We start from the raw sequence: 57,040 nt of genomic DNA, 5'->3' as shown, positions 1-57,040 counted from the left end.
AGGAGTGGCCGCTGTCAGTGCTTCCGACGGGGATGATGACTCTGCCAGCGGTTTAGCCTTTGGGTGGCTTAACTCCGCCCCGTAACCGGCCTGCTTGATGGTATCAATCAGCGCATCCGCGCTGGCGCTGCCGGTCACGGCGGCATGATCGATAGTCACGTCAGCGCTTTCAACGTCAGGACGCTGTTCCAGGCTTTCTTTAACACGTTTGACGCAGTGGCCGCAGGAGAGGCCGTCCAGCGTCAGGTCGATAGTGTGAGACATAACAAAACTCCCGTATAATATATTGGTCAGTTGTTGACCGGAGTAACGCTTTTCGCTAACTGTTATGAAGGTTAAACCTTCCATCAAGGGGAAGGTCAAGGGGGAAATGTGAATATCAGTGACGTGGCAAAAAAAACCGGCTTAACCAGCAAGGCGATCCGCTTTTATGAAGAGAAGGGGCTGGTAACGCCACCGCTGCGCAGTGAAAACGGCTACCGCAGCTACACGCAGCTGCATCTGGATGAACTGACGCTGCTGCGCCAGGCAAGACAGGTCGGTTTTAATCTGGAAGAGTGCGGCGAGCTGGTTAACCTGTTCAACGATCCAAAGCGTCACAGCGCCGACGTGAAAAAACGCACGCTGGAAAAGGTGGCCGAAATTGAACGCCATATCGTCGAGCTACAGGCGATGCGCGAACAGCTGCTGCAGCTCGCGGCGTCCTGTCCGGGTGATGACAGCGCCGACTGCCCGATTATCGATAACCTTGCCGGCTGCTGCCACCGCAAAACCCACGCTTAGCAGGCTTTGACCCGCAGGGTAATGCCTTCCACCGCGACGACCTCAACCCGCGTGCCGGCGCTGAGGTCGTCGTCGGCCACCACCGGCCACGAGCTGTCGCCCACCCGCATGTGCCCGCGCCCGTTTACCAGCGCGCTGTCGAGGGTAAAACGCTTGCCGACAATCTGCTGTCCGCGCTGGTTAAGGTGGGCGTCGACCGGTTTCTGCTCGTTAACCTGCCGGTTAAGCCAGCGCCACCACAGCCAGGCGGCCACCAGCGTTAGCACGGCAAACAGCGCGCCCTGCCACGCCCAGTCCAGGGGAAGGATCCAGACCAGAAGACCGGTAATGACGGCGGCAACGCCGCTCCAGAGCAGGTAGCCGTTGCCGCCCAGCATCTCCGCCGCCAGCAATAAGCCGCCGAGGCTTAGCCAGAAGGCATGAGGATGTGCAACGATCAGCTCAATCATTTTTTACGCTCGTTTCCGCTGTCCTTGATCAGTTCGGCTATGCCCGCGATAGAGCCCATCAGGCTGCTGGCATCCAGCGGCATCATCACCACTTTGCTGTTGTTCGCGGAGCCGATCTCTTTCAGCGCGTCGGTATATTTCTGCGCGACAAAATAGTTCACGGCCTGAATATCACCGGCGGCAATGGCCTCAGACACCATCTGGGTGGCGCGGGCTTCCGCTTCGGCGGAACGTTCACGCGCTTCCGCCTGCAAGAACGCGGACTGACGATCGCCTTCCGCTTTCAGGATCTGAGACTGCTTTTCCCCTTCCGCTTTCAGGATTTCCGCTTGACGCACCCCTTCGGCTTCAAGAATATAGGCGCGCTTGGTTCGCTCGGCTTTCATCTGGGCGTTCATGGAAGCGATCAGCTCCGCCGGTGGACGCACATCGCGGATCTCGATGCGGGTGACCTTGATCCCCCACGGGTTGGTGGCCTCATCGACAATGTGCAGCAGGCGAGTGTTGATGCTGTCGCGCTGGGAGAGCATTTCGTCCAGCTCCATCGAGCCAAGCACGGTACGGATGTTGGTCATCGTCAGGTTGACGATCGCCAGCTCCAGGTTGCTCACCTCATACGCCGCTTTCGGGGCATCAATGACCTGAATAAAGCAGACGGCATCAATGGTGACGTTGGCGTTATCTTTCGAGATCACTTCCTGAGAAGGGATATCCAGCACCTGCTCCATCATGTTGATCTTGCGACCAATTCTGTCCATGAACGGGACGATCAGGCTTAAGCCGGGCTGCAGCGTGTTGGTGTAGCGACCGAAACGCTCAACGGTCCACTGGTAACCCTGAGGGACAATTTTGACGCCAGCACCCACGATAACCAGCGCAACGAAAATAAGGACAGGAACAACGATAAGCATTAAAACCTCCTGTTTTGCATGCTGTGGGGGGGAATGACATGTTTGTTGTCGGTAAGTATAAAGGATTATGCCAGGCGCTGTAGTAATAAAGATAACGGCAGGGAGTACGATGAACAATAAAACCAGGCTTTTGCAGATTAAGGATGTCGGCTTGCGTGTGGGGAATAACACTATTCTTCAGCACGTCGATTTTTGCCTTTCACCTGGCGAATTTAAGCTTATTACCGGGCCGTCAGGCTGCGGTAAAAGCACGCTTTTTAAGATCGTGGCCTCGCTCCTGAGCCCAACATCGGGTGCGGTGATTTTTGAAGGGCAAGATATCGCCACGCTCTCGCCGGAAAGCTATCGCCAGCAGGTCTCGTATTGCGTACAAACCCCTACGCTTTTTGGTGAGACGGTTTATGACAACCTGATTTTCCCGTGGCAAATCCGCAATAGAACGCCGGAGCCGGAAAAATTTCTCAGCGATCTCGCCCGCTTTGGCCTGGCGAAGGAGACGCTGACCAAATCCATCAATGAACTCTCAGGCGGCGAAAAGCAGCGGGTCTCGCTGATCCGTAATCTGCAGTTCCTGCCGAAGGTACTGCTGCTCGACGAGATCACCAGCGCGCTCGATGACGCCAACAAACGCAACGTCAACGAAATTATTCATCGTTACGCTCGGGAGCAGAACATTGCCGTGCTATGGGTGACGCACGACTCAAATGAAATTGCCCATGCGGATGACGTCATCACGCTCCAGCCGCACGGCGGAAAAATGCAGGAGGCAAACCGTGGGTGAACACAACATTACCAATGAATCGCTGGCCTTTTCGATGGTGCTGGTGCTGATTGCGATTGTGGTCAGCTACCGCGAAAAGCTGGGGCTGGAAAAAGATATCGTATGGAGTATCTGCCGCGCGGTGATTCAGCTCATCATCGTCGGCTATGTGCTGAAGTATATCTTCAACGTTAACCACGCGGTGCTGACGCTGCTGATGGTGCTCTTTATCTGCTTTAACGCGGCCTGGAATGCGCAAAAACGCAGTAAATACATTGATAAAGCGTTTATCTCGTCGTTTATCGCGATTACCACCGGAACGACGCTCACCCTGGCGGTGCTGGTGCTCTCCGGCTCGATTGAGTTTACGCCGATGCAGGTTATCCCTATCTCGGGGATGATTGCCGGGAACGCGATGGTGGCCGTTGGGCTCTGTTATAACAACCTTGGCCAGCGATTCAGCAGCGAACAGCAGCAGTTGCAGGAGAAACTCAGCCTGGGGGCAACGCCCAAAGTGGCCTCGGCGCGGCTGATTCGTGAGAGCATTCGTTCATCGCTGATCCCAACGGTAGATTCCGCCAAAACGGTGGGGCTGGTGAGCCTGCCGGGCATGATGTCGGGGCTGATTTTTGCCGGTATCGATCCGGTAAAAGCGATTAAGTACCAGATCATGGTGACGTTTATGCTGCTTTCCACGGCAAGCCTGTCGACCATCATTGCCTGCTACCTGACCTATCGGAAGTTCTACAACGCGCGCCACCAGCTGGTGGTGACGCAGTTGAAAAAGGTGCGGTGATTGTGCCGGGCGGCACTGCGTTTGCCCGGCCTACGGTTCGTGCTTTTGTAGGCCCGGTAAGGCGAAGCCGCCACCGGGCAAAGTGCATCAATATAACAACGCGTACAGCTGACGGCGATACTTCGACGCCAGCGCGTCTCCGGTGCCCAGCGCGGCCAGGATCTCCTGGAACATCTTACGCGCCTGACCGTCTGCGGCTGCCAAATCTTTTTGCAGATGGCTGAACAACAGCTCCAGCGCCTCTTCGTTACGCCCAACCTGGTGCAGCTGCAGCGCCAGCTGGCTTGCCAGCGCGGCGTCGGCCGGGTTGTCGGCAACTTGCTGCTGCAGCTGCTGAATTTCCGGGGTGTCCGCCGCCTGTTTCAGCAGCTCAATCTGCGCGACCAGACCCTGATAGCGAGTGTCCTGATCCTGTAGCGGAACGGTCTTGAGTACGGCTTCTGCGTCTTCTGAGCGGTGCAGGGCGATCTGCGTCTCCGCCAGCAGCAGGCCAATCTGGCTGTTCTGTTTTGACAGCTGCCACGCCTCTTTGAGCAGCGGCAGCGCCTCGTCGTATTTGCCTTCCTGCATCAGCGCCATGCCTTCCTGCGCTTTCAGCTCTTCTTCGCGCGGCAGCACCTTATCCAGCAGGGCGCGGATAGCCTCTTCAGGCTGTGGCCCCTGGAAGCCATCAACAGGCTGGCCGTTCTGGAACAGATAGACGGTAGGAATGGCGCGCAGACCAAACTGAGACGCGACCATCGGCTCGGCGTCACAATCCAGTTTCGCGAGAATGAACTGACCGTTGTACTGGGCGGCAAGGCTTTCCAGCACCGGCGTCAGCTGCAGACAGTGTTGGCTGCGTTCAGACCAGAAGTAGAACAGGACCGGTTTGGTCATCGACTGTTCAAGGGTCTGTTGCAGGTTAGCTTCTGTGATATTGACGATATTCTGTACGGACATGCGGCTTTCTCTTTTGTCGGTGTGTTCTTTACATGGGGATGCGCGTCGGCGCTTCAACTCAACCGTGTAAAATTTTGTCCATTATCCGGCCCGGCAGCAGGCGTTTTAACCAGCCGACGGCATGGGTGACCAGTGTCACCGGATAGCGCATTTTGGGATGTTCACTCTCAAAAGCATGGCGCACTTTGGCCACCACCGCCTCTGGCCCGAGGGTAAAACGTGCGGCGATGCCGGGGTTTTCGACCGGTTTATCCGCCTGCGTCTGGTTAACGTTTTCGGTAAAGCGGGTGCGGATCGGGCCGGGTTCAATCAGGCTGACCTTAATGCCGCTGTGGCGTAACTCCATGCGCAGGGCGTCGGACCAGGCCTCCAGCGCATATTTGCTCGCGGCGTAGGCGCCGCGGCCCGGGGTGGAAATCAGTCCCATCACCGATGACGTCATCACGATGCGCCCTTCACCGTGCGGCAGCATCGCGGGGAGCAGACGCATGGTGAGCTGATGTACGCCGAAAAAGTTGGTCGAAAACTGCTTCTCCAGCGTTTCGCGGGAGAGGGTGTCCAGCGGGCCATACACGCCGTAGCCGGCATTATTAAACAGGCCGTACAGACGATTACCGGTCAGTGCGATCACCTCATCCGCGGCGCGCTCAACGCTCTCCGGTGAGTCCATATCCAGCAGCACGCCGGTAAAGCCCAGCCCGTTCATGCGTTCGACATCGTCGGGTTTGCGGCAGGCCGCCAGAACCCGAAACCCCTGGCGCTTCAATTCGAGCGCGCTTTCCAGGCCGATTCCGCTGGAACATCCTGTAATTAAGACCGATTTTTGCATAACTTTACCTGTCAGGATCTCCGCTTAATCAGGAGTCATGTTTAACTAAAGGAGCTAGCCGCGTTGCCATCCAGTCGGCAATAAACGGCTGCGCATCGCGATTGGGGTGGATCCCGTCGTCTTGCATCCACTGGGGTTTGAGATAGACCTCTTCCATGAAAAATGGCAGCAGCGGAATATCAAACTCTTTGGCAAGCTTGGGGTAGATCGCGCTAAAGGCCTCATTATACCGACGACCGTAGTTGGCGGGCAGGCGAATTTGCATCAGCAGCGGCTGGGCGTTTGCCGCCCTGATGTCCTGCAAAATGGTGCGCAGTGTATTCTCCGTTTGCTGAGGCTGGAAACCGCGCAGGCCATCATTACCACCAAGTTCAACCAGCACCCACCGTGGTTGATGCTGTTTGAGCAGCGCAGGCAGGCGCGACAGCCCCTGCTGCGAGGTGTCGCCGCTGATGCTGGCGTTGATTACAGCCGTTTTGCTCTGCCATTTGTCATTAAGCAGAGCGGGCCAGGCCGCGCTGGCCGCCATGCGATAGCCAGCGCTCAGGCTGTCGCCGAGAACCAGTAACGTGTCCGCTGCCGCCGCGCGGAAAGTCATCAGAATCAAAAACAGGAAGGGCAAATGCCAGCGGAAAACAGTGTTGAAGTTCATCATCTTAAGAAGTCCGTCGGTCAGGGGGAGCACGAGCTTTCCATCCTTACCGGAGTTGAACTCGTTGTCAAACGCGCTGAAACCATTGCGCTGATTGGCGAATCCGGTTCCGGTAAGTCCACGCTGCTGGCGATTTTAGCCGGTCTGGACGACGGCAGCAGCGGTGAGGTCCACCTTGTCGGTCAGCCGCTGCATCAGCTTGATGAAGAGGCGCGGGCCGCGCTGCGCGCGCGTCACGTTGGTTTTGTCTTTCAGTCCTTTATGCTGATCCCGACCCTGAACGCCCAGGAAAACGTCGAGCTCCCGGCGCTGCTGCGCGGTGAAAATAGCCGTGAAAGTCGCGCTCACGCGAAGGCGCTGCTGGAACAGCTCGGTCTGGGTAAACGTCTCGACCATCTTCCCGCCCAGCTTTCCGGCGGTGAGCAGCAGCGCGTGGCGCTGGCCCGCGCGTTTAACGGCCGCCCTGAGGTGCTGTTTGCCGATGAGCCTACCGGTAACCTTGACCGTAAAACCGGCGACCGGATTGCCGACCTGCTGTTTTCGCTCAACCGCGAGCACGGCACTACGCTGATCCTCGTGACCCACGATCCGCAGCTCGCCGCACGCTGTGACCGTCGCCTGCGGCTGGTCAACGGTGTTCTTCAGGAGGAAGCATGATTACCCGCTGGTTCTGGCGCGAGTGGCGCTCGCCCTCGCTGCTGATTGTCTGGCTGGCGCTCAGCCTGGCGGTGGCCTGCGTGCTGGCGCTCGGCAGCGTCAGTGACCGCATGGAAAAAGGGCTCAGCCAGCAGAGCCGGGAGTTTATGGCGGGAGACAGGGCGCTGGAAAGCTCCCGCCCCGTGCCGACGGGCTGGATTGAAGCAGCGCGCAAAGAAGGGCTGAAGGTGGGAGAGCAGCTCACCTTCCAGACCATGACCTTTGCGGGCGACACGCCGCAGCTGGCCAGCGTCAAGGCCGTCGATAATATCTACCCGATGTACGGTGACTTGCAGACCCGCCCGCCGGGATTAAAGCCGACGCCCGGTACGGTGCTGCTGGCATCGCGTCTGATGGCGCTGCTGAACCTGAAACCCGGCGACAGTATCGACGTCGGTGACGCTACCCTCAGGATTGCCGGGGAAGTGGTGCAGGAGCCCGACGGCGGATTTAACCCGTTCCAGCTTGCGCCGCGCCTGCTGATGAACACCGCGGATGTCGCGGCCACCCATGCGGTACAGCCGGGCAGCCGCGTTACCTGGCGCTATAAGTTTGGCGGCACGCCTGCCCAGCTTGACGCATATGAAAAATGGCTTCTGCCGCAGCTCAAACCGGAACACCGCTGGTACGGGCTGGAGCAGGACGAAGGGGCGCTCGGTAAATCTCTGGAGCGCTCTCAGCAGTTCCTGCTGCTGTCGGCTCTGTTGACCCTGCTGCTGGCGGTGGCGGCGGTGGCCGTGGCGATGGGGCATTACTGCCGCAGCCGCTACGACCTGGTGGCGATCCTCAAAACCCTGGGGGCTGGCAGGGCGCAGCTGCGCAAGCTGATCGTCGGCCAGTGGCTGATGCTGCTGGTCCTGTCGGCGCTGACCGGCGGAATAATGGGGCTGCTGTTTGAAAAACTGCTGATGGTGATGCTAAAACCGGTGCTCCCGGCCGCCTTGCCACCGGCCAGCCTCTGGCCGTGGCTGTGGGCGATGGGCGCGATGACGGTGATCTCGGTGCTGGTGGGGCTCCGGCCTTACCGCCTGCTGCTCGCCACGCAGCCGCTACGCGTGCTCCGTAACGATGTGGTGGCGAACGTCTGGCCGCTGAAGTTCTACCTTCCGGTGATTATTGCGGTGGCGGTAGGGCTGCTGGCGTGGTTGATGGGGGGCAGCACGCTGCTGTGGGCGGTGCTGGCCGGGGCGGTTGTGCTGGCGCTGCTGTGCGGCGTGCTGGGCTGGATACTGCTTTACCTCCTGAAAAGGGTGACGGTAAAATCCCTGCCCGTGCGCCTGGCGGTCAACCGTCTGCTGCACCAGCCCTGGTCTACGCTCAGCCAGCTGTCGGCGTTCTCGCTGTCGTTTATGCTGCTGGCACTGCTGCTGGTGCTGCGCGGCGATCTGCTCGATCGCTGGCAGCAGCAGCTTCCGCCGGAAAGCCCGAACTATTTCCTGATCAATATCGCCCCTGAGCAGGTTACGACGCTGAAGGGTTTCCTGGCGGAACATCACATCATCCCCGAGTCGTTCTATCCCATCGTTCGCGCGCGTCTGACGCAGATCAACGGGCAGCCAACGGAGGGGAACAAGGACGAGTCGCTGAACCGCGAGCTGAACCTCACCTGGCAGGAGAAACGCCCTGACCACAACCCGATAACCGCCGGCACCTGGCCGCCAAAAGCGGGAGAGGTGTCGATGGAGGAGGGACTGGCGACGCGCCTGAACGTGAAGCTGGGAGACAGCGTCACCTTCACCGGCGATACCCAGGATTTCACCGCGAAAGTCACCAGCCTGCGTAAAGTGGACTGGGAAAGCCTGCGGCCCAACTTCTTCTTTATCTTCCCGCGGGGGGCGCTGGACGGGCAGCCCCAGAGCTGGCTGACCAGCTTCCGCTGGGAAAACGGCAACGGCATGCTGACCCAGCTAAACCGGGAGTTTCCGACGGTCAGCCTGCTGGATATTGGGGCGATCCTGAAGCAGGTGGGGCAGGTACTGGAGCAGGTGAGCCGCGCGCTGGAGGTCATGGTGGTGCTGGTGACGATCTGCGGCGTGCTGTTGCTGCTGGCCCAGGTGCAGGTGGGCATGCGCCAGCGCCATCAGGAGCTGGTGGTCTACCGCACGCTGGGGGCCGGAAAGCGGCTGCTGCGGATGACGCTCTGGAGCGAATTTGCGCTGCTGGGGCTGGTGGCCGGTCTGGTGGCCGCCATTGGCGCAGAGACGGCGCTGGCGGTGCTGCAGACAAAGGTCTTCGACTTCCCGTGGGAGCCTGACTGGCGCCTCTGGTTGACTCTGCCTCTCTGTGGCGCTGCGCTGCTTTCTCTCTGCGGAGGCTGGCTCGGCACGCGGCTGTTAAAGGGCAAAGCCCTGTTCCGTCAGTTTGCCAGTTGATTTAGCATGGTGATAATTACGCACCGGATTTTTATGCCGGTGCGTAGTGTTTAAATAGCACAAAGTGATAATACCCACTCATTTAGTAGCACAAAACATTAAAAACCCAACCACACAGCCCGATTATTTCCAGTTAATATTCACCCGCTAAATATTTAGCAGCGTGTCTATTAAGGAAAAATAATGACTATAAAAAAATCAGCGCTGGCGGCAACGATCGGCGCGGCAGTGGCATTAACGACCTTCGCTTCTCAGGCGGAAATCACCGTTCTTAAGCAGGATCCTCAGGCGGGTAACCCGCTGAGCCGCCTGAACTTCACCGTTGGCGGCAGTATTCGTCCTCAGTTCCAGAACATGACCGGCGACGACGGTAAAAACAGCTACAAGCGTAACGGCTTTGACGGCGGCACCCGTTTCCGTTTCGCTGCAGATTACTACCTGTTTGATGACATCAGCTGGGTAAGCTACTACGAGCTGGGTGTGAACATTCCTGCGCAGTTTAACTGGGATCACCACTACGCCGAAGGCGCACACGACACCACGCGTCGTATGCTCTACACCGGTCTGAAGAGCGACACCTGGGGTACGCTGACCTTCGGTCAACAGAACAGCGTTTACTATGATGTGGTGGGCGCGAAAACCGATATCTGGGACTACGACATGATCGCTCAGGCGCCAGGTAACGGGATCAACGGCGACTACGACGGTTCTTACCGTTCACGCCAGATGCTGAAATATAAGAAAACCGTGGGCGATGCTGATATTTATGCATCCTACCTGTTTGAAGACAGTGAATACCTGCCGGGCAACGGCCTGCGCTACAAGCGTAAAGGCGGCGGTTCACTGGGCCTGGATTACCACCTGACTACCGACCTGACCTGGGGCGCCGCGTGGAACTACACCCGCGCCGACATGCGTAACCCGGACAACGGCGACAGCAAAACCTACGACCAGAACATTCTCGGTACCGCGCTGAGCTGGACACCGGACAACTGGACCTTCTCCGCAGGCGGCGGCTGGTATCAGAACTTCCTGACCACCAAAAAAGTGTCTGTTAACGATTACTTTGCGGGCGACGCGTGGGGTATTGAATACTTCGCAGGTTACAAATTCCCAATCGGTCAGTACGCGGTTAAATCCATCCAGCCTTACTTCATGGGTGACCGCATTGAGTACGTGAACGGCCGTAACTACCAGCGCATCGACAACGGCGTGGGTATCAGCTTCCAGCTGGATTACGGTTTCCGCGTGGATTACGAACACGTGTTCACTTCCAGCACCGACAACCTGGGCGACATGAACCTGGTGCGTCTGCGTTACGACTTCTAAGCCGTCTGTTCCCCGGTGGCGCTGCGCTTACCGGGGCTACAACAGTACGCGTAGGCCGGGTAAGGCGTAGCCGCCACCCGGCTTTATTTTTCAGCGATCAAGCCACTCAGCAATTTCTTCGTACGTCCCGCGATACACAATCTTCTCCGCCTTTTTCTCCAGCTGATAGCCGTACATCGGGTCGTAATAGTCCTTCAGGAGCGGCGCAAGCCAGCTGAAGTGCGCGTCCGTGCGGCCAGATCGTTGCTGTTCCAACAGCGCGGAATCTAACAGCGCGGTAAATTCCGCAAAGCGCTGCAGCCCCAGGCGGCGACGAATGGCGAACAGGCCGTGATGCAGGTACTCGCTGTATTCTTTCCAGCCTGCTTCCTCGCCGTAGGCGGCAGAAAAATCCGCCCACATATGGTCGAAATACTCTTCGCGCAGGCGTTCAAGACGGATCTCAAACGGATCCTCTACCACCACGATAGGGGCTTCAACCATGCGGTCGCGCAGGCAGGCTGGCAGGTGGTTAGAGCCAATCATCCGGCCTTCATCTTCCAGCACCCAGCGCGCGGCGTCTTTTTTCAATAGCTCAACCGCAAGGTGATTTTCAAAGCTGGCCTGGGAAAGCTGCGGCGTCAGCGTGCGGCCAAATGACGAGCCACGATGGTGCGCGAGTCCTTCCAGATCGATACCCTGTGCATGCTGCTTCACCAGCAGGGTTTTACCGTTCCCGGTACAGCCGCCAATAAGCACCATCGGCTTTTGCGACTGCTCAATGGTCACCTGAATTGCCGTCTGGCGCAGGGCCTTATAGCCACCGCGGATCAGCGGGTAGTCGATACCCGCCTCTTTCAGCCAGGCCTGCGAGATATGCGAGCGCTGGCCGCCGCGCGCGCAGCAGAGAAAGCCCTCAGGATGGGCAAGGCTGGCTTCGCGCCAGGCGGTGATGCGGGCCTCACGCGTGTCGCCGCTCACCAGGCGATGGCCGAGCGCCAGCGCGGCGTCCGGTCCCTGGCGTTTATAACAGGTGCCGACGGCGGCGCGCTCGTCATCATTCATTAAAGGCAGGTTGACTGCCGCTGGCATCGCGCCCTGGGCAAATTCGATCGGCGCGCGAACGTCGATTAAAGGGGTATCGGACGCGAGGATCGCGCGATAGTCCGTTCCATCGTTCATGGTTATTCCAGAAGAAAGCTAAGCAGCAATGGGCGGGAATTGTACGCCGGGGAAAGAGGAGGTCAACTCCCCGGCGGAGGGATAACTATTTAAGCTTTGACTGTGCCCAGACAATACCGCTTGCGTATTCCGGCGGCAGGAGCGGGATCATGGCTTCCAGCGTGGCGCTCAGACGGCCCGTGTCGCTGTCGTTGAGGTTCAGGTGGCCGACTTTACGACCCTCGCGGACCTCTTTGTCATACCAGTGCAGATGCACCAGCGGCAGCTTCAGCCAGTCGTAGTTCAGATCGGTTCCGATCAGGTTGATCATCACCGACGGGCTGTTCACCACCGGCTGCGGCAGCGGCAGGTCGGTAATCGCACGCAGGTGCAGCTCGAACTGGCTGATGGAGGCGCCGTTTTGCGTCCAGTGGCCGCTGTTGTGCACGCGCGGTGCCAGCTCGTTGATCAGCAGACCAGACGGGGTGATAAAGCACTCCATCGCCATCACGCCCACGTATCCGAGCTCGTGCATGATGGCAGAGAGCATCTCTTCCGCCTGCGCCTGGTGGTCAGCATTGGCCTGCGGGAAGGCCACGCTGGTGCGCAGAATGCCGTCCTGATGGAGGTTATGCGTCAGCGGATAAAAGACGGTATGCCCGTCATGACCGCGCGCGCCAACCAACGACACTTCACCGCTAAAGTTGATGCCCTGCTCAACAATGCACTCGCCGTAGCAATCATCCGGCAGCTCGGCGGTGTCGCCTGCGCGCAGGCGCCACTGGCCGCGGCCGTCGTAGCCACCCACGCGGCGCTTCACGATCGCCAGTTCGCCCAGCATGGCGAAGACGTCGTTCCACTCGTTTTTATCAGACAGTAGCTGCCACGGTGCGGTTGCGAGACCCAGCTTGTCGAAAAGCTGCTTTTGCGTCAGACGGTCGGCAATGATCGGGAACACGTCGCGGTTAACGAAGGCGTTATGACGCGCCAGCTCGCGGGTCAGGGCGGTCTCCGGCCAGCGTTCGATCTCAGCGGTAATGACGCTCTGGTGGAACGGTACCGCTTCCGGCTCGGCGTCCAGGCCGACGGGCCAGACGGAAATCGCCAGCGGTTCGCCAGCCTGACGCAGCATGCGGCCTAGCTGGCCGTTACCGAGAACGCAAACCTGCTTCATGCGGCACCCCGCGGGTCTGGATTGTCCAGCACCTCGTCGGTCTGGGCTTTACGCCAGTCCGCCAGACGCTGATGTAAGTCTTTATCGTGCGTCGCCAGGATCTGCGCGGCCAGCAGGGCGGCATTGGCGGCACCCGCTTTACCAATCGCCAGCGTGCCGACAGGAATACCGCGCGGCATCTGGACGATGGAGTAGAGGCTATCCACACCGCTTAACGCGGCGCTTTGGACCGGAACGCCCAGCACCGGCACCAGGGTTTTGGCGGCAATCATGCCCGGCAGATGTGCTGCGCCGCCCGCACCGGCAATGATCACCTCATAACCGTTCTCTTCGGCGCTTTCGGCGAAGCTGAACAGTTTGTCCGGCGTACGGTGTGCAGAGACCACTTCAACGTGGTGCGGAACATTCAGGATGTCAAAGATTTCGGCGGCGAACTGCATGGTAGCCCAGTCGCTTTTGGACCCCATCACGATGGCGACACGCGCCGGATTATTGCGGGAAGACATGCGTCTTAAAACTCCTGTGGTGCGAAACACACTGCTTTCGAGGGCACAGAGAATAGCATGTTATACGGGCAAGGAAAACGGTTGCGCGGTTAAATCTTGAGCCGTTGTTGCCATCAATTCATAACAAAACAGACCGCATTCTGGCGGTCTGTTTTTGTCGAAGGGCAATCATTATTTCGTCAGTTCAGCGGTCATATACACGCGGTTGTCGACCTTCGCGCTGGTGATTTTGTAAGACGCGCCCTGTTCAGCAGCCTGTGCAGCGATTTTCGCTTCTGCGCGGTCAAGGGTAGAGGCGGTTGCACTCACGCTCTGCGCGAAAGAACCGAAAGAAACCAGGGAGAGGGCCGCAACTGCAACGAAATTTTTGATGGATTTCATGGTCGTATTCCTTAAGTGTATTGTCTGGGATAGGGCGTGTTGCCCTGATGTGATAAATAATAGGCCGACCACGGGCTGATTAAAATCGAAACAATTTGCCAATATTGTTCAAAAAAATAGAATAACATGAAGGGGGGTTAAAACGGAAACGCAATCAGCTCCACACCCTCAGGCGTGACTTTGACCATAGAGCCTTCGCTGTGCCAGGCACCCAACACCACGCGGTGTGCGGGCTGGCCGTTGGCGAGGAGGGAATGCACGTCAGGACGATGGGTATGACCGTGGATGAGCCACTGAACGTCATGCTTTTCCATCACCCGCACGACCGCCTGTGGATTGACGTCCATGATGGTCATGGATTTGCTGCTGTTGGCGGCTTTACTGCCCGCGCGCATTCTGGCGGCGATGCGGTTGCGGATAAACAGCGGCAGGGCAAGGAACACCTTCTGGATCCACGGGGTGTGGACTTTGGCGCGAAACGCCAGGTAGCCGGTATCGTCGGTGCAGAGCATGTCGCCGTGCATGATCAGCACCTTGCGGCCGTAGAGGTCGAGCACCTGTTCTTCCGGCAGCAGCGTCATGCCGCTTTCACGGGCGTAGCGCTTGCCGATCAGGAAATCACGGTTGCCGTGAATGAAGTAGCAGGGGACGCCCGAATCCACCAGCGCGTGAATGGCGGCGGCCATTTCACGGTGCAGCGGGTTAGGATCATCGTCGCCAATCCAGGCTTCAAAGAGGTCGCCCAGGATGTACAGCGCATCGGCGCTTTTCGCTTCACCGCGTATAAAACGCAGAAAACCGGCGGTTATCGCCGGTTCTTCTGTTTGCAGATGAAGATCCGCAATAAAGAGTGTCGCCACCAATTACTCGCTGACGGTCACGCTTGTAATCACAACGTCTTCTTTTGGAACGTCCTGGTGCATACCGCTGCGGCCAGTAGAGACGGCTTTGATCTTGTCAACCACGTCCATACCTTCAACCACTTCTGCGAATACGCAGTAGCCCCAACCCTGCAGGCTTTCGCCGGAGAAGTTCAGGAAGTCGTTGTCCGCCACGTTAATGAAGAACTGTGCAGTAGCAGAGTGAGGCGCCTGAGTACGTGCCATCGCCAGCGTGCCGCGGGTGTTTTTCAGGCCGTTGTTCGCTTCGTTCTTGATCGGCTCTTTAGTGGCTTTCTGGTTCATGCCAGGTTCGAAACCGCCGCCCTGGATCATAAAACCGTTGATCACGCGGTGGAAAATGGTGTTGTTGTAGAAACCTTCGCGGCAGTAGTCCAGGAAGTTTTTAACTGTTTCAGGCGCTTTGTCATCAAAGGTTTTGATTACGATATCGCCATGATTAGTGTGGAAAGTAACCATTTTTGCATCCTGTTCCGTTATTGTGGTACGTCGACCCGCCTTCGGGTCATCTATAGGGGCTTGTTATAGCATAACCACAGGATGCGATCACCTTGCATTGTGTGCTGCTTCGGGTTTGAATTACGGGTAGAATAGCCGGTTTTCAACCACACACGTGTTTACATGGAATCTTCGATGTTAAAAATCTTTAATACAATGACGCGCCAAAAAGAGGAATTTAAACCTATCCATGCCGGGGAAGTCGGCATGTACGTGTGTGGTATTACGGTTTACGATCTCTGTCACATTGGCCATGGCCGTACCTTTGTCGCCTTCGACGTGGTGTCACGCTACCTGCGTTTTCTCGGGTACAAGCTGAAATACGTGCGCAACATCACCGACATCGACGATAAGATCATCAAGCGCGCCAATGAAAACGGCGAAAGCTTTGTCGCGCTGGTGGATCGCATGATCGCTGAGATGCACAAAGACTTCGACGCCCTGAATATTCTGCGTCCGGACAGCGAGCCGCGCGCGACCCACCATATTCACGAAATCATCGACATCACCGAAAAGCTGATCGCCCGCGGTCATGCGTATGTTGCCGACAACGGCGACGTGATGTTCTCCGTGCCGACGGACCCAACCTACGGTGCGCTTTCCCGTCAGGATCTGGATCAGCTCCAGGCCGGCGCGCGCGTTGACGTGGTTGACGTGAAGCGTAACCCGATGGACTTCGTGCTGTGGAAGATGTCCAAAGAGGGTGAGCCAAGCTGGCCATCCCCGTGGGGCGAAGGCCGTCCGGGCTGGCACATTGAATGTTCTGCGATGAACTGCAAACAGCTGGGCAAGCACTTCGACATTCACGGCGGCGGTTCAGACCTGATGTTCCCGCACCACGAAAACGAAATCGCGCAGTCCACCTGCGCCCACGGCGGCGAGTACGTGAACTACTGGATGCACTCCGGGATGGTGATGGTTGACCGCGAGAAGATGTCGAAATCGCTGGGCAACTTCTTTACCGTGCGCGACGTGCTGAAGTATTACGATGCGGAAACCGTGCGCTACTTCCTGATGTCCGGCCACTACCGCAGCCAGCTGAACTACAGCGAAGAGAACCTGAAGCAGGCGCGCTCGGCGCTTGAGCGTCTCTACACCGCGCTGCGCGGGACCGACAGGTCTGTTCCGGCAGCAGGCGGCGAAGCGTTCGAAGCACGCTTCGTTGAGGTGATGAACGACGACTTCAACACTCCGGAAGCCTACTCCGTGCTGTTCGACATGGCGCGCGAAGTGAACCGCCTGAAGTCAGAAGATATGGCCGCGGCGAATGCGCTGGCGTCCCATCTGCGTAAGCTCTCTGCCGTGCTTGGCCTGCTGGAGCAGGAGCCGGACGCGTTCCTGCAGAGCGGTGCGCAGGCGGATGACGGCGAAGTGGCGGAAATTGAAGCGTTGATCAAAGCGCGTCTGGAAGCGCGTCAGGCGAAAGACTGGGCGGCGGCAGATGCGGCGCGTAACCGTCTGACCGAGATGGGTATTATTCTGGAAGATGGCCCGCAGGGAACCACCTGGCGCCGTAAGTAAGTCTGTAACGCCCGGTGGCGCTTACGCTTACCGGGCCAACAGGCAAAAGTAGGCCGGGTAAGGCGCAGCCGCCACCCGGCTTTTTTTTACCGTCTTTTCCACCACAACATTACCATCAGCACCACCCCCGGCAGCCACACCCACAGCAGTTCTGAAATAATCACCTGATGCCCGTACGGCGTGGTATAGCGTGAGAGCGCAAACGGCGCGACCTTGATCACCTGCCACGGCGCAAAGAAGCGTTCATCAGACCACGGCCACAGCCAGCCGACACCTTTCCCGCCTGTGGTAATCGAATCCAGCAGGCTGTGCGACAGCAGTGACACGGTTAAAAACAGCCAGCACCGCGTCAGGCTGGCCCTGAACCATCGTCGTCCAGTCAGTACGCAAAGTATCGGCACCACGAAGGCAAACAGCAGGGAGTGGGTAAAGCCGCGATGGCCGAAAACGTTGCCATACGCGACGCCGAACTTAAACGCCAGCACGTCGGCGTCCGGCAGCATGGCGAGAACAATGCCGGCAAACAGCAGGCGGGGTGGGATAACTTTTGTCCCCAGGCCTAAGCCCAGGCAAAGCGGAACAGCAGCGTGTGTAATGACGGTAGGCATTGTGATTATCCATGGCAAATCATGGAAATATAGCAGTCATTCCGTGCTAAAAAACCTGTGCGAAATTCTGATTTTACGCCGACTCGCGTGCGATAAGCTGCCCGGAGAGCGTAATACGCTGGGTTTGCAGCGTCGGCTCCTTCAGCGTGCGAATAATCAGCCCGGCCGCCTGACGCCCCGTCTCTTCGCTGGCGGACGAGACGTAGGTAAACGAGGGCGAGGTGAGGTTAACGTGGAGCATATCTTCGAAACCGACCAGGGCGACCTGCTGCGTCAGAAACACATCTTTACCCACCGTACGCCCGACCTGATGAATACCGGAGATGGAGCCGATCATGGCATCCGGCGAGTGGCAGAGCAGGGCGGTGATGGTGTTGTTTTTTTCCAGCAGCTGGCGGGTCGCGAAACCCGCTGCCAGCGTGTCATCGCTGCAGGCCGGAGAGTATTCATCGCGCCAGACCAGCCCGTTTTGCGCCATCGCGCTGCGAAAACCGAGCAGGCGCTGTTCGCGGATAAGGCAGCCTTCGCGTCCGCCAATGTAGGCGATATTACGATGACCGCGCTCGATAAGATAACGCACCGCCAGATTGGCCGCCTGTCGGTTATCGCGCATCACCAGATTGCATTTTTCATCCAGCAGCGACTGCGAGACCACCACCAGCGGCAGCGGGCAGTGGCGAATCTTTTCCGGCAGGGTAGAGGTGTGGGTATCCGAGGCCAGATAGATCACCCCTGCGACGCCCTGCTGCTTAAACGACAGCAGGCAACGCTCAAGATGGTCATGGTCGTTCTGGGGCTGACCGAGAAAAACCATATACCCTTGTTTTTCAAGATCCTGGACGATGCTCGCCATCACCTTGATGGAGAAACTGTCGCTAAAGTCACGGAGGATCAGGCCAATCAGGTTGGAGGTATTGGCGCGAAGGTTGGCAGCGGCAACGTTATGAACATAGCCCAGGGTATTGATGGCAGCGTTGACCTTCTCGATCGTTGCCTCTGAGATTTTCCCTTTCTGGCGCAGCACCAGCGAGACGGTGGAAACCGACACGCCCGCGTGCTTCGCGACATCAATAATGCTGACTTTCTTCAAAACCGCTCCCTGAAATTTACCGATTATCAGCCAGATAAAACACGTCTCCCAGCGTACAGGAGACGTGTCGTTCAGGCATCTTATTATTTGCCGATCATGGTGGACATGGTCTGGGCGATAAACTGTGCTCTGGCACCGAAAATCACCTGAATACCGTTGTCGCCGACAAACACCACGCCGCGTGCGCCGAGTCCGTTCAGGCCGTCTTTATCCACCGCCTCGCTTTTTGCCACCTCCAGACGCAGACGGGTGATACAGGCGCCGACGGAGTCTATGTTATGCGCCCCGCCCAGCAGGGTGATGATCTCGGTCGCGAGTTCTGAATCCGATTTCTCATCCGCGTTGGCGGTCACTTCAGTGCGGCCCGGCGTTTTCACGTCGAAACGACGGATCACAAAGCGGAATGTAAAGTAATAAATCAGGCCCATCGGAATGCCGATGATAATGGCATTCAGGAAATTGGTCTGGTAGCCGTTAAACGACGGCAGGATCCCGAATGACAGATAGTCGATAAAGCCTGCAGAGAACGACTTGGCGATATGCGCATGCAGCAGATACATGGTCATGTAGGCCAGGCCCGCCATGATGGCGTTAAAGACGTACAGAATCGGTGCCACGAAGATAAAGGTAAACTCAACCGGTTCGGTGATCCCCGTCAGGAAGCAGGTTAGCGCCGCGGAGAACAGAATACCGGCCGCGATTTTCTTATTCTTCGTATGGGCTTCGTGATACATCGCCAGGCACGCCGCAGGCAGCGCGAACAGCATCAGCGGGAATTCGCCCTGCATGAACTTACCGGCGTTCTGGTAGGTGTCGCTGCTGAAAGATTTCACCCCTTCTTCCAGCATCTTGAACCAGATGGTCTGGTCGCCGTGGATCACCTGACCTGCCTGGGTGGTGTAATCGCCAAACGAATACCAGAACGACGGATACCAGATATGGTGCAGACCGAGCGGGATCAGCGCGCGCTCCACCAGACCGAAGATAAAGGTCGAGGCCGCCTGATTGTCGCCGTTAACGACCACGGAGAGGGCGTCGATCCCGGCCTGGATATGCTGCCAGACGTACGGCAGCAGCAGCCCCATCAGAAACGAGAGGAACGCCGTTGCAATCGCCACGAAGCGCTTGCCGGAAAAGAAGCCCAGGAACTCCGGCAGCTGCATGGTGTGGAAGCGGTTGTAGCACCAGGCCGCGAGAATACCGCAGATCAGGCCGCCAAAGACGCCCATCTGCAGCGTCGGAATGCCGACCACCATGGCGTATTTCCCGCCCTGGGAGGCCATTTCCGGCGTGATGCTCAGCACGGTGCTGATGGTGATATTGGTAACAAACACCGAAACGGCCGCAGACAGCGCCGCGATGCCGGATTCTGATGCCAGGCCCACGGCAGAGCCAATGGCAAACAGCATCGGCAGGTTATCAAAAATAACCCCGCCCGCGTTCATCATCAGCGGCAGATGGAACTTATCACCAAAGGCCAGCAGCAGGCCCGCAGCGGGAAGCAGTGAAATTGGCAGCATTAAGGCGCGACCAATCATCGATAACTTAGACAGCGATTTAACAAACCCTGATATCAGACTCATGCTGATTTCCCCCGAGTAGCGCTTTTTTTTGGCGCTGTTATTGTAAGTAGAACGTTTTAGTAGAACGTTCTACTTATCGTGGGCAAAGCGTGAAAAACGCGCAACTGAATTTTCACTTTTCAACAGATGAAATAGTGATTATTTGAAGTGGATCGATAAATAACCGTGATGGGTGTGAGGGGATTTTTTATCCCCTCTCCCTGCGGGGTGAGGAATCCCCAGTAATTTTATACCTGAAGCGATGCATGTGACTTCAGGAAAATGAATGGCTTACAGCGATGCCCTGGTCCGGCTGTAAATCGCTGAGGCGTTTCCTGTAGGCCGGGGCGAGGCGCATGGATGCGCCGAGAGGGCGGGCTTTACAGGGACGTTACCTCCGCCCGTCCCCGAAAAGCCGGAAGGAATAAGCCGAAGGCACCGCGAAGCGGCGATTTACCGCCGGGAGCCCGGGTCGCCAGGGCGGTGGCGATTGAGCCGCCCTGGCACGTTCACCGGCCATGTCCTTACAGAGTAGCAAGGAACATAAAGTGAACGGAATGACCACCAGAGCCGTATGTTCCCCCTCACCCCAGCCCTCTCCCTCAAGGGAGAGGGGGTCGTCCGTGCTGGTATTATTTTGTGGGGATTCCTCAGCCCTGCGGGAGAGGGTTAGGGTGAGGGCATCAAACGGCTCAGGCCGTAACGGTTACGCTCTGGCCTTCAAAGCTCACGGTCTGCCCCGCGACAATCTTGCAGCGCTTGCGGGTTTCCACCGCACCGTCCACTTTGACAAGCCCGTCGGCAATGGCAATTTTCGCCTGCGCACCGCTTTCGCTCCAGCCTTCCAGCTTGAGCAGATCGCACAGCTCAACGTGCGGGTGTTTTCCTAATGAAAAAGTCGCCATCTTACGCGTCCTCTACGTCGTGATATTCTTCGCACGCCTGCAGGGTATTCTGAATCAGCGTGGCTACGGTCATCGGGCCTACGCCGCCCGGTACTGGGGTAATGTATGACGCGCGCGCGGCGGCGTCTTCATACACCACGTCGCCGACCACTTTGCCGCTTTCCAGACGGTTAATCCCGACGTCCACGACAATTGCACCTTCTTTGATCCACTCGCCTGGGATAAAGCCCGGCTTGCCGACCGCGACGATCAGCAGATCGGCGTTCTCGACGTGGTGGCGCAGGTTTTTGGTGAAGCGGTGGGTGACGGTGGTGGTACAGCCGGCCAGCAGCAGCTCCATGCTCATCGGGCGGCCCACGATGTTGGACGCGCCGATAACCACGGCGTTCAGGCCGTAGGTGTCGATGTTATAGCGCTCCAGCAGCGTCACGATACCGCGCGGCGTGCACGGACGCAGGCGCGGCGCGCGCTGGCACAGGCGGCCAACGTTGTACGGGTGGAAACCGTCCACGTCTTTATCCGGCGCAATACGCTCCAGCACCTTCACGTTGTCGATACCGGCTGGCAGCGGCAGCTGAACCAGAATACCGTCGATCTCTTTATCGGCATTCAGGGTGTCAATCAGTTCCAGCAGTTCTGCTTCGCTGGTGGTTTCCGGCAAATCGTAAGAGCGGGAGACGAAGCCGACCTCTTCACACGCTTTGCGCTTGCTGCCGACATAAATCTGCGATGCCGGGTTGCTGCCAACCAGCACAACGGCCAGCCCGGGGGCGCGTTTTCCGGCCGCTTTACGCGCCTTCACTTTTTCCGCGACCTCAGAGCGCACCTGCTGCGCAATCGTTTTACCGTCAATAATCTTTGCTGCCATCAGAGAGAAGATTCCGTCTGTAACGTTTGAAAGGGGGGATGCGTGTATTTTGTCAGAAGCGAGCCTCGCTGTCAGTCACCCTTTGCGCGTTTTTATCCGCAAGACGCAAAAACCCTTCTTAAGGGATGGTCAATTTCTTAGGCGGGATTAGGATGTGACCTGGCGAAATGGCAGCGTTTTGACATATTTAAAAGTTTATTCCTGAGCTACTTTGTCTCCTCCGAAATAAGCTTTCAATTACTCAATTGAACGTATTTCTTATTCCCGATTTTTCGCGGGAAGGGTTATTTACATTTTAAAGGAATAGACATGAAACTCAGCAACATTGCTTCTACTGTTATTGCAACTTTGGCCCTGGTTGCGGGTGCCGCAAATGCAGCAGATCCTGCTGCCCCGGTTTCCGTAAATGGCGGTACCGTACATTTTAAAGGTGAGCTGGTTAATGCGGCTTGTTCAGTAAATACTGATTCTTCCGAGCAGACCGTTAATCTGGGTCAATATCGTACCGCGAAATTTACCAAAGTGGGCGACACCACCTCGAATATTCCATTCAACATTGAACTGAATGACTGCGATCCGCAGGTTGCTCAAACGGCAGCGGTTGCGTTCACCGGTCAGATCGACCCAACGGACAAAACCCTGCTGGCCGTCACCTCCGGTAACAACGACAACACCGCGAAAGGCGTGGGCATTGAGATCCTCGACAGCAAATCCAGCGTGCTGACCCCAGACGGTGCAACCTTCTCTGCTGCGCAGACGCTGATCGAAGGGACAAACACCCTGAAGTTCACCGCGCGCTATAAATCAACGGCTGCCACTACCGAGCCAGGCCAGGCGAACGCTGACGCCACCTTCGTAATGAAATACGAATAATTCCTCCGCACAGGGATGTTCAGGCCTCAGGGACGAGGCCCGTCATACGCTATTGCCAGGAACGAAGGATGACAAGGACTGGAACACTACTGCTGTTAACCCTTGCGATGGCTTGCCCGGCATCGGCACATACCGTGGTGATCGAAGGTGGCAAGGTTCATCTCCGGGGTGAACTGGTTAACGGCGGCTGCGCCGTGGCGCCCGATAGCCAGAATATGCGCATCGACATGGGGCAGTACCGAACGAATTCATTTTCCGGCGTGGGCAGTTTTTCCACGGTTAACGTGCCTTTCACCGTGCGGCTGCTGGACTGCAGCGTTGATGTTTCGCGCACCGTGGGGATCCAGTTTCAGGGGGCCACACCCGCAGAAGATCCGCAGGTCTTTCTGGCGACATCGCGGCCAGGTGAAACGCCTGTCAGCAGCGGCGTTGGGCTGGCGCTCTTTGACGAGCAGCAGCGTCAGATTATCCCAAACGCCACGGCCGTCAGCTGGCTGCCGATCGATACCCGCGAGCTGGCGTTTCATTTTAGCGCCCGCTATCGGGCTATTTCCGAACACCTCGAGCCAGGCAAAATTCAGTCGGATGTCTGGTTTACGTTGATTTATCCATAACACCTGCGAACACATTATTAAAGGTACGGTTGTGATGAATACCCTAATTAAACCAGGACTTTTTTTATCGTTTATTTTAATGGTGGTTTCTGCCTGCGCGAATGCATCCGGCGGTATTGCGCTGGGAGCCACCCGCGTTATTTATCCCGCAGAGGCGAAGCAAACGTCGCTGGCGATCACCAACAGCAATAAACAGGAACGCTATTTAATTAACGCGTGGATTGAAAATGCAAACGGGCAAAAAGAAAAAACGTTTGCCGTCACGCCGCCCCTGTTTGTTAGCGAGCCGGACAGTGAAAACACGCTGCGCATTATTTACGCCGGTCCTGCGCTGCCTGCCGACCGTGAATCGCTGTTTTACATGAACGTGAAAGCGATCCCGTCAGTGAACAAAGCCAAAACGGAAAACAATAACGTGCTGCAGCTAGCGATCCTCTCGCGCATCAAGCTATTTGTGCGCCCGAACAACCTGGCGATGCAGCCGGAAGAGGCGCTTTCCCAGCTGCGGTTTGAGCGCGCGGGCAGCCATCTCAAAGTCAGCAACGCCTCCCCGTATTACATCACCCTCGTCAATCTGAAGCTGGGCGGGCAACAGCTGGATAACCTGATGGTTGCGCCGAAAAGCGCGGCTCAGCAGGTGCTGCCAGCCGGTGCCAGCGGTACGCTTTCCTGGCAGAGTGTGAATGACTACGGTGCCATCACCCCGGCGCGTAGCGTCAACCTGTGAGCAGAGTCAGGGCGATGAAAAACCACCAGAGACGTTACTGCCCGGTTGCGCTGGCGCTAATGGCTGCACTCTGGCCACAGGCTGGCTGGAGCGAAAGCTATTTCAACCCGGCCTTTTTGTCCGACGACACCGCCAGCGTGGCGGATTTGTCGCGTTTTGAACAAGGACACCAGCAGGCGCCCGGCGTTTATCGCGTGGATATCTGGCGTAACGATGAATTTATCGGGACTCAGGACGTGCGTTTTGAGCAGGCTGAGAACACGCCGCCGGTGGCGGGCGGGTTATCGCCGTGTATTACGCGGGCGATGCTCGACCGCTTTGGCGTCAACGTCGCGGCGTTTCCCGAGCTGGCTCAGGTCCAGGGCGAGACCTGCTTGCCGTTGACCACGGCCATACCCGGCAGCGAAACGGTATTCAACTTTGCCTCACAGCGTCTGGACGTCAGCCTGCCGCAGGTGGCATTGCAGAACAGCGCCCGGGGCTACATTCCGCCTGAACAGTGGGATGAGGGCATTCCCGCCGCGCTGCTGAACTACAGCTTCTCCGGCAACCGGGGAAGCGAAGACGACAGCTATTATCTCAACCTGCAGAGCGGGCTGAACTATGGCGCCTGGCGCTTGCGTAACAACGGCGCATGGCGATACACGCAGACCAACGGGCAGCGACACAGCGAGTGGCAGAATATTGGCACCTGGGCGCAGCGCACCGTGATCCCGCTGAAAAGCGAACTGGTCCTGGGCGACAGCAATACCGGCAATGACGTCTTCGACAGCATGGGGTTCCGCGGCGGACGGCTCTTCTCGTCTGACAGCATGTACCCGGACAGCCTGCAGGGCTACGCGCCCACCGTGCGCGGGATCGCCCGGACGCCCGCCAAAGTGGTGGTGCGTCAGAATGGCTACGTGATCTATCAAAGCTATGTGCAGCCGGGCGCCTTTGCGATTACCGATCTCAACCCTACCTCCTCAAGCGGTGACCTGGAAGTAACGGTAGAAGAGAAAGACGGTACCCAGCAGCGCTATACCGTGCCGTACTCCACCGTGCCGCTTCTGCAGCGTGAAGGGCGCTGGAAGTATGACCTCGTCGCGGGGGATTACCGCAGCGGTAACAGCGATCAGGACACGCCGTTCTTTACCCAGGGCACCCTGATTACCGGGCTTGCCAACGGCTTCACGCTCTACGGCGGAACGCAGCTGGCCTCACGCTATACCGCGGTCGCCGTCGGGGCCGGAAAAAACCTGGGCGACTGGGGCGCGGTTTCGCTCGATATCACCCACGCCCGCAGCCAGCTCGCGGACGACAGCAAGCATGAAGGACAGTCCCTGCGCTTCCTCTATGCGAAATCCCTTAACGGCTTCGGCACCAACTTCCAGCTGCTGGGCTACCGCTACTCCACAAAAGGGTTTTACACCCTGGACGATGTGGCCTGGCGCTCAATGGAAGGCTATCAGTATGCCGACAGCCAGGACGATAACGATGTGCCGGACGTGCAGAGCTATCACAACCTGACGTGGAATAAAAAAGGCCGCTTCCAGCTTAACGTTTCTCAGTCGCTGGGGGATTACGGCTCGGTCTATATCTCCGGTAGTGAGCAGACCTACTGGGGAACCGACGAGTCGAACCTCTGGTACCAGTTGGGGTATGCGGGGGGCGTGAAGGGGATCAACTACTCCGTTTCGTGGTCGTGGAACAAATCCGTCGGGATCGACGGTACCGACCGGATCGCGTCGTTTAACGTCTCCGTGCCGTTCAGTATCTTTACTCGCCAGGGCTATCGTCGGGACAGCGCGATTGACCGCGCCTATGCCACGGCATCTGCCAGCCGGAACAGCGATGGTGACACGAGCTGGCAAACCGGCGTCAGCGGCACGCTGCTGGAGGACCGCAACCTGAACTACAGCGTGACCCAGGGACACACCAGCACCAACGGCGCAAGCGGAAGCGCCAGCGCCAACTGGCAGGCGACCTATGGCACGTTGGGCGTGGGCTACAACTACAGCGACGATCAGCACGATCTCAACTGGCAGCTCTCCGGCGGGGTCGTCGGCCATGCCGACGGCGTGACCTTCAGCCAGCCGCTGGGCGACACCAACGTGCTGATCAAAGCCCCGGGGGCATCCGGCGTCAGCGTCGAAAACCAGACCGGCGTGAGAACCGACTGGCGAGGCTACGCGGTGATGCCGTATGCCACCGTCTACCGCTACAACCGCGTGGCGCTGGATACCAACACCATGAGCAACAACACCGATATCGAAAACAACGTGAGCAGCGTGGTGCCGACCAAAGGCGCGCTGGTGCGCGCCAGCTTTGATACCCGCATTGGCGTGCGCGCCCTGCTGACGGTGATGCGCGGTAACCAGCCCGTGCCGTTCGGCGCGGTGGTCCGTGAGACCCGGAGCGGTGTCACCAGCATGGTGGGGGACGACGGGCAAATTTACCTGAGCGGGCTGCCGCTGGAAGGCGAACTGCTGATCCAGTGGGGAGACGGGGCGCAGTCCCAGTGTCGCGCGCCTTACAGCTTGCCTGAAAAGAGCCTGCAACAGGCAATCACACTGAAGGGGATTCGCTGTGAATAAAACCCACATCTTAGGCTTGTCGCTTCTGGCACTACTGCCTGCGGCAAACGCATTCGCCACCGTGTGCGTCAATGAAAAAGGCGTGCCGACGGAGGTGCATTACGACCTGACGGATAAATTCAATAGCTCGAATAACCAGATTGGACAGGTCGTGACGCTCAGCGAGAAGTCGCAGTGGGTAGGGGTGAATGCCGTCTGCCCGAAGGGCACGGTCGGGAATACCACCAAACGTAGCTATGTGACCGACTACCCGGTAACGGGCACGAGCGATGGCTATCAGTACCTGAAGCTTAACGACTATCTGGACGGGGCTATGAAAATCACGGACAGCTATGCTGGCGTGTTTTATCCGCCCAAAAACTATATCCAGATGGGGAGCCACCCTAACGTCTCGAAAAACAAACCGTTTGGCGTGCAGGACTCCAGCCTTGTCTTTCGCCTTAAGGTGACCCGGCGTTTTATTAACATGGTGGTGATCCCGCGCGCCACCATGTTCCGCGTTTACGTCACTACCACCTCCTCCGATCCGTTGACCACGCCGGTCTACACCATCAGCTACAGCGGAACCATTCAGGTGCCGCAAAGCTGCGCCATCAACGCCGGGAACGTGGTGGAGTTTGATTTCGGTGACATTGGCGCCTCCCTGTTCAGCAAGGCGGGTGTAGGTAACAAACCGGAGGGGGTCTCATCGCAAAGCAAAACCATCGCGATCAAATGCACCAACGTGGAGGCGAACGCCATGCTGACGATGCGCGTTGAGGCGGAAAAAGTCTCTGATAATGTGCTGGTGTCGGATAACCCGGACGTCGGGTTTATCATCGCTAACGAAAGCGGGGCGCCGCTGACGCCTAACAACCTGACAAGCAAAATTCCGTTCCGCCTCGACGATAGCGCGCAGGCACAGGTAGGGATCCGGGTCTGGCCGGTGAGCGTGACGGGCAATAAGCCAGCGGAAGGGCGTTTTACCTCGCGCGGGTATCTGCGTGTGGATTACGACTAAGGAGCCGATATGCGAAACGGGATCCGTTTTATCACCGTGGCGCTTTTTGCGCTTTGCACACAGGCTCAGGCGGACACCGCGCTGGGCGAAATTAACATTCGGCTCTACGGCAACATTGTCGATTTTACCTGCGTTGCCGAGGGGAGCGACAGCGACAAGACCGTCACGCTGGGCACCTGGCCCACGAAACAGCTCAGCACTACCGGGAGCCGCACGCAGCCCATGCCGTTTACGCTGAAGCTGACCGGCTGTCCGCCGGGGGCGGCGTCCATTACGTTTTCGGGCAAAGCCGACGGGAGCAATAACGGATTGCTGGCGCTGAACGACGCCAGTACAGCGAGCCGTGTCGCGGTAGAGATCAGGGATGCGGATAAAACGCGTCTGGCTCTCCAGCAGGCCAGCCAGCCGGTCTCGGTTGATGCGCAGGGGAATGCAACATTGTCGTTTTATGCCAATTATATTGCCACTGCAGATAACCCTCAGCCCGGACGAGCCGATGCGGATGCCACCTTTATGATTAACTATAATTAGCACTGACCGCACTCCCTGCAGCTCAGATAAGCTGCAGGGAGTGAATTCAGGTTAAAGTAGCTCGTGCGCTTTGGCGTAATCAATTAATTCCACGATGCTTTGCACACCCAGCTTGGAATAAATATTGGATTTATGTGCGCTAATGGTTTTGTTGCTTAATAGTAGCTGTTCAGCAATTTCCTTATTGGATAATCCATTCGCCAGATACCGTAATACCGTGACCTCGCGATTCGATAATGGCATATCGACAGCCATCCCTTTCCCTGAACCCAAATGGTTTATAAAGTTCAGCGTTTCCGACGGGAAAAAGGAATAGCCCATCAGGATCATTTCTACGGCGTTGTAGATCTCACCCAAATCTTTACGTTTACTGACGAAGCCATTTGCCCCGGCGCGAATAGCGCGACCCGCGTAAAATAACTCTGATTTAGACGAGAGGAACAGAACCTTAATGTCTTTGTTTAAGTTTCTGATTCTCTTAAGTAAAGCGAAAGCATCCGTGCCCGTGAGTTCAATGTCAAGGATCACCAGATCGATAGGGTGATTACGGATACAGTCAAGAACTTCATGGCTATCGCCAGACTTGAGCTTGACTGTGATATTCTTATTTTTCTGTAGCAGGACTTCTATCGACATTCTGACGATAGGATGTTCGTCCATAATGATAACGGATGCCGGTTTCATTTTTAATGCCTCAGATTGTTAAAAGCGTTATGCAGAGTTTGGTAAAACTCTCGAAATGCCGGAAGGATATAATGTGCAGATCCCTATACCGTAGTATTTCCCTGGAAAGAGCGAAAGCATCCTTGTTTACGTAATGAAAAGAACTATGCCTCAGCGCGGTCATCTCATTTGGCTGGTGTTGGCAAAAAGGTTTTTCTTATTCAGATTTGGTACGCATCTTATTATACAGGGTAAGTTTTTTCCGAAAACCCTGTAAATTAATATCCGCTTATGGGTTTGTATTATCTTCTGGATCTGAATCGCTATTTTTTTAAATTTAGCGGAAATATCCTGTTATCTCATTTACCGCATATTTTCATCTTTATGTAATAACAAAAAATAACACATATCTCTTTATGTTAATAAATTGTTAACAAAAATGCGCATCATTCAGGGGGACTAATCCACGCTGATGAGGACAACAATTGCCCTCGCAGGCCGTCAGACCTTCATCTGAAAGCGCGCAGGTTGACCCGAAGGCCCACATCTCATGCACAGGAGAACATGCTATCCGCTTCGCTTTTTCCTCCTGAGCGTTCCCGCTAACCTGCTTGTTTTTACATCATTATCATCTTGTTAACGCTGTCTGCATTCACTTAACGGATGGAGGAAAGTGCTGCCGTTCGTTCAATTTGTGGCATTTCGCAAGGTTCGCGGCCATAAATTAGGAATAGTTATAATTTCGACTTTATTGTTAAAAATTAACATTTTTGAAACATGAATGGTAAGTAATTTCTTAAAGCGCTTTAGGAAATAAGAGGTTAGGACGTGAGGGAAAACGTGCAGTCTGAGAGGTTATTAAGAAGATGCAACAATTCCTGCCGATGACTCAGCCCCAGCTTCACCAGGATGCAGCTAAGACGATAGATAATGCGGCTATAAGGACGATTCTGCATAAGGGCAATCTGACGTAACGTCTTGCCCCGGGAGAGTTCCTGCAGGATCGGCCATTCATTGCGGTTGAACCAGTCTTTGTCGGAGCCCTGTGGCGGGCGGGCATCCAGCAGGCTGTTCTGGAGTGCCGCGGCGTTCAGCTGGCGCTCGAGCACATGAAAGGGACCTGCCGCTTTGCAGAAAAGGCGGGTGTCGTAATTATCGGCCCGGACTAACAGCCAGGGCGTCAGGAACGGAGGAAACAGGCTATGCCTTCTCAACTGATCCAGTTTCTCCAGAAGTCCCGTGGATCGGCTTTCAATATCCACGACCAGACGGGCAGAGGGCCACTGCGTCTGCGCGACAAGGGCGTCATCCAGCGTGGCGTAGTCGCAGCAGCTGCTCAGCGGGAACTGCCCGTTGAGAAAACCGGTGCGCAGATAGTGATCCTCCGTCACCAGAAGGATAAACGGGGCATCTGTTTTGCGGGGCTGGCTGATGGACTGGCTCAAAAATTCGAGCCGGTCGAAAAAGGGGGGAGCAAAAGGTGAGCGCGTAAATCCCAGTGCATCACTTCCTGTACGCCGCCGCCGGTAACGGCGCACTGTCATTCGCATGGCCTCCCTCCTGGAAATGGCGTTTTAATCCTCCGGCCATGTCCAGGACGGCCAGTAATATCCCTGGCCGAAGTCTGCGCCTGCCTGCAGTGCCCAGGTACGATCGCGTTCAGTCTCAATACCTTCGATAAGCACTTTCCCGGCAAGCTGAAAGCAAAGGGAAACCAGTTGCCTCAGCGCAGAGGTGTCGCGTAAACGCCAGAATGCTTCCTTATCTATTTTGATGCCGCTTAACGGAAGTCGACAGGATAAAAACGGCTGCACTAAGACGTCATCGATGTCGTCCAGCCAGATTGCGTGCCCCTGTCTGCTCAGCTGCTGCAGATTCTGAACCACAAGCTGCTTGCGCGCGACAGACAGCGCCAAAAAAGCCGCAGGGTCGACAAACTCAATATTGAGCGGCACGCTGGGGAGTCTGATAAGACGCTGAAAGGACGCAGGCTCTGTCAGGACGGTTATCGGCAGATTAATAAAAAGGTTATGACCGTGCGGCGTATTTTTTAACGTGGCAAGCTGCGCTTCAAGCAGTGTTATCGACCACTCAGCGGACCGATCGCAAAAAAAGTCCTCACTGTGCCGCGTGTCGGCCAGAACGCTAAGGACCTCGACACCAACCTGGCGCAAGGAGGTAAGGGCGACGATGGGCTCAAGCTTAATGCCGACGATGTCCTGAGAGAGGTACTGTAACCGGGGGGGCGTATCGATCAGGTTTTGCGCTGTCACTCCATTGTCCTGTTGTCTGTCAGCCTCCAGGCGGCCGGGATACCTGACTCTAGTGTGACGAGCTGACGTACAGGAAAACAGCAGGCGTTACTTAAATGCAACTAAGCCTTTTCGCAGCGCTAAATTTTACGGTAAAACGGGGATAAATGTTGAGAAAATAGCCGTATTTACAATCGGCTAGCGGTAATTGCCCCTGAAAACGGAAAAGGCATTGACTCACCTGCCATTGACCGTATAATTCTTCGCGTTTCACCGCCGCGAAGTACACGCTTCATCAGTGCGCCCTTAGCTCAGTTGGATAGAGCAACGGCCTTCTAAGCCGTAGGTCGTAGGTTCGAATCCTACAGGGCGTGCCATTTAGTCTCAGGTATCTACGTCTCTCCCTCTCCTTACTCTTTTCGAACGGTATTATTCAGGCTGCAGACAAAGCGCATTTTGTGCGTTTCGTACGGCGTCGCTACGCTTGCATGGGCTTGCAATGGTGAGAAATGTAGGCCGGGTAAGCGCAGCGCCACCCGGCAAGTAAGGCGGCTATATTATTAATGGCAGAGTTTGTCATCAGATTCATTATTCTTCCCTTATCAGATAAATAACCGCGAAATAAATAGAAGCCTAATCAAAAGCCGTTATCACCAACCTTAAGGTTTTCTTAATCTTTATTTTTCTCCCTTTTCAATTCTGGATTTTTATCATTTCAAATTCCATAAAAAAGAAATTTTACACTTTTACGCGTAAACTGGATTGATACTAATTATCATTAGCGTTGTTGTATGCTTTAATCCTGTCCCACAAAGCTATGAGTGGTTACTCCCGTTGGTCTATTAAGGATATGTTCATGAATTCTCGCCTGCTGTCCTGCTTCTCGCTTGCCTTGTTGTCTTCATCCCTTTTCCTTTCCACACAATCGGTTGCCGCCGATAACAACGACGGCATCGTTGTCTATAACGCGCAGCATGAAAACCTGGTGAAGTCGTGGGTTGACGGTTTTACCAAAGAAACCGGGATTAAAGTGACTTTGCGTAATGGTGATGACAGCGAGCTGGGTAACCAGCTGGTTCAGGAAGGCAGCGCATCGCCGGCAGACGTATTCCTGACGGAAAACTCGCCATCCATGGTGCTGGTGGATAACGCTAACCTGTTTGCACCGCTGGATGCCGACACTCTGAAGCAGGTACCGGCAGAGTATCGTCCGGCGCACGGCCGCTGGATCGGCATTGCCGCCCGCAGCACCGTATTCGTCTATAACCCGGCTAAGCTGAGCGAACAGCAGCTGCCTAAATCGCTGATGGATCTGGCGAAACCCGAGTGGAAAGGCCGCTGGGCGGCATCTCCTTCAGGCGCGGATTTCCAGGCCATCGTGAGCGCGATGCTGGCCCTGAAGGGCGAAAAAGCCACCCTGGAATGGCTCAAGGCGATGAAAGCCAACTTCGTGGCCTATAAAGGTAACAGCACGGTGATGAAAGCGGTCAATGCCGGTCAGATTGATGGCGGGGTGATTTATCACTACTACCGCTTTGTCGATCAGTCCAAAACCGGTGAAAACAGCAAAAACACCCAGCTCTACTACTTCAAACACCAGGATCCGGGCGCGTTCGTGAGCCTCTCTGGCGGCGGCGTGCTGGCGTCCAGCAAACACAAAGCGCAGGCGCAGGCCTTCATCAAATACATTACCGGTAAAGAAGGTCAGGAAAGCCTGCGTACCAACAACGCCTTTGAATATGCCGTGGGCGTGAACGCGGCCTCAAACCCGAAACTGGTTCCGCTGAAAGATCTTGATGCGCCGAAAGTTGAACCTTCAATGCTCAACAGTAAGAAAGTTATCGAGCTGATGACGCAAGCCGGTCTGCTGTGATCCTGAGAGTGAAGTGAACGTCTTATGTCTGGTCTGAGTCTCGACATCGGAAAAAACAGAGTGCAGGAGCCTGCCCGCAGGCGTCCTGCACTGCCGATGGTTGCGTTAGCTGTCTTATTTTCATTACTGGCGCTTCTGCCTTTGGGTTTTATCATTGCCATTGGCATTGAGACGGGCTGGGAAACGATAAAGGCGCTGGTGTTTCGCCCGCGGGTGGCTGAGCTGCTCGGCAACACGCTGTGGCTGACGGCCCTGGCGGTTCCGCTGTGTATTGTGACGGGCGTGGCGATAGCCTGGCTCACCGAGCGCACGCAGCTTGCCGGGCGAGGGATCTGGCCTGCACTGGCGGTCGCCCCGCTGGCGATCCCCGCGTTTGTGCAAAGCTATGCCTGGGTGAGCGTTGTTCCGTCCATGCACGGGCTCTCCGCGGGCGTGTTTCTCTCCGTTCTGGCCTACTATCCCTTTATCTACATGCCGGTTGCGGCGGTGCTGCGCCGCCTTGACCCGACGCTTGAAGATGTGGCCGCGTCGCTCGGTACCCCGCCGTGGCGGGTCTTTTTCCGCGTGGTGCTGCCCCAGCTCAAGCTGGCTATCTGCGGCGGCGCGCTGCTGGTGGCGCTGCACCTGCTGGCGGAATATGGCCTGTACGTGATGATCCGCTTTGATACCTTCACCACGGCAATTTATGACCAGTTTCAGTCTACCTTCAGCGGCCCGGCGGCAAACATGCTGGCGGGCGTGCTGGCGTTATGCTGCCTGGCTATCTTAGTGCTGGAAGGCGTGACGCGTGGAAAGGCACGCTACGCGCGCATTGGCGCCGGTGCCGCGCGCGAACAGAAACGCTGGCCGCTGAAACCTGCGGCTGCCGCGCTGGGGCAGCTGTTTTTCATCGTGCTGATCGTGCTGGCGCTGGGCGTGCCGTTAGTTGTCCTGTGTCGCTGGATTTGGCTCGGCGGGGTGGAAAACTGGATGAGTGCCGATCTCTGGCACTCGCTGCGCCAGACGCTGATGCTCGGCGTGGGCGGCGCGCTGCTGACGACGACGTGCGTGATCCCTATCGCGTGGCTCGGTATCCGCTATCCGCACCGTATCTTCCGGATGCTGGAAGGGTGCATCTATATCACCAGTTCACTGCCGGGCATTGTCACGGCGCTGGCGCTGGTCACCGTCACCATTCACTACGCCCGCCCTATTTACCAGACGGAAATTACCCTGTTCCTGGCCTACCTGCTGATGTTTATGCCCCGAGCGCTCATCAATCTGCGGGCGGGAATTGCGCAGGCGCCGGTCGAGCTGGAAAACGTGGCGCGCAGCCTGGGCAGCACGCCCGCGAAGGCGCTCTGGAGCGTCACGATGCGGCTGGCCGCGCCGGGTGCGGCGGCGGGAGCCGCGCTGGTTTTCCTCGGCGTCAGCAACGAGTTGACCGCCACGCTGTTGCTCTCTCCCCTGGGCACGCGCACGCTCTCCACCGGATTCTGGGCGCTGACCAGCGAGATTGATTATGTGGCAGCGGCACCTTACGCGATGCTGATGATCCTGATTTCCCTCCCGCTGACCGCCATTCTCTATATGCAGTCGAAGAAAATTGCAGGGCTATGACATGCTTGAATTAACCGCCATTTCTAAATCGTTTGCTGATGTGCAGGTGCTCGACAGCTTAAACCTGAGCGTTGCGCCGGGGAGCAGAACGGCCATTGTCGGGCCGTCGGGGTCGGGTAAAACCACGCTGCTGCGTATTCTTGCCGGGTTTGAGACGCCCGACACCGGACGTATTGTCATGCAGGGAAGCACGCTGTTTGATGAAAACCGTTTTGTCCCTGCCCACCAGCGCGGGATCGGCTTTGTGCCACAGGAGGGCGCGCTGTTCCCGCACCTCAACGTGGCAGACAACATTGCCTGGGGGCTGGACGGGACCCGCCACGAGAAGCGTCAGCGCGTTGAGGCGCTGATGGAGATGGTCTCGCTGGACAGGCAGCTCGCCACGCACTGGCCCCACGAGATTTCCGGCGGACAGCAGCAGCGCGTGGCGCTCGCCCGTGCGCTGGCCCAGCGTCCTTCACTGATGCTGCTGGATGAGCCGTTCTCGGCGCTGGATACCGGCCTGCGCGCGATGACGCGTAAGGCAACGGCCGATCTGCTGGCCGAAGCGGGCGTGGCCTCGATTCTGGTCACCCACGACCAGAACGAAGCGTTGTCTTTTGCCACGCAGGTTGCCGTCATGCGTTCCGGACGTTTCACGCAGGTCGGGACGCCTTATGAGGTCTACACCCGTCCCGTTGACGAAGAGACGGCACTGTTTCTTGGTGATGCGCTAATCCTGCCTGCGCAGCTCACCGCGGGCTACGCTCTATGCGCCCTGGGTGAGGTGCCCACGGACAACGCGCAGGCGACAGGGCAGGGCAGAGTGATGCTGCGCCCGGAGCAGCTGAGCGTGACGGCATGTGCCTCACATGAAAGCCCAATCTCCATTCTTGATGTGGATTTTACCGGCCACCTGTCGACGCTCACCCTCGGGCTCGCCGGGCAGCAAGAGCCCGTGACCCTGAAGACCGTCAGCCAGCCAGGATGGAACCCGGGCGCGGCGGTACGCATTGATATTGCTGGCGCCGCGCGCGTATTCGATTATTCTTAATATTCGTTAATAATTTCATGCAATGGGTTGTTATAAAAGAATTTTCCCGAAAGAATGGCATTTCCTGAGATTCTCTACCATGCTCATAAAACCTCACCATAATGAGTGAGGTTTTTCGTAGTTGCTGATTAATCTCAAGGAAAAAGGTTATGAAAAAGACGACTGCTATTTTGTTGGGAACGGCGTTACTGTTTACGACCAATGCTTTTGCTGCCCAACTGCTGACTAAAAATGAGTTCAAGAAAGTCGAGTCTCAGTATCAAAAAATCGGTACGGTAAGCACTTCAAATGAAGTATCGGTTGATGATGCAAAAAAAGAACTGATTGAGAAAGCTGATAAGCAAGGCGCGGATGTTCTGGTGCTCACCTCAGGGAACACCAACAATAAAATTCACGGTACGGCCAATATCTACAAGAAAAAATAACGTCACTGCAGCCACCCCGTGTTCGGGGTGGTTGTTCCTCACCCTGTCTCCCCATCTCTTCTTGTTGTTCGCGGTTACGCTTGCTAACGCATAGATAATGCGTATAGTTCTCATTTGCATTGCTATCAATACATTCTAAGGCCCGACTACGGGTCATTTTTGCGCGCACTTTCAAATGAGTTAACGATGAACAACACCAACATACACAAAACGCTGCTGGCGCTCGCCGTTGGCGCGGTAACACATTCCGCCTTCGCGGCGGACGATAAAAAAGAAGATACCCTCGTCGTGCAGGCTAAGCCTGCCAGCGAGTTCAAACCCGGTGGCGACCGGCTGGTACCGGCCTTCCTCGACGGACAGGTGGCAAACGGCGGACGGATGGGGATGCTGGGCCAGCAGAACGCCATGGATGTACCGTTCAACATCATCAGCTACACCTCAAAGCTGGTGGAAGATCAGCAGGCGAAAACCATTGCTGACGTGGTCGCCAACGACGCGGGCGTGCAGTTCGTTCAGGGTTTCGGCAACAGCGCGGAAACCTACCGTATTCGTGGCCTGAAGTTCGACGGTGACGACATGACCTTTGGCGGTCTGTCCGGCGTGCTGCCGCGGCAGGTGGTGGATACGCAGATGGTTGAGCGCATTGAGATCTTCAAAGGGGCAAACGCCCTGATGAACGGCGCGGCGAGCTCCGGCGTGGGCGGGATGATCAACCTTGAGCCAAAACACGCGGGCGAACTCCCGCAGGCGAAAGTGGGCGTCGACTACACTTCCGATTCTCAAATTGGCACCACGCTGGATGCGGGCCGTCGCTACGGCGACAACGACCAGTTTGGTGCGCGGGTGAACCTGGTGCACCGCGAAGGGGAAACCGGCATACCGAACGATCGCCGCCGCACCACGCTGCTCTCTACCGGCCTGGATTACAGCGGTGACCGCTTCCGCACCTCGCTGGATCTGGGCTATCAGAAGAAAACCTTCCACGGCAGCCCAACCAGCGTCAACATTTCGGCGGTGGATTTCGTGCCCGAACCGCCAAAAAACGATCGCAACTTTTCGCAGAAATGGGCCTACAGCAACATCGAAAACGAATTTGGGATGTGGCGCAGCGAGTACGACATCACCGACGGCTGGACCGCCTATACCGGCCTGGGCGCGCAGCACGCGCACGAGGAAGGGATCTACAGCGCGCCGAAGCTGGTGGATAAAAGCGGTAAGGCAACGGTCAGCCGCCTTGATACCAACCGCATCAGCGATTCCGTCAGCGGCATGGCGGGCATTCGCGGTAACTTTGATACCGGTTTTATCTCGCACAAGGTCAACGTTGGCTATTCGGCGATGACCAAAAACGAAAAAATCGCGTGGAAAATGTCGGCGACGAAGGATAACCCGACGACCAACATCTACCACAACACCGGGGTCGATATGCCGGACAGCAGCAACTTCAACGGATCTGGCGGAAAGTACAGCGACCCGCTGACCAGCGGACGCACCCGTACCCAGGGCTGGCTGTTGAGCGATACCCTGGGCGTGCTGGACGACAAACTGCTGTTCACCGCTGGCGCACGCCACCAGAAAGTGGTCATTCGCGGGTATAACAAAATTACCGGTGCGGAAAACGCGGCAGACGGCTTCGACGGCAGCCGCTGGATGCCAACCTACGGCGTGGTCTACAAGCCGTGGGAGGACATCTCCCTCTATGCTAACCATACCGAAGCGCTGCAGCCGGGCAAAACCGCGCCTAATACCGCCACCAACTACGGCCAGAGCACCGGTATCGTTCACTCTAAGCAGAACGAAGTGGGCGTGAAGGCGGACTTTGGCCGCGTAGGCGGATCGCTTGCGCTGTTTGAGATCAAGATGCCGTCGGCGATCCTCGACAGCAACAATCACTACGGCCTGGACGCCGAGCAGCGTAACCGTGGCGTGGAGCTGAACATTTTCGGCGAACCCATGCTCGGGATGCGTCTCAACGCCAGCGCCACCTGGCTGCAGGCCGAGCTGACCAAAACCAAAAATGGTGTCAATCAGGGTAACGATGCGATCGGTATTCCGAACTTTTACGCCGTATTGGGTGCAGAGTATGACATCAAGCCGATTGACGGCCTGACGGCGACCGCCCGCGTCAACCACTCCGGTGCGCAGTACGCTGACCTGGCAAACACCAAAAAGCTGGACAGCTACACCACGCTGGATCTGGGGATGCGCTATCGCTTCGCGGTGAACCACAATGCAAACCCGATGACGGTGCGCGCAGGCATCGACAACGTGACCAATGAAAACTACTGGGCCAGCGTGGACGATTCCGGTACCTACATCACGCAGGGCGAACCGCGTACCTTTAAGATCGCGGTTGGCTACGAATTCTAAGCGTTCCATCTCGTTATCCGGGGCAGGGATGCCCCAATCCCTTGCTACCTCCAGCATGAAGTGTTAAAACGTGCCCCTTCTAAAAAAGAGACAGGGGTAGGACGTGAAAGACGCGTCATCCGCTTCAGGCCATGGTAGCGCCGAAGCCTCGTCGGATCAGAATCCGACGCTGCAACGTGGTTTGCAAAATCGACATATTCAGTTAATTGCCCTTGGCGGCGCAATCGGTACCGGGCTCTTTCTCGGCATCGGCCCCGCTATTCAGATGGCGGGCCCGGCGGTGCTGCTGGGTTACGGTATCGCCGGGATTATTGCCTTCCTGATCATGCGCCAGCTTGGCGAGATGGTTGTCGAAGAGCCGGTTTCAGGCTCCTTCGCGCACTTTGCTTATAAATACTGGGGCCCGTTTGCCGGCTTCCTGTCCGGCTGGAACTACTGGGTGATGTTCGTGCTGGTGGGGATGGCGGAGCTGACCGCCGCAGGCATTTATATGCAGTACTGGCTGCCGGACGTCCCGACGTGGATCTGGGCGGCGGCCTTCTTCATCATTATCAACGCCGTTAACCTCGTCAACGTGCGCCTGTATGGCGAAACCGAGTTCTGGTTTGCGCTGATCAAGGTGCTGGCGATTATCGGCATGATCGGCTTTGGTCTGTGGCTGCTGTTCTCAGGCCACGGCGGCGAGCGCGCCACGATCGACAACCTGTGGCAGCACGGCGGCTTCCTCGCCACCGGCTGGAAAGGGCTGATCCTCTCCCTGGCGGTAATCATGTTCTCCTTCGGCGGACTGGAGCTGATTGGCATTACCGCCGCCGAAGCGCGCGACCCGCATAAAAGCATTCCAAAAGCGGTTAACCAGGTGGTGTACCGTATCCTGCTGTTCTACATCGGCTCGCTGGTGGTCTTGCTGGCGCTCTATCCGTGGGTGGAAGTGAAATCCGACAGCAGCCCGTTCGTGATGATTTTCCACGATCTGAACAGCAATGTGGTCGCCTCTGCGCTGAACTTCGTCATTCTGGTGGCATCGCTGTCGGTCTATAACAGCGGCGTATACTCCAACAGCCGTATGCTGTTTGGCCTCTCCGTGCAGGGCAACGCGCCGAAGTTCCTCACCCGCGTCAGCCATCGCGGCGTGCCGGTGAATTCCTTGTTCCTTTCCGGTGCTATCACCTCGTTGGTGGTGTTGATTAATTATCTACTGCCGAAAGAGGCCTTTGGCCTGCTGATGGCGCTGGTAGTCGCTACGCTGCTGCTGAACTGGATCATGATCTGCCTGGCGCACCTGCGGTTCCGCGCCGCGATGCGCCGCAAGGGGCGCGAAACGCAGTTCAAAGCGCTGCTTTACCCGGCGGGGAACTATATCTGTATCGCTTTCCTGGGGCTGATTCTGGTGCTGATGTGCACCATGGATGAGATGCGCCTTTCGGCGATGCTGCTGCCGGTGTGGGTGGTGTTCCTGTTTATTGCTTTTAAGCTCTCGCGCAAAAAGTAGCGCGGTTTTCTGCCTCTCCCTGTGGGGTGAGGAATCCCCAGTAATTTTATACCTGAAGCGATGCATGTGACTTCAGGAAAATGAATGGCTTACAGCGATGCCCTGGTCCGGCTGTAAATCGCTGAGGCGTTTCCTGTAGGCCGGGGCGAGGCGCATGGATGCGCCGAGAGGGCGGGCTTTACAGGGACGTTACCTCCGCCCGTCCCCGAAAAGCCGGAAGGAATAAGCCGAAGGCACCGCGAAGCGGCGATTTACCGCCGGGAGCCCGGGTCGCCAGGGCGGCGGCGATTGAGCCGCCCTGGCACGTTCACCGGCCATGTCCTTACAGAGTAGCAAGGAACATAAAGTGAACGGAATGACCACCAGAGCCGTATGTTCCCCCTCACCCCAGCCCTCTCCCTCAAGGGAGAGGGGGTCGTCCGTGCTGGTATTATTTTGTGGGGATTCCTCAGCCCTGTGGGAGAGGGTCGGGTTGAGGGCACCAGACCGCACCTGCCTTTTCGCCCGGTGGCGCTTCGCTTACCGGGCCTACAAAAAGATTATCTGGCGACAACACCCGATAGGGCGCGAATATCATTCCCGGTGGGTGACTGGTGAATACGCAGACCAAATTCATCCACCACCGCGAAAATATGGTCGAAGATGTCGGCCTGAATCTCCTCATATTCTGCCCAGACCACGGTATTGGTGAAGGCATATATTTCAATCGGCAAACCATTCGCGTCAGGCGCTAGCTGGCGCACCATCAGCGTCATATCTTTACGAATACGCGGGTGGTTGCGCAGATATTCGTTCAGGTAGGCGCGGAAGGTGCCGATATTGGTCATCTTGCGCAGGTTTAATACCGATTCCCCTTCACCGTTCTGCTGATTCCACAGGTTAATTTCCTCATGACGTGCGGCCAGATAAGGCTTCAGCAGTTTCGCCTGAATGAGCTTCTGCTGTTCCCGCTCGTCGAGGAAATGAATGCTGGTGGTATCAATGTTCAGGCTGCGCTTAATGCGTCGCCCGCCGGAGGCCGACATGCCGCTCCAGTTGATAAAGGCGTCGGAGACCAGGGCCCACGTCGGAATGGTCGTAATCGTATTATCGAAATTGCGGACTTTCACGGTGGTCAGGCCGATATCCGTCACCGTGCCGTTGGCACCGTATTTCGGCATCTCCAGCCAGTCGCCGAGCTTGAGCATATCGTTGGCGGAAAGCTGAATCCCCGCCACAAGTCCAAGTATCGGGTCTTTAAACACCAGCATCAGCACGGCGGCCATGGCGCCCAGACCGCTGATCAGAATCGCCGGGGACTGGCCAATCAGCAGGGAGATAATCAGTATCCCCACCAGGATGGCGCTCACCAGCTTGATGCCCTGGAAGATCCCTTTCAGCGGCAGCTGTGACGCGGTAGCCATTTTCTGCGACAGATTGAAAATCACGTCCAGCAGCGAGAAGAAGGAGAGCAGGGCATACACCATCACCCACAGCTTCGCGCAGGTGGTGAGTATTTCCGCCGCTTCGCTGCCCTTTTGCAGCCACAGTACCGCCTGGACGTTGACAATTATCCCCTGCAGGGTAAAGGCCAGACGGTGAAATAATTTATTCTGGGTGATGATCTGCAGCCATAAATGGCTGCTGGCCTGCGCGCGTTTTTCGAATGCGCGAAGCACCCCTTTGTGCAGAATAAAATGAACGATGATGGCGGTAAGAAAAATAATACCAAAGATAATCACTAAAGAGGTGGTGTGATTAATTTCAATGCCTAACTCTTCAACCTGAGCAATCAATTCCTGCATAACGTCTCCTGTATTTTTGCAGCCCCATAATGGCGGCTGCGGATCTATTATGCAAATTCACGACCTTATTTGGCGGCCTGGCAGACCTTTACCACCGGCAGGCACAGGCGATGGCGGATGCGCAGCGTCGCCAGAGCCAGCACCACCATCATGGCTGTTTCCACCATGAGGAAGACGTTAACCGCCTGGGTGTAATCCCCGTGATGGTTTTGAAGCGCATGCAGCAAAATGGCGCCAAAAATAGCCGGGCCAAGACCCAGCGCGGCCTGCTGCAGGGTGCTTAAAATAGCGCTCGCGGCCCCCGCGTCGTCTGGCTGAATGTCGCGCATCCCGATGCGGTAGAAACTGTTCACGATCAGCGCCTGCCCGTAGCCCACCAGTCCGGTCGCGGGTGCCAGCGTCAGGGTGGTATTTTCCATGCCCCAAACCCGGAACGTGGCGATCAGCGCCAGCAGGCCGGTAATCTGGATCGCCAGACCCGTCAGCAGGATGGTGCTGGTGCTGTAGCGGGCAATCAGCCGCGGCGCGAACCACGCCGAAACAAAGTAGGTCACGCCCAGGGCGATAAAGCTGTTCCCGGACTGCCACGGCGCCATCCCCAGACCCGTTTGCATGGTCAGGGCCATACAGAACATAAACCCGGACCAGACGCTGAAAAAGAGCATCGCAATCAGAATGCCAAAGCGCACGCTGCGAAGCGCAAGCAGGCGCGGCGGGATCAGCGGGTGGGCATTCTCACGCTCTTTTTTGCGCGCATTCAGCGCCGTCAGCCAGGCCAGCGGAACAAGGGCGAGCAGCATCGCCTTCAGCGGCCAGGACCAGTGCCACTGCGGGCCGAGCGCCATCGGGAACAGCAGGCAGCAAAGCATGATGGCCAGCAACACGGTACCCGGCCAGTCGATGCGTGACGGCGTCTCGCGACGGGTTTCCGGTACGAAGCGGCGGCTCAGCGCCAGCACCACCAGACAAATCGGCACGTTGATAAAGAAGGCGTTACGCCAGCCCAGCCCGGCGATATCCGCCGATACCAGCCAGCCGCCGCCCATCTGCCCGACGATAAACGCAATCCCGCCGATGCCGCCGAACAGGCTGATGGCTTTTGCATGCGCCGTACCTTTGAGCGTCACGTGCAGCGTGGCAAGAATTTGCGGCATGATCAGTGCGGCACCTGCGCCCTGAACGATGCGCGCGGCGAGCAGCTGTTCAATGTTCCCCGCTATTCCGCAGAGCAGCGAGGCCAGGCCAAAGCTCGCCACACCCCACATGAACAGACGGCGACGGCCAAAATTATCCCCCAGCTTGCTGCCGAGCGCGAGGCAGACGGCAAAGGCCACACCGTAGAGTGCGACGATCAGCTCCAGTTCGGTGGCGGTAGCGTGCAGTGAATGGGTAATGGCGTCCAGCGCCACGTTGGTGATTGAGGTATCAATCATCGGCAGCATCTGGCCGGTTAACAGCAATATCAGGCCAGCGCGACCCGGTGAAACAACTGACGTATTCATGGTAACTCCATTGCGTCATTCAACAGATGGTCGTAGCATCTACCATCAGATAAACGGGTACCAGTTCTTGCTTATACTGGTACTGGCACTACCATGCAGGGGGATTTATGGCGCTGATGTCTGAACCCGTCGTCTCACTTCAGGATGACACCCGAAAACAGCTCGGGGCATTTTTACGCGCCCGGCGTGAAAGCCTCGATCCGCAGCGTCTCGGCTTGCCGCGCAGCGGCCGTCGCCGCACGCCGGGTCTGCGCCGGGAAGAGGTGGCGATGCTCGCTGACGTGGGCGTGACCTGGTACACCTGGCTTGAGCAGGGCAGGGACGTCAATCCGTCCAGCGCGGTGATGGCAGCCGTGGCAAAAGCGTTGCAATGCACCCCGACCGAGGCCCGGCACCTGTTTGTGTTAGCGGGTTTGCCGCCGGGTGAAGCGCCGCAGGCGGTCTGCTGCGAAGGCATCAGCGAAGGCACCCGACGCCTGCTGGATACGCTGATGCCGAAACCCGCGAGCATTCAAAAACCGAACTTCGATATCGTGGCGTGGAACGACAGCTTCGGGCATCTGATGGGCGTCGATTTCAATGACATCCCTCCCGAAGATCGCAACTGTATTTATCTGTTCCTCACGCATCCGGCGTGGCGCGCGCGCCTCGGCAGACGCGACGACGTGCTGCCCATTTTTGTCTCCTATTTCCGGGCGGCGATGGCCGAACACCGGGGTGACCCACTGTGGGAGGCCAAACTGGCGCGCTTCTTCGCGGTGTCCGAAGAGTTCAAAACCCTGTGGCACCAGCGCAACGACGTGCGCGGCGTGGAGAATCAGCTCAAGCTGTTTACCCATCCCGAGCTGGGGGATTTTACGCTGCAGCAGATGTACTGGTATTCCGCGCCGCGAAACGGATCGCGGCTGCTGGTGTATCTGCCGGTGGATGAAGCGGGAGAGCGGGCGATGGCGTGGCTGGCGGCGCAGGGGAAATAGTTTTTTTGCGAGGGGCTTTCAGGGAATAAGCACGGTTTCGGTTTAGCCTGTTTGAAGCGTATAAATTGCGTCATGAAAGGCAATGTTAGCCTTTAATGCAAATTGTCTTATATGCTAATATCATCAGGGATGAAAAATCGTGTTCAGACTTATCGTTCATGAGGCCGTCAGAGAAGAAATTCTCGCATTGCCAGCAGAGGTACAGGCGAAGCTGATTCGCCAACTTGATAAATTACGCACTCACCCGACAGCACTACGAGAACCCGACAGCAAGCCCTTACCCTATGGTTTGTTTGAAATCAGAACCGTTGGGGCGATCCATAGCCGTGGGATCTATGTGTACCAGCGGGAAAAGACGATTTTCCTGTTGCGTGTGTTTATCAAAAAGACGCAAAAAACACCCTCTGCTGAGATTCGTCTGGCGCTGAAAAGACAACAGGAGATGTTGGATGAGCAAAAAGATTATTGACTGGGACGAATTAAGAACCGAGCTGTTAAGTGATGCGGAAGTAAAGGCGTCTTTTGATGCGGAAGCCCGTAAAGAACGTTTGCAGGAGATGCTGGCACAATGGCGTAATCATGCTGGCCTGACGCGTGCTCAGGTTGCGGAGCGAATGGGCGTCAGCGCGCCAACGGTATCGCGAATGGAAGCCAATATCACCCGGGCGAGCCTTGATACATTAACGCGATATGCGCTGGTATGTGGGGTTAAGCATCCGCAGATCACGCTTTACTGATGGCTGGCACGCCGGGATCCAGCGTGCCAGTAAGGTTTAGCACTCGGTCACAATCGTGCTCAGCGGCAGGCGAGATTTCGGCAGCGTGGCGTTGAAATCTTCCACGCTGTGATGCCCAACCGGCACCACCACCAGGCTGGTGAAGCCTTTCTCTTTCAGGCCAAACTCTTCGTCGAGGATCGCCGCGTCGAAACCTTCGATCGGTACCGCGTCCAGGCCCAGCGCAGCCACGCCCAGCAGGAAGTTACCGACGTTCAGGTAAACCTGCTTCGCCATCCACTGGTCGTCATCTTTCAAATCCACGCGGTGCATATCGGCGAAGTAGGTGCGGCCCTTATGGTTCGCGGCTTTAGCTTCCGGCGTGTTGAAACGGCCATCGGCTTCTTCCTGATCGACAACGCGCTCCAGCCAGGCGTCGTCCATCGCGGTTTTCGCGCAGAACACCACCACGTGAGAAGCATCCAGCATTTTGCGTTCGTTGAACACATAGGTGCCCGCCGCGGATTTCGCCACGCGCGCTTTTCCTTCCTCGGTGCTGGCGACAATAAAGTGCCACGGCTGGGAGTTGGTGCTGGACGGGCTGTACTGCAGCAGGGTTTTGATTTTTTCCGCTTCTTCAGCGGTCAGTTTTTTGCTTGCGTCGAACGCCTTGGTGGAGTGGCGTTTCAGGGCGACAGAAATGATATCCATAACTACTCCTGGTAATGAAATTCGCCCGCGTGCGGGCGCGAAAGGTGAGCAGATTACAGCGGGACGTGGAAAAAGATAAGGGCAATTCGAGCGCTTAATCTGTTCGTCTCAGACGAACAATCAGACCGGCCGGATCCACTTCTGGTCTTTTTTCGGCAGTTTATCCACCACCAGATGCCAGGAATCATTGATGAGATCGGTAACCAGTTCCGGCGTCACGTCGTCCGTACCGTAAAGGGAAATCCAGTGCTTTTTGTTGAGGTGATAGCCCGGTTCAACGCCGCGATAAATCTGCTGATTTAACAGCGATTTTTCCGGGTCGGATTTCAGGCTAACGTGGGGGCGTCCGTGTGCGGTGGCCATCAGCATAAAAATTTTCCCGCCCACCTTAAACACGTCGTACTCGGGGCCAAACGGCCAGCAGTGTTCGGTGAAAGGCATCTCCAGCGCGACACGTTTTGCGTGCGCCTGCAGGGATTTACTGTCCATCGTTATCCTCCTGAGCCAGCCCGCGCCACATGGCTTCGAAACCCAGCGCTTTAAAATCGGTGGCGCGGGACGGATCGCGGGTGGCAAACTCCATGGTGGTTTCCGCCAGCGATAAGAAAAGCGCATCGCCAAACGTTTTGAATTCATCGGACATAAACACCGGGCGCACCGAACGGCGGCATAGCTCGTGAAGTTCCGGGAACATCTCTTTCACCGCCTGTTCCGTTTCGGCGCTCAGCTTTTCGCTGACGCCAATCTGGCGGATCGCCGCATGGGCAACGGGGTTACGAATACCCCAGTCCACATAGCTGTTCCAGATATTGCGGGTATGTTCTTTGGGCAGCGTAATGGTGCGATCGAGGTTCGCCAGCATGGTCTGGCAGAGATCCTGCTTCAGATGCAGATAGAGGGCATTCAGCAGATCGTCTTTCGTAGCAAAGTAGCGGAACAGGGTGCCTTCGGCGACGCCCGCCTTACGGGCAATGAGCGCCGTTGAGGCGGCAATACCTGACTGTGCAAACGCCGCCGTTGCGGCGTCCAGTAAGGCCTGTTTTTTATCTTCACTCTTCGGACGTGCCACTAAATTTTTCCTCCTGTCAATTATAAAAACCCTGATTGAAACACGTGCTTTGACACGCTGCAACGCGGAATGTCAAAGATCGAAAACGTCTTGACGACTTTATCATCATATCTATAATGAGTGCTTACTCACTCATAATCAAGTTTACCCTGCGCACGCTATCGGATGGGGCGCGTTTTCGGGTCAGGATATGAAAAAACCTCTCTTCATCTGCGTGGTGTTAATCATGATTATTGCTTCAGCCGCGAGTTTACCGTTTGTTCTGAATGCCGGATTCGGCCAGCCGCCGCAGGGTGAACGGCTTACTGAAGTGGAGGCCTCTCCCCAGTATCGCGAGGGGAAATTCCACAATACGCTGCCGACGCCGGGTTATAACGGTGACAAAAATATGCTGGTCGCGATGTGGGAGTTTCTGACCAAAAAAACCGAAAACGCTCGCCCGGCCCAGCCGCTGCCGCTGGTGAAAACCGATCTTGCGAGCCTGCCGCTGGAGCAGGACACCCTGGTGTGGCTCGGTCACTCCTCGTGGTACCTGCAGCTCGCGGGCAAACGGATCCTGATTGACCCGGTTCTTGGCAACTATTCCGCGCCGTTCTCGTTCCTCAATAAGGCCTTTGCCGGCGAGTATCCGTGGCGGGCTGAAATCATGCCGGAGATCGACCTGCTGATTATCTCACACGATCACTACGATCATCTGGATTACGCCACCATCAGGGCGCTATTGCCGAAGGTGAAGCGGGTGGTGACGCCGCTGGGCGTCGGCTCCCACCTGCGTTACTGGGGGATGAAGCCCGAGATTATTGACGAACGCGACTGGAACCAGTCGGTACGCATCAGCGATGAATTGACGGTGCACGTTCTGCCAGCGCGTCACTTCTCCGGTCGCGGCATCAAACGCGATCGCACCCTGTGGGGCAGCTTTATGTTCGTCACGCCAGAGCAGAAGGTTTACTACAGCGGAGATTCCGGTTACGGCCCGCACTTCAGTGCCATCGGTGAACAGTTTGGCGAAGTGGACGTCGCGATCATGGAAAACGGCCAATACGACCAGGACTGGAAGTACATCCACATGCTGCCGGAGGAAACGGCGCAGGCTTCGGCGGATCTGAATGCGAAAGCCGTGGTGCCCGGGCATAACGGACGCTTCGTCCTGGCGAAACACGCCTGGAACGATCCGCTGATCCAGCTGGCAAAAGCCAGCCAGGATAAAAATTATCGGTTGCTGACGCCGGAACTGGGCGAGCCCGTCCGGGTAAGTGACACCGCGCAAACCTTTCGTGCGTGGTGGGAATAATGTTTAAGCGAGAAGCAGAGGGGGACAGCAGTATGACCATTTCCGCTCAAGTCATCGACACTATCGTCGAATGGATCGACGACAATCTGCACCAGCCATTACGAATAGAAGAGATTGCCCGTCACGCGGGTTACTCGAAATGGCACCTGCAGCGGCTGTTTATGCAGTACAAAGGGGAGAGTCTGGGGCGTTATATTCGTGAACGTAAGCTGCTGCTGGCGGCGCGCGATCTGCGAGAATCCGACGCCCGGGTGTACGACATCTGCCTGCGTTACGGGTTTGACTCGCAGCAGACGTTTACCCGCATCTTTACCCGTACGTTCAACCAGCCGCCGGGTGCGTACCGTAAAGAGAACCATAGCCAGACACATTAACCTGTCGCGTGCAGGCCGGGTAAGGCGTAGCCGCCACCCGGCTTTTTTATGGGCTCAGGACGCGAGTGAAAACCAGCGTCGCCAGACGAAACGCAGCACGAAGAATTCAATCGCCCCGAGCAGTAAAAACCACACGCAGAACAGAATGGTATAGAGCTGGTTAAGATCGACCATGTGAAAGGTCTGAACCAGCTTCTGCGCCAGCACCAGCCCAAGCGAAGGCGCCGGGAGCAGCAGGCACGAAAGCAGGGCCAGTAATAAAATGCCGCCTGCGGTGAGCAGCGATTCTAGCGGGTGTTTCATCGTAATGTTAATCGTCAGTTAAAAATGTCATTGTCCGGCATCCTGCAACGTAAAGCAATATCAGCAAGTCAGGCATTAATGAATAAAAAAAAGATAGTATTTCGCGAATAAATAACAAAACACGACCCGACATTCATATTAATTTCGTATTATGTAAATAAACGTCTTTATCAGGAAAATAATTTTACAAATGTATAGGTGCTATACCCAATTAACGTGGCAATAACAATCGCCGCGATAACGTATAACACCAGTCTGCGCCCGCGATAAATACCCCACATGGTTCCCCCTCGTTTAGTTTTGGTTTAGAAATATTTTGTAAAAATCAGGTCATCGAAATAGTTTTAATCAGTTTTGAATAACCGAGAAGTCATTATATTGCGGTAGATCAATTTTACCCGCAAGACTTTAAAATGAATTTATTTAAGCCCGAAAGGAATTCAGGCTTCTGTTCACCGGAAATTGAAGGAAAAATACGATGACTGAAAAAAAATTGACTCCTAACGTGCCGCCTTCCGGCGGGCTGGCATACCAGCAGACCGTAGAGCAGGCGCTTGCACACGCGCAGAGCCAGGCCAGCGGTCTGGACCGTGCAGAGGCGCAGGCGCGTCTGCAAAAAACAGGGCCGAACGCGCTGCCGGAGAAAAAAGGCAAACCCGCCTGGCTGCGTTTCCTGGCCCATTTTAATGATGTGCTGATTTATGTCCTGCTGGCCGCCGCTGTATTAACGGCAGTAATGGGCCACTGGGTTGATACGCTGGTTATTTTGGGCGTGGCGGTAATCAATGCCTTAATTGGTCATATTCAGGAAAGCAACGCGGAAAAATCCCTGAAGAGTATTCGTAATATGCTCGCCAGCGAGGCGCGCGTTATTCGTAACGGCAACCATGAAACAATTCCCACAACTGAAATAGTCCCGGGTGATATTATTGTATTGCGTGCGGGGGATCGTATTCCGGCGGATATGCGTTTAATTGAAGCGCATAATTTACGTGTGGAAGAGGCGATTCTGACCGGTGAATCCACCGTGGTGGATAAACACGTTAATCCGCTGAGCGGTGAATTACCGCTGGGCGATCGCACCAATATGGTCTTCTCCGGGACGACCGTCAGCGCGGGCGGCGGTATTGGCGTGGTCACCGCGACCGGTCAGGATACGGAACTCGGCCACATCAACCAGATGATGGCGGATATCGAAAAGCACCGTACGCCGCTGCTGGTGCAGATGGACAAGCTGGGTAAAGCGATCTTCGCCATTATTCTGGCGATGATGGCCGCGCTGTTTGTCTTCAGCCTGGCGTTCCGCGAGATCCCGATGGGCGAGCTCCTGCTCTCCCTGATTAGCCTGGCGGTGGCCTCCGTACCGGAAGGTCTGCCGGCCATTATCTCCATCATCCTCTCCCTGGGCGTGCAGGCGATGGCGCGCAAGCGGGCGATTATACGCAAGCTGCCAACGGTGGAAACACTCGGCGCGATGACCGTGGTCTGCTCGGATAAAACCGGTACCCTGACCATGAACGAAATGACGGTGAAAGCCATCATCACCGCCGATGCCTGCTACCGCGTGGACGGCAATAGCTACGAGCCGGTGGGCAACCTCTATCTGGAAGGCAGCGACGAGCCGGTCCACATCCAGCCGGGCACCGTGCTGGAGCAGTACCTGCGCACCGTTGACCTGTGTAACGACAGCCAGCTGATTCAGGACGATCGCGGGCTGTGGGGCATCACCGGCGGTCCAACCGAGGGCGCGCTGAAGGTGCTGGCGGCGAAGGCCAGCCTTGAGCCGGTAACGACCACGCTGGTTAACAAAATCCCGTTCGACTCGCAGTACAAATACATGAGCACCCACTACCAGATTGGCGGTGAGGAGCAGATCCTGATCACCGGCGCGCCGGACGTGATTTTCGCCCTGTGTGCCGAGCAGCAGACCCGCAACGGTGCGGAAGCCTTCAACCGCGCGTACTGGGAAAGCGAGATGGAGCGCTATGCGAGTCAGGGGCTGCGCATGGTCGCCGCGGCGTTCAGGCCAGCGAACGGCGAGCAGGAGCTGACGCATGACGACCTGAGCCACGGCCTGATCTTCCTCGGCATCGCCGGGATGATGGATCCGCCGCGCCCGGAAGCCATTGACGCGATTAACGCCTGCCAGCAGGCGGGGATCCGCGTGAAGATGATCACCGGCGATCACCCGCAGACGGCAATGAGCATCGGGCAGATGTTGGGGATCAGCAACAGCGAGCAGGCGGTGACCGGCTACGAGCTGGAGAAGATGGACGACACCGCCCTGGCGGACGCGGCGGTGAAGTATGACATCTTCGCCCGTACCAGCCCGGAGCATAAGCTGCGCCTGGTGAAAGCGCTGCAGGACAAAGGTGAAATCGTCGGCATGACCGGTGACGGTGTGAACGACGCCCCGGCGCTGCGTCAGGCGGACGTCGGCATTGCGATGGGCATTAAGGGCACAGAAGTGACCAAAGAGGCGGCGGACATGGTCCTGACGGACGATAACTTCGCCACCATCGCCAGCGCGGTGAAAGAGGGGCGTCGCGTTTACGACAACCTGAAGAAGACCATCCTGTTCATCATGCCGACCAACCTGGCGCAGGGGCTGCTGATTGTGATTGCGCTGCTGGCGGGGAACATCATTCCGCTGACGCCGGTGCTGATTCTGTGGATGAACATGGCCACCTCCGCCACGCTCTCCTTCGGCCTGGCCTTTGAGGCCGCCGAGCGCAACATCATGCGCCGTCCGCCGCGTCAGACCGGGCAGCACGTGATGGACGCCTACGCCGTCTGGCGAGTGGCCTTCGTCGGCACCATGATTGCCATCGCCGCCTTTGCGCTGGAAGCCTGGCTGGCTCCGCGCGGCCACAGCGCGGAGTTCATCCGCACCGTGCTGCTGCAGATGCTGGTCTGCGCCCAGTGGGTATACATGATTAACTGCCGCAACACCGAAGGGTTCTCCCTCAACCGCGGCCTGCTGGCGAACAAAGGGATCTGGCTGGTGACGGGCGTGCTGTTCCTGCTCCAGGCGGCGATTATCTACCTGCCGTTTATGCAGATGCTGTTTGGTACCGAAGCGCTGCCGCTGCGCTACTGGTTCGTGACGCTGGCGGTGGCTGGGGTGATGTTCTTCGTCGTCGAAATCGAGAAGCGACTGACCCGCAGGTTCCGTAAGGCTGCATAACCTTTTGCCCTCACCCTAACCCTCTCCCTGTGGGAGAGGGCCGGGGCTAGAGCAACAACCCTGAGGTAATCCCATGAAATTCCCACTCCTGTTCGCGCTCCTCGCCTGCACTCTGCAACCCGCATTCGCTGCCGCCATTCCCGTTCGCATCGCCACCGTGGAGCAAACCGCCCACGCCGCCGAGCGCCAGATCCCGGGCCGCATCGAAGCCATTCACACCGTTGAGCTACGGGCGCGCACGGAAGGCGCGATCGCCAAAATCCACTTCCGCGACGGGCAGTACGTGAAAAAAGGCGACGTACTGTTTGAGCTGGACGACGCCGAGCCGCGCGCTGCCCTGCGCCTGGCACAGGCCGAAGTGAGAAGCGCCGAAGCCACGCTGCGCCAGGCGCAGCAGCAGCTTTCCCGCTTTGAAAGTCTCGGTAGCAGCAACGCCATCAGCCGTCACGACGTGGACAACGCCCGCATGCAGCGCGACGTCGCCAGCGCCGCTCTCGAGCAGGCGAAGGCCCGGCTCGAAGCCCGCAACGTCACCCTGAGCTACACCCGCATCACCTCGCCGATTGACGGCCGCGTGGGGCACAGCAGCTTCCACGTGGGTAGCCTGGTCAACCCGGCGAGCGGCGTTTTGGTGGAGGTGGTGCAGCTTGACCCGATCCGCATCGCCTTTGCGCTGGAAGAGGGGGCGTTTGCCACCAAAGCCGGACAGCATGCGGATATCAGCGCCATGAAGCAGGCGTGGCAGGCATTAATTGACAGCAACGGCCAGCGCATAAGCGGGGAACTCACCTCCGTGGATAACCGCATTGACCCGCGCACCGCCAGCGTGATGCTGCGCGCCGAGTTCGCCAACCCGCGCCATCAGCTGCTGCCCGGCGGCAATGTGAACGTCTACCTGCGTCCGGCAAGCGAGCAGCCGGTGCTGACGCTGCCCGCCGCTGCCGTACAGCAGAACGGCGACGGGTTCTTTGCCTGGGTGGTTAACGCCGACGGCAAAGCCGAAATGCGTCCGCTGAAGGTCGCCGGACAGATTGGCCAGCAGTTCCAGATTGCCTCCGGCGTGAAGCCCGGTGAGCGAGCGATTACTGACGGTGCGCAGCGCGTGCAGCCAGGCGCTGCCGTCCAGATACTGAATTAAGGAGCCATCATGCTGACGTTTTTCATCAAACGCCCGCGTTTCGCGATGGTGATTGCGCTGGTCATCACCCTGCTGGGGGCCATCGCGCTGAGGATTATCCCTGTGGAGCAGTACCCGCAGATCACGCCGCCGGTGGTGAATGTGTCAGCGTCATGGCCGGGCGCCAGCTCGGCTGACGTAGCGGAGGCCATCGCCACGCCGCTGGAGACCCAGCTGAACGGCGTGGATCACATGCTCTATATGGAATCCACCAGCTCGGACGAAGGCACCTATAGCCTGAACATTACCTTTGCGGCGGGTACCGATCCGGATCTCGCGGCCATCGACGTGCAGAACCGCGTGGCGCAGGCCGTGGCGCAGCTGCCGACCGAGGCGCAGCAAAACGGCGTGCAGGTGCGCAAGCGGGCCACCAACCTGATGATGGGGGTAAGTCTTTACTCACCGAATAACACCCACACACCGCTGTTCGTCAGCAACTACGCCAGCACCCAGGTGCGCGAGGCGCTGTCGCGTCTGCCCGGCGTGGGGCAGGTGCAGATGTTCGGCGCGCGCGACTACAGCATGCGCATCTGGCTGCGTCCGGACCGTATGAACGCCCTGAACGTCACCACTGATGACGTGGCGCAGGCGCTGCGCGAGCAGAACGTGCAGGGGGCGGCAGGTCAGGTCGGCACGCCGCCGGTATTCAACGGCCAGCAGCAGACCCTGACTATCAACGGGCTGGGGCGCTTAAACCAGGCCGAAGATTTTGCCGACATTATCATCCGCGCAGGTGAGATGGGCCAGCTGGTGCGCCTGAAGGACGTGGCCACCATCGAGCTTGGCTCGCGCAGCTACAGCTCCGGCGCGCAGCTGAACGGGCACGACTCTGCCTACCTCGGCATCTACCCGACGCCGTCCGCCAACGCCCTGCGCGTGGCCGACGCGGTGCGCGCTGAGCTGGAGCGTTTGTCCACGCGTTTCCCGGACGATCTCGTCTATGAAGTCAAATTCGACACCACCTCTTTTGTTGCCGCCACCATTAAGGAGATCGGCGTCTCGCTGGCGCTGACGATGCTGGCGGTGGTTATCGTCGTTTCCCTGTTTCTGCAAAGCTGGCGCGCAACGCTGATTGTCGCGCTCGCCATTCCGGTGTCGCTGGTGGGCACCTTCGCGGTGCTCTACACGCTCGGCTACTCCGCCAACACCCTCAGTCTGTTCGCCATTATTCTGGCGCTGACCATGGTGGTGGATGACGCCATTGTAGTGGTGGAGAGCGTCGAAACGCTGATGGCGGAAGGGCAGAGCCGCACGGCGGCGACCGCGCTGGCGCTGCGCCAGATCGCCGGGCCGGTGATCGCGACCACGCTGGTGCTGCTGGCGGTGTTTGTGCCGGTGGCGCTGCTGCCGGGGATTGTTGGCGAACTCTACCGCCAGTTCGCGGTGACGCTCTCCACCGCCGTCACGCTCTCAAGTCTCGTGGCGCTGACCCTGACACCCGCGCTGTGCGCGATGCTGCTGCGCCCGCGCCCGGAGAAACCGGCGGCCGTTTATCGCGCCTTTAACCGTGGGCTGGACGCCACGCGCGGTTTCTACACCCGCCTCGTGCATGTCTTAAACCTGCGTCCGTGGCTGGCGCTGCTGGCCACCGCAGGCGCGGCGGCCGTGGTGGCGTTCAGCTTTACGTCGATGCCCAAAGGCTTCCTGCCGCAGGAAGACCAGGGCTACTTCTTCGCCAGCGTCCAACTGCCGGAAGCGGCCTCGCTGGAGCGCACCGAGGCGGTGATGACCACCGCGCGGGAGCTGATCGCCCAAAATCCGGCGGTGGAGGACGTGATTCAGGTGTCCGGATTTAACATCCTCAACGGCACCAGCGCCTCCAACGGCGGGTTTATCTCCATCATGCTGAAGGACTGGAGCGAGCGCCCGCCGCTGGAGGAGGTGATGGGCACCCTGCAGCGCCAGCTGCTGGCCCTGCCGGAGGCGACCATCATGACCTTCGCGCCGCCGACGTTGCCGGGGCTGGGCAACGCCTCCGGCTTCGACCTGCGTATTCAGGCGCAGGCGGGGCAGAGCCCGGCGGAGCTGGAGCGCGTGACGCGTGAGGTGTTGGCGAAAGCTAACCAGCATCCTCAGCTGAGCCGCGTGTTCACCACCTGGAGCAGTAACGTGCCCCAGCTGACGCTGACCGTTGACCGCGAGCGCGCCGCGCGCCTCGACGTGCCGGTGTCGCGCATCTTCAGCAGCCTGCAAACCGCCTTTGGCGGCACGCGCGCCGGGGATTTCAGCATCAACAACCGCGTCTACCACGTGGTGATGCAAAACGAGATGCAGTGGCGCGAGCGCGCCGAGCAAATCAGCGAGCTGTTTGTGCGCAGCAACAGCGGCGAGCGGGTGCGCCTGAGCAACCTCGTCACCATCACGCCAACCGTCGGTGCGCCGTTCCTGCAGCAGTACAACCAGTTCCCGTCCGTATCGGTGAGCGGCTCGGCGGCGGCTGGGGTGAGCAGCAGCACCGCGATGGCGGCGATGGGCGAAATTCTGGCGCAGAGCCTGCCTGCCGGGTACGACTACGCCTGGAGCGGCATGTCGTATCAGGAGCAGCAGACCGGCAACCAGGCGATCTGGATTGTGCTGGCGGCGGTGGTGATGGCGTGGCTGTTCCTTGTCGCCCAGTATGAGAGCTGGACGCTTCCGGCGAGCGTGATGCTCTCGGTGCTGTTCGCCATCGGCGGGGCGCTGGTCTGGCTGTGGATAGCGGGCTATGCCAACGACGTGTACGTGCAGATAGGTCTGGTGCTATTGATAGCCCTCGCCGCCAAGAACGCGATCCTTATCGTGGAGTTTGCCCGCGCGCGGCGCATGGACGGGATGGCGATTGTCGATGCGGCGCGGGAAGGGGCGTCACGTCGCTTCCGGGCGGTGATGATGACCGCCGTGTCGTTCATTATCGGCGTATTGCCGATGATGCTGGCGACCGGGGCGGGTGCCCAGAGCCGCCGCATCATCGGCACCACGGTGTTCAGCGGCATGCTGGTGGCGACCGTGGTGGGGATCCTGTTTATCCCGGCGCTGTTCGTGCTGTTCCAGCGCCTGCGCGAGTGGGGTCACGGCATTACGGACTCGTCGCCCACAGCTCGCAGTGCTTCTGAACCAGAGAAATCAGCGAGCCGCCGTCAGAGATAAAGTCCCGCATGCGCTGCGTCTCGCTCTTGCCCTGCTTTAACAGCAGGGCAATTTCATTGATGGCGCTCGTCGCGCCGAGCTTCTCGGCCGACGGCGCCACCTGCTCCAGCAGCCAGGCGATGTCCTCCGCCACGGTTTTGTGCTCGCCGGTATGCACGTCCGTCAGAACCCCCTCCAGCCCGTAGCGACACGCCTGAAAACGGTTAAAGCGGTACAGCAGAAAATCCCGCTCCTGATGCTTATACGGCCGCGTGGTCAGCAGCCAGTGTGACGTGGCCTGAATCAGCCCGGCGATGTTAATCGCGTGGCCGAGCGTCAGCGGCGTATCCATCACCCGCACCTCCACGGTGCCAAAATGCGGGCTGGGGCGAATATCCCAGTGCAGATCTTTGATGCTGTCGATCATGCTGGTGGAACTCAGGCGGCGGAACAGCCCCTCGAATTCCTGCCAGCTGTTGACCCACGGCATCTGTCCGTTATCCGGGAACCCGGAGAAGATATTGAGCCGCGATGAGGCGAACTTCGTGTCGGTGCCCTGCATATACGGCGAGGCGGCCGCCAGGGCAATAAAGTGCGGCACAAAGCGCGACAGGCCGTGCAGGAGGTAAATGGCGTCATCCCCGGTCCGGCAGCCGACGTGAACGTGCTGACCGAACACCGTCGCCTGCAAAATCAGATAGCCAAAGCGCTCCAGCGTGACGTTATAGCGCTCGTCGTCGCACACCTCCTGGCGCTGCCATTTCTGGAACGGATGCGTCCCGCCTCCGCAGATCTGAATGTGCTGATCCGCCGCCGCGCGCAGGATGCTCTGCTGCATCACCGAGAACTGTGCCGCCGCCTGGTCGATGTTCTGGCACACGCCGGTGGCGATTTCGAGCATGCTTTCGGTGATGTCGTGTTTGACTTCGCCGCCTTTGATGTCGTCTTTGACGGCGGCGATAAGCGCGGAGGAGTCCTGGCTGAGATCGTACCCCGGCGGGTTAACCACCTGCAGTTCGAGCTCGATGCCAAGGGTGAACGGTTCAGAGGATTTAAAATCGGGTAAAGGCATGGCGCACTCCGTTGTCTGTAGAGTGTTGAGTATAGACAACGGGTGTGGCGCGCTCGTCTCAGGGTGGTAT

General features: G+C 57.5%; 54 protein-coding genes and 1 tRNA gene (1 of these 55 cut by a window edge). 28 read left to right on the top strand and 27 right to left on the bottom strand.

Annotated features, from left to right (window positions below):
• Window positions 1-264, bottom strand: the beginning of a protein-coding gene (copA, locus tag CWR52_RS06915) for a copper-exporting P-type ATPase CopA (RefSeq protein WP_104949232.1). 2,235 nt of this gene lie to the left of the window's left edge; only the first 264 of its 2,499 coding nucleotides appear in the window; it begins with the start codon at window positions 262-264; the stop codon falls past the left edge of the window.
• Window positions 265-372: 108 nt separating this feature from the next.
• On the opposite strand from copA, the gene cueR reads away from it, so the two are divergent.
• Window positions 373-783 carry a Cu(I)-responsive transcriptional regulator gene (cueR, locus tag CWR52_RS06910; protein WP_045909739.1) on the top strand — a complete coding sequence of 137 codons (411 nt, stop codon included), beginning with the start codon at window positions 373-375 and terminating at the stop codon, window positions 781-783.
• Here cueR and CWR52_RS06905 read toward each other — a convergent pair.
• On the bottom strand, window positions 780-1,232 hold the full coding sequence (locus tag CWR52_RS06905; RefSeq protein ID WP_104949231.1) for an NfeD family protein: 453 nt from the start codon (window positions 1,230-1,232) through the stop codon (window positions 780-782). The two genes, cueR and CWR52_RS06905, sit on opposite strands and share 4 nt — an antisense overlap.
• Window positions 1,229-2,143: an SPFH domain-containing protein gene (locus CWR52_RS06900; RefSeq protein ID WP_008499312.1), complete on the bottom strand. Its 915-nt coding sequence runs from the start codon at window positions 2,141-2,143 to the stop codon at window positions 1,229-1,231. The genes CWR52_RS06905 and CWR52_RS06900 overlap by 4 nt, the downstream gene beginning before the upstream one ends.
• 109 nt (window positions 2,144-2,252) lie before the next feature.
• On the opposite strand from CWR52_RS06900, the gene fetA reads away from it, so the two are divergent.
• Both fetA and fetB read left to right on the top strand, forming a co-directional pair.
• Complete coding sequence (fetA, locus tag CWR52_RS06895; RefSeq protein ID WP_104949230.1) at window positions 2,253-2,924, top strand: iron efflux ABC transporter ATP-binding subunit FetA; 672 nt, start codon at window positions 2,253-2,255, stop codon at window positions 2,922-2,924.
• Window positions 2,917-3,699, top strand: coding sequence for an iron efflux ABC transporter permease subunit FetB (gene fetB / locus CWR52_RS06890; RefSeq protein ID WP_104949229.1), 783 nt, complete (start codon window positions 2,917-2,919; stop codon window positions 3,697-3,699). Before fetA ends, fetB begins: the two co-directional genes overlap by 8 nt.
• An 87-nt stretch (window positions 3,700-3,786) precedes the next feature.
• On the opposite strand, the gene CWR52_RS06885 is transcribed toward fetB, so the two are convergent.
• From CWR52_RS06885 to tesA, 3 genes are read right to left on the bottom strand one after another with little or no spacing between them, the layout of a single operon-like run.
• Window positions 3,787-4,641 (bottom strand): co-chaperone YbbN, encoded by an 855-nt coding sequence (locus tag CWR52_RS06885; protein WP_023293125.1) that lies wholly within the window; start codon window positions 4,639-4,641, stop codon window positions 3,787-3,789.
• 58 nt (window positions 4,642-4,699) lie between these two features.
• The gene (locus CWR52_RS06880) at window positions 4,700-5,470 is read right to left on the bottom strand and encodes an SDR family oxidoreductase (protein WP_023617270.1); all 771 of its coding nucleotides are present in this window, start codon (window positions 5,468-5,470) and stop codon (window positions 4,700-4,702) included.
• A 28-nt stretch (window positions 5,471-5,498) separates the two neighbouring features.
• Window positions 5,499-6,122: a multifunctional acyl-CoA thioesterase I/protease I/lysophospholipase L1 gene (gene tesA / locus CWR52_RS06875; RefSeq protein ID WP_028015818.1), complete on the bottom strand. Its 624-nt coding sequence runs from the start codon at window positions 6,120-6,122 to the stop codon at window positions 5,499-5,501.
• Here tesA and ybbA point away from each other — a divergent pair.
• The 3 genes from ybbA (at window position 6,093) to CWR52_RS06860 (ending at window position 10,519) form a co-directional block, all read left to right on the top strand.
• Window positions 6,093-6,779: a putative ABC transporter ATP-binding protein YbbA gene (ybbA, locus tag CWR52_RS06870; RefSeq protein ID WP_104949228.1), complete on the top strand. Its 687-nt coding sequence runs from the start codon at window positions 6,093-6,095 to the stop codon at window positions 6,777-6,779. The two genes, tesA and ybbA, sit on opposite strands and share 30 nt — an antisense overlap.
• Entirely contained in the window at window positions 6,776-9,190 is a 2,415-nt protein-coding gene (ybbP, locus tag CWR52_RS06865) for a putative ABC transporter permease subunit YbbP (RefSeq protein WP_104949227.1), read from the top strand. Before ybbA ends, ybbP begins: the two co-directional genes overlap by 4 nt.
• A 183-nt stretch (window positions 9,191-9,373) precedes the next feature.
• Window positions 9,374-10,519: a porin gene (locus tag CWR52_RS06860; protein ID WP_104949226.1), complete on the top strand. Its 1,146-nt coding sequence runs from the start codon at window positions 9,374-9,376 to the stop codon at window positions 10,517-10,519.
• 90 nt (window positions 10,520-10,609) lie between these two features.
• Here the strand turns inward: CWR52_RS06860 and mnmH are convergent, their stop codons facing one another.
• The 6 genes from mnmH to ppiB form a co-directional block, all read right to left on the bottom strand.
• Window positions 10,610-11,680 carry a tRNA 2-selenouridine(34) synthase MnmH gene (mnmH, locus tag CWR52_RS06855; RefSeq protein ID WP_104949225.1) on the bottom strand — a complete coding sequence of 357 codons (1,071 nt, stop codon included), beginning with the start codon at window positions 11,678-11,680 and terminating at the stop codon, window positions 10,610-10,612.
• Window positions 11,681-11,765: 85 nt separating this feature from the next.
• Window positions 11,766-12,833: a 5-(carboxyamino)imidazole ribonucleotide synthase gene (gene purK / locus CWR52_RS06850; protein WP_104949224.1), complete on the bottom strand. Its 1,068-nt coding sequence runs from the start codon at window positions 12,831-12,833 to the stop codon at window positions 11,766-11,768.
• On the bottom strand, window positions 12,830-13,339 hold the full coding sequence (gene purE, locus CWR52_RS06845; RefSeq protein ID WP_104949223.1) for a 5-(carboxyamino)imidazole ribonucleotide mutase: 510 nt from the start codon (window positions 13,337-13,339) through the stop codon (window positions 12,830-12,832). Before purE ends, purK begins: the two co-directional genes overlap by 4 nt.
• A 171-nt stretch (window positions 13,340-13,510) precedes the next feature.
• Window positions 13,511-13,720, bottom strand: coding sequence for a YdgH/BhsA/McbA-like domain containing protein (locus CWR52_RS06840; protein WP_047074592.1), 210 nt, complete (start codon window positions 13,718-13,720; stop codon window positions 13,511-13,513).
• A 137-nt stretch (window positions 13,721-13,857) separates the two neighbouring features.
• Window positions 13,858-14,580: a UDP-2,3-diacylglucosamine diphosphatase gene (lpxH, locus tag CWR52_RS06835; protein WP_104950898.1), complete on the bottom strand. Its 723-nt coding sequence runs from the start codon at window positions 14,578-14,580 to the stop codon at window positions 13,858-13,860.
• Between the two features lie 3 nt (window positions 14,581-14,583).
• Window positions 14,584-15,078 (bottom strand): peptidylprolyl isomerase B, encoded by a 495-nt coding sequence (ppiB, locus tag CWR52_RS06830; RefSeq protein ID WP_008499327.1) that lies wholly within the window; start codon window positions 15,076-15,078, stop codon window positions 14,584-14,586.
• Window positions 15,079-15,252: 174 nt separating this feature from the next.
• Between ppiB and cysS the strand changes: the two genes are divergently transcribed.
• Window positions 15,253-16,638, top strand: coding sequence for a cysteine--tRNA ligase (gene cysS, locus CWR52_RS06825; RefSeq protein WP_104949222.1), 1,386 nt, complete (start codon window positions 15,253-15,255; stop codon window positions 16,636-16,638).
• 86 nt (window positions 16,639-16,724) lie between these two features.
• On the opposite strand, the gene CWR52_RS06820 is transcribed toward cysS, so the two are convergent.
• From CWR52_RS06820 to folD, 5 genes are all read right to left on the bottom strand, one after another.
• Window positions 16,725-17,246, bottom strand: coding sequence for a metal-dependent hydrolase (locus tag CWR52_RS06820; protein ID WP_104949221.1), 522 nt, complete (start codon window positions 17,244-17,246; stop codon window positions 16,725-16,727).
• Between the two features lie 73 nt (window positions 17,247-17,319).
• Window positions 17,320-18,336, bottom strand: a complete 1,017-nt coding sequence (malI, locus tag CWR52_RS06815; protein WP_104949220.1) for a Mal regulon transcriptional regulator MalI — start codon at window positions 18,334-18,336, stop codon at window positions 17,320-17,322.
• An 83-nt stretch (window positions 18,337-18,419) separates the two neighbouring features.
• Complete coding sequence (locus CWR52_RS06810) at window positions 18,420-19,919, bottom strand: PTS transporter subunit EIIC (RefSeq protein ID WP_104949219.1); 1,500 nt, start codon at window positions 19,917-19,919, stop codon at window positions 18,420-18,422.
• Between the two features lie 671 nt (window positions 19,920-20,590).
• Window positions 20,591-20,803: a ribosome-associated protein YbcJ gene (gene ybcJ / locus CWR52_RS06805; protein WP_004143016.1), complete on the bottom strand. Its 213-nt coding sequence runs from the start codon at window positions 20,801-20,803 to the stop codon at window positions 20,591-20,593.
• Window position 20,804: 1 nt separating this feature from the next.
• Window positions 20,805-21,671, bottom strand: coding sequence for a bifunctional methylenetetrahydrofolate dehydrogenase/methenyltetrahydrofolate cyclohydrolase FolD (gene folD, locus CWR52_RS06800; protein WP_045328445.1), 867 nt, complete (start codon window positions 21,669-21,671; stop codon window positions 20,805-20,807).
• 309 nt (window positions 21,672-21,980) lie between these two features.
• Between folD and fimA the strand changes: the two genes are divergently transcribed.
• From fimA to sfmF, 6 genes are all read left to right on the top strand, one after another.
• Entirely contained in the window at window positions 21,981-22,544 is a 564-nt protein-coding gene (gene fimA / locus CWR52_RS06795) for a type 1 fimbrial major subunit FimA (RefSeq protein WP_104949218.1), read from the top strand.
• A 68-nt stretch (window positions 22,545-22,612) separates the two neighbouring features.
• Window positions 22,613-23,158, top strand: a complete 546-nt coding sequence (gene fimI / locus CWR52_RS06790; RefSeq protein WP_008499334.1) for a type 1 fimbrial protein subunit FimI — start codon at window positions 22,613-22,615, stop codon at window positions 23,156-23,158.
• Between the two features lie 34 nt (window positions 23,159-23,192).
• Complete coding sequence (gene fimC / locus CWR52_RS06785) at window positions 23,193-23,885, top strand: type 1 fimbria chaperone FimC (protein ID WP_104949217.1); 693 nt, start codon at window positions 23,193-23,195, stop codon at window positions 23,883-23,885.
• A 14-nt stretch (window positions 23,886-23,899) separates the two neighbouring features.
• Window positions 23,900-26,461, top strand: a complete 2,562-nt coding sequence (locus tag CWR52_RS06780; protein WP_104949216.1) for a fimbrial biogenesis usher protein — start codon at window positions 23,900-23,902, stop codon at window positions 26,459-26,461.
• Window positions 26,454-27,461, top strand: coding sequence for a type 1 fimbria D-mannose specific adhesin FimH (fimH, locus tag CWR52_RS06775; RefSeq protein ID WP_104949215.1), 1,008 nt, complete (start codon window positions 26,454-26,456; stop codon window positions 27,459-27,461). Before CWR52_RS06780 ends, fimH begins: the two co-directional genes overlap by 8 nt.
• 9 nt (window positions 27,462-27,470) lie before the next feature.
• Window positions 27,471-27,992: a fimbria assembly protein gene (sfmF, locus tag CWR52_RS23400; RefSeq protein WP_045909722.1), complete on the top strand. Its 522-nt coding sequence runs from the start codon at window positions 27,471-27,473 to the stop codon at window positions 27,990-27,992.
• 51 nt (window positions 27,993-28,043) lie between these two features.
• Here the strand turns inward: sfmF and fimZ are convergent, their stop codons facing one another.
• The 3 genes from fimZ to CWR52_RS06750 form a co-directional block, all read right to left on the bottom strand.
• A complete protein-coding gene (gene fimZ, locus CWR52_RS06765) occupies window positions 28,044-28,676 on the bottom strand; it encodes a fimbria biosynthesis transcriptional regulator FimZ (protein WP_008499339.1) in 633 nt (210 codons plus the stop codon).
• Between the two features lie 800 nt (window positions 28,677-29,476).
• The gene (locus tag CWR52_RS06755; protein WP_104949214.1) at window positions 29,477-30,205 is read right to left on the bottom strand and encodes a helix-turn-helix transcriptional regulator; all 729 of its coding nucleotides are present in this window, start codon (window positions 30,203-30,205) and stop codon (window positions 29,477-29,479) included.
• 24 nt (window positions 30,206-30,229) lie between these two features.
• On the bottom strand, window positions 30,230-30,928 hold the full coding sequence (locus tag CWR52_RS06750) for an EAL domain-containing protein (RefSeq protein ID WP_104949213.1): 699 nt from the start codon (window positions 30,926-30,928) through the stop codon (window positions 30,230-30,232).
• Window positions 30,929-31,207: 279 nt separating this feature from the next.
• Between CWR52_RS06750 and CWR52_RS06745 the strand changes: the two genes are divergently transcribed.
• From CWR52_RS06745 to pheP, 7 genes are all read left to right on the top strand, one after another.
• Window positions 31,208-31,284: transfer RNA gene (locus CWR52_RS06745), tRNA-Arg, on the top strand.
• A 479-nt stretch (window positions 31,285-31,763) separates the two neighbouring features.
• Complete coding sequence (locus CWR52_RS06740; protein WP_104949212.1) at window positions 31,764-32,780, top strand: iron ABC transporter substrate-binding protein; 1,017 nt, start codon at window positions 31,764-31,766, stop codon at window positions 32,778-32,780.
• Window positions 32,781-32,804: 24 nt separating this feature from the next.
• Window positions 32,805-34,379 (top strand): ABC transporter permease, encoded by a 1,575-nt coding sequence (locus CWR52_RS06735; protein ID WP_167467776.1) that lies wholly within the window; start codon window positions 32,805-32,807, stop codon window positions 34,377-34,379.
• A gap of 1 nt (window position 34,380) precedes the next feature.
• The gene (locus CWR52_RS06730; RefSeq protein ID WP_104949210.1) at window positions 34,381-35,412 is read left to right on the top strand and encodes an ABC transporter ATP-binding protein; all 1,032 of its coding nucleotides are present in this window, start codon (window positions 34,381-34,383) and stop codon (window positions 35,410-35,412) included.
• A gap of 149 nt (window positions 35,413-35,561) precedes the next feature.
• Complete coding sequence (gene yahO, locus CWR52_RS06725) at window positions 35,562-35,837, top strand: DUF1471 family periplasmic protein YahO (RefSeq protein ID WP_021241596.1); 276 nt, start codon at window positions 35,562-35,564, stop codon at window positions 35,835-35,837.
• A gap of 186 nt (window positions 35,838-36,023) precedes the next feature.
• Window positions 36,024-38,207, top strand: coding sequence for a TonB-dependent receptor (locus CWR52_RS06720; protein WP_104949209.1), 2,184 nt, complete (start codon window positions 36,024-36,026; stop codon window positions 38,205-38,207).
• A 103-nt stretch (window positions 38,208-38,310) separates the two neighbouring features.
• Window positions 38,311-39,699: a phenylalanine transporter gene (pheP, locus tag CWR52_RS06715; RefSeq protein ID WP_104949208.1), complete on the top strand. Its 1,389-nt coding sequence runs from the start codon at window positions 38,311-38,313 to the stop codon at window positions 39,697-39,699.
• 539 nt (window positions 39,700-40,238) lie between these two features.
• Here pheP and CWR52_RS06710 read toward each other — a convergent pair.
• Both CWR52_RS06710 and CWR52_RS06705 read right to left on the bottom strand, forming a co-directional pair.
• Entirely contained in the window at window positions 40,239-41,483 is a 1,245-nt protein-coding gene (locus tag CWR52_RS06710) for a mechanosensitive ion channel family protein (RefSeq protein WP_104949207.1), read from the bottom strand.
• Between the two features lie 65 nt (window positions 41,484-41,548).
• Window positions 41,549-42,985, bottom strand: coding sequence for an MFS transporter (locus tag CWR52_RS06705; RefSeq protein ID WP_104949206.1), 1,437 nt, complete (start codon window positions 42,983-42,985; stop codon window positions 41,549-41,551).
• Between the two features lie 107 nt (window positions 42,986-43,092).
• On the opposite strand from CWR52_RS06705, the gene CWR52_RS06700 reads away from it, so the two are divergent.
• From CWR52_RS06700 to CWR52_RS06690, 3 genes are all read left to right on the top strand, one after another.
• A complete protein-coding gene (locus CWR52_RS06700) occupies window positions 43,093-43,962 on the top strand; it encodes a helix-turn-helix transcriptional regulator (protein ID WP_104949205.1) in 870 nt (289 codons plus the stop codon).
• Window positions 43,963-44,101: 139 nt separating this feature from the next.
• On the top strand, window positions 44,102-44,431 hold the full coding sequence (locus tag CWR52_RS06695) for a type II toxin-antitoxin system RelE/ParE family toxin (protein WP_104949204.1): 330 nt from the start codon (window positions 44,102-44,104) through the stop codon (window positions 44,429-44,431).
• Window positions 44,412-44,699: a helix-turn-helix domain-containing protein gene (locus CWR52_RS06690; RefSeq protein WP_104949203.1), complete on the top strand. Its 288-nt coding sequence runs from the start codon at window positions 44,412-44,414 to the stop codon at window positions 44,697-44,699. The genes CWR52_RS06695 and CWR52_RS06690 overlap by 20 nt, the downstream gene beginning before the upstream one ends.
• A 36-nt stretch (window positions 44,700-44,735) precedes the next feature.
• On the opposite strand, the gene nfsB is transcribed toward CWR52_RS06690, so the two are convergent.
• The 3 genes from nfsB to CWR52_RS06675 form a co-directional block, all read right to left on the bottom strand.
• Window positions 44,736-45,389: an oxygen-insensitive NAD(P)H nitroreductase gene (nfsB, locus tag CWR52_RS06685; RefSeq protein WP_021241586.1), complete on the bottom strand. Its 654-nt coding sequence runs from the start codon at window positions 45,387-45,389 to the stop codon at window positions 44,736-44,738.
• A 120-nt stretch (window positions 45,390-45,509) separates the two neighbouring features.
• Complete coding sequence (locus CWR52_RS06680; protein WP_104949202.1) at window positions 45,510-45,878, bottom strand: MmcQ/YjbR family DNA-binding protein; 369 nt, start codon at window positions 45,876-45,878, stop codon at window positions 45,510-45,512.
• Complete coding sequence (locus tag CWR52_RS06675; protein WP_104949201.1) at window positions 45,868-46,458, bottom strand: TetR/AcrR family transcriptional regulator; 591 nt, start codon at window positions 46,456-46,458, stop codon at window positions 45,868-45,870. Before CWR52_RS06675 ends, CWR52_RS06680 begins: the two co-directional genes overlap by 11 nt.
• A 190-nt stretch (window positions 46,459-46,648) precedes the next feature.
• On the opposite strand from CWR52_RS06675, the gene CWR52_RS06670 reads away from it, so the two are divergent.
• Window positions 46,649-47,752, top strand: coding sequence for an MBL fold metallo-hydrolase (locus tag CWR52_RS06670; protein WP_104949200.1), 1,104 nt, complete (start codon window positions 46,649-46,651; stop codon window positions 47,750-47,752).
• A gap of 32 nt (window positions 47,753-47,784) precedes the next feature.
• On the top strand, window positions 47,785-48,126 hold the full coding sequence (locus CWR52_RS06665) for a RamA family antibiotic efflux transcriptional regulator (RefSeq protein WP_010428317.1): 342 nt from the start codon (window positions 47,785-47,787) through the stop codon (window positions 48,124-48,126).
• Window positions 48,127-48,180: 54 nt separating this feature from the next.
• On the opposite strand, the gene CWR52_RS06660 is transcribed toward CWR52_RS06665, so the two are convergent.
• On the bottom strand, window positions 48,181-48,429 hold the full coding sequence (locus tag CWR52_RS06660; RefSeq protein ID WP_013097677.1) for a DUF1158 domain-containing protein: 249 nt from the start codon (window positions 48,427-48,429) through the stop codon (window positions 48,181-48,183).
• Between the two features lie 478 nt (window positions 48,430-48,907).
• Here CWR52_RS06660 and CWR52_RS06655 point away from each other — a divergent pair, with 478 nt between their 5' ends.
• The 3 genes from CWR52_RS06655 to CWR52_RS06645 all read left to right on the top strand — a co-directional run bounded on the left by CWR52_RS06655 (window position 48,908) and on the right by CWR52_RS06645 (window position 55,919).
• The gene (locus CWR52_RS06655) at window positions 48,908-51,616 is read left to right on the top strand and encodes a cation-transporting P-type ATPase (RefSeq protein ID WP_104949199.1); all 2,709 of its coding nucleotides are present in this window, start codon (window positions 48,908-48,910) and stop codon (window positions 51,614-51,616) included.
• A 73-nt stretch (window positions 51,617-51,689) separates the two neighbouring features.
• The gene (locus CWR52_RS06650; protein ID WP_104949198.1) at window positions 51,690-52,754 is read left to right on the top strand and encodes an efflux RND transporter periplasmic adaptor subunit; all 1,065 of its coding nucleotides are present in this window, start codon (window positions 51,690-51,692) and stop codon (window positions 52,752-52,754) included.
• Window positions 52,755-52,763: 9 nt separating this feature from the next.
• Window positions 52,764-55,919 (top strand): efflux RND transporter permease subunit, encoded by a 3,156-nt coding sequence (locus CWR52_RS06645; protein ID WP_104949197.1) that lies wholly within the window; start codon window positions 52,764-52,766, stop codon window positions 55,917-55,919.
• Here CWR52_RS06645 and CWR52_RS06640 read toward each other — a convergent pair.
• The gene (locus tag CWR52_RS06640) at window positions 55,849-56,970 is read right to left on the bottom strand and encodes a YbdK family carboxylate-amine ligase (protein ID WP_104949196.1); all 1,122 of its coding nucleotides are present in this window, start codon (window positions 56,968-56,970) and stop codon (window positions 55,849-55,851) included. The two genes, CWR52_RS06645 and CWR52_RS06640, sit on opposite strands and share 71 nt — an antisense overlap.
• Between the last annotated feature and the right edge of the window lie 70 nt (window positions 56,971-57,040).

The organism is Enterobacter sp. SGAir0187 (genome assembly GCF_002952735.2).
In the GTDB taxonomy this organism is placed as follows: Bacteria; Pseudomonadota; Gammaproteobacteria; order Enterobacterales; family Enterobacteriaceae; genus Enterobacter; species Enterobacter quasiroggenkampii.
This window is presented reverse-complemented; position numbering and strand designations above follow the sequence as displayed.

Excerpts from the sequence above, each read along its gene's own strand:
- CWR52_RS06650 (WP_104949198.1), top strand. The coding sequence starts at position 51,690 with ATGAAATTCCCACTCCTGTTCGCGCTCCTCGCCTGCACTCTGCAACCC.
- ybbP (WP_104949227.1), top strand. The coding sequence starts at position 6,776 with ATGATTACCCGCTGGTTCTGGCGCGAGTGGCGCTCGCCCTCGCTGCTG.
- CWR52_RS06810 (WP_104949219.1), bottom strand. The coding sequence starts at position 19,919 with ATGAGTCTGATATCAGGGTTTGTTAAATCGCTGTCTAAGTTATCGATG.
- CWR52_RS06900 (WP_008499312.1), bottom strand. The coding sequence starts at position 2,143 with ATGCTTATCGTTGTTCCTGTCCTTATTTTCGTTGCGCTGGTTATCGTG.
- mnmH (WP_104949225.1), bottom strand. The coding sequence starts at position 11,680 with ATGAACGATGGAACGGACTATCGCGCGATCCTCGCGTCCGATACCCCT.
- ybcJ (WP_004143016.1), bottom strand. The coding sequence starts at position 20,803 with ATGGCGACTTTTTCATTAGGAAAACACCCGCACGTTGAGCTGTGCGAT.
- nfsB (WP_021241586.1), bottom strand. The coding sequence starts at position 45,389 with ATGGATATCATTTCTGTCGCCCTGAAACGCCACTCCACCAAGGCGTTC.
- CWR52_RS06655 (WP_104949199.1), top strand. The coding sequence starts at position 48,908 with ATGACTGAAAAAAAATTGACTCCTAACGTGCCGCCTTCCGGCGGGCTG.
- CWR52_RS06645 (WP_104949197.1), top strand. The coding sequence starts at position 52,764 with ATGCTGACGTTTTTCATCAAACGCCCGCGTTTCGCGATGGTGATTGCG.
- fimI (WP_008499334.1), top strand. The coding sequence starts at position 22,613 with ATGACAAGGACTGGAACACTACTGCTGTTAACCCTTGCGATGGCTTGC.
- CWR52_RS06740 (WP_104949212.1), top strand. The coding sequence starts at position 31,764 with ATGAATTCTCGCCTGCTGTCCTGCTTCTCGCTTGCCTTGTTGTCTTCA.
- CWR52_RS06680 (WP_104949202.1), bottom strand. The coding sequence starts at position 45,878 with ATGGACAGTAAATCCCTGCAGGCGCACGCAAAACGTGTCGCGCTGGAG.
- tesA (WP_028015818.1), bottom strand. The coding sequence starts at position 6,122 with ATGAACTTCAACACTGTTTTCCGCTGGCATTTGCCCTTCCTGTTTTTG.
- CWR52_RS06755 (WP_104949214.1), bottom strand. The coding sequence starts at position 30,205 with ATGCGAATGACAGTGCGCCGTTACCGGCGGCGGCGTACAGGAAGTGAT.
- purK (WP_104949224.1), bottom strand. The coding sequence starts at position 12,833 with ATGAAGCAGGTTTGCGTTCTCGGTAACGGCCAGCTAGGCCGCATGCTG.
- CWR52_RS06885 (WP_023293125.1), bottom strand. The coding sequence starts at position 4,641 with ATGTCCGTACAGAATATCGTCAATATCACAGAAGCTAACCTGCAACAG.
- CWR52_RS06720 (WP_104949209.1), top strand. The coding sequence starts at position 36,024 with ATGAACAACACCAACATACACAAAACGCTGCTGGCGCTCGCCGTTGGC.
- CWR52_RS06640 (WP_104949196.1), bottom strand. The coding sequence starts at position 56,970 with ATGCCTTTACCCGATTTTAAATCCTCTGAACCGTTCACCCTTGGCATC.
- CWR52_RS06730 (WP_104949210.1), top strand. The coding sequence starts at position 34,381 with ATGCTTGAATTAACCGCCATTTCTAAATCGTTTGCTGATGTGCAGGTG.
- fimZ (WP_008499339.1), bottom strand. The coding sequence starts at position 28,676 with ATGAAACCGGCATCCGTTATCATTATGGACGAACATCCTATCGTCAGA.
- purE (WP_104949223.1), bottom strand. The coding sequence starts at position 13,339 with ATGTCTTCCCGCAATAATCCGGCGCGTGTCGCCATCGTGATGGGGTCC.
- CWR52_RS06660 (WP_013097677.1), bottom strand. The coding sequence starts at position 48,429 with ATGAAACACCCGCTAGAATCGCTGCTCACCGCAGGCGGCATTTTATTA.
- fimA (WP_104949218.1), top strand. The coding sequence starts at position 21,981 with ATGAAACTCAGCAACATTGCTTCTACTGTTATTGCAACTTTGGCCCTG.
- CWR52_RS06820 (WP_104949221.1), bottom strand. The coding sequence starts at position 17,246 with ATGCCTACCGTCATTACACACGCTGCTGTTCCGCTTTGCCTGGGCTTA.
- CWR52_RS06710 (WP_104949207.1), bottom strand. The coding sequence starts at position 41,483 with ATGCAGGAATTGATTGCTCAGGTTGAAGAGTTAGGCATTGAAATTAAT.
- CWR52_RS06670 (WP_104949200.1), top strand. The coding sequence starts at position 46,649 with ATGAAAAAACCTCTCTTCATCTGCGTGGTGTTAATCATGATTATTGCT.
- folD (WP_045328445.1), bottom strand. The coding sequence starts at position 21,671 with ATGGCAGCAAAGATTATTGACGGTAAAACGATTGCGCAGCAGGTGCGC.
- CWR52_RS06780 (WP_104949216.1), top strand. The coding sequence starts at position 23,900 with ATGAAAAACCACCAGAGACGTTACTGCCCGGTTGCGCTGGCGCTAATG.
- CWR52_RS06735 (WP_167467776.1), top strand. The coding sequence starts at position 32,805 with ATGTCTGGTCTGAGTCTCGACATCGGAAAAAACAGAGTGCAGGAGCCT.
- yahO (WP_021241596.1), top strand. The coding sequence starts at position 35,562 with ATGAAAAAGACGACTGCTATTTTGTTGGGAACGGCGTTACTGTTTACG.
- cysS (WP_104949222.1), top strand. The coding sequence starts at position 15,253 with ATGTTAAAAATCTTTAATACAATGACGCGCCAAAAAGAGGAATTTAAA.
- CWR52_RS06840 (WP_047074592.1), bottom strand. The coding sequence starts at position 13,720 with ATGAAATCCATCAAAAATTTCGTTGCAGTTGCGGCCCTCTCCCTGGTT.
- CWR52_RS06880 (WP_023617270.1), bottom strand. The coding sequence starts at position 5,470 with ATGCAAAAATCGGTCTTAATTACAGGATGTTCCAGCGGAATCGGCCTG.
- sfmF (WP_045909722.1), top strand. The coding sequence starts at position 27,471 with ATGCGAAACGGGATCCGTTTTATCACCGTGGCGCTTTTTGCGCTTTGC.
- CWR52_RS06860 (WP_104949226.1), top strand. The coding sequence starts at position 9,374 with ATGACTATAAAAAAATCAGCGCTGGCGGCAACGATCGGCGCGGCAGTG.
- CWR52_RS06690 (WP_104949203.1), top strand. The coding sequence starts at position 44,412 with ATGAGCAAAAAGATTATTGACTGGGACGAATTAAGAACCGAGCTGTTA.
- CWR52_RS06905 (WP_104949231.1), bottom strand. The coding sequence starts at position 1,232 with ATGATTGAGCTGATCGTTGCACATCCTCATGCCTTCTGGCTAAGCCTC.
- fimC (WP_104949217.1), top strand. The coding sequence starts at position 23,193 with ATGAATACCCTAATTAAACCAGGACTTTTTTTATCGTTTATTTTAATG.
- CWR52_RS06705 (WP_104949206.1), bottom strand. The coding sequence starts at position 42,985 with ATGAATACGTCAGTTGTTTCACCGGGTCGCGCTGGCCTGATATTGCTG.
- ppiB (WP_008499327.1), bottom strand. The coding sequence starts at position 15,078 with ATGGTTACTTTCCACACTAATCATGGCGATATCGTAATCAAAACCTTT.
- CWR52_RS06665 (WP_010428317.1), top strand. The coding sequence starts at position 47,785 with ATGACCATTTCCGCTCAAGTCATCGACACTATCGTCGAATGGATCGAC.
- ybbA (WP_104949228.1), top strand. The coding sequence starts at position 6,093 with ATGCCAGCGGAAAACAGTGTTGAAGTTCATCATCTTAAGAAGTCCGTC.
- CWR52_RS06700 (WP_104949205.1), top strand. The coding sequence starts at position 43,093 with ATGGCGCTGATGTCTGAACCCGTCGTCTCACTTCAGGATGACACCCGA.
- fetA (WP_104949230.1), top strand. The coding sequence starts at position 2,253 with ATGAACAATAAAACCAGGCTTTTGCAGATTAAGGATGTCGGCTTGCGT.